Below are 57,671 nucleotides of genomic sequence, written 5' to 3' on the forward strand. Positions count from 1 at the left end.
TTCTTGAATGGTAAAATCAAATGGTATTTCCATTCCCCATTTCTTCGGTAAGAATTTATCTAATTTTACTTGCGCATTCAAAGCATATTGCAACGATTCGTCCTGATTACGGTTCGCAGGTCCTTGATCTATTGCTCCAAAACCTACAGAACTTTTGCTTCCTGAAACTTGCACATTTGCAAAATCTCCTAAATTGAATTGGACATTTGCTGCTGCTGCATATCCGCCTTTGTTATCAATTTCACTTAAACGAAGTTCATTCACCCAAAGTAATACTTCTTTCTCTGCTGATCCGGAAGTGTTACGTACACCAATCATTATAGATGAAACATTACCCAATGTTGGGCGACCTTTTACATAAACTGTTTTATTAGGATTTTCCTGATCAAACGCAAAGTTAAAACGCTGCAATGTACTGAAACCATCTGCATCCCTTTGTTTTTTTGCTTCTGTGAACAAATCTGTTGTAAGGTCGATGAAGTTTTCATCTGGCCAAACAGTACTTTCAGTCGTTGAACTTTGAGGCGTATACTTCACAGGCATTTCATACTCGTAGTAGTTATCCGTGTAATCACTTCCTAAACGAATAAATAATTTTGTACCATTATCTATTGCGTTCGATGTTCTATCCAGTAAGTTTTGTGCCGATACAAACATTTGCATTTTTTTGTATCGTCTCAAATCTAAATTTGTGTTCTTGAAAATAGCTTTTGAGGTACTTCCCGGTTTGAATTTCGCTTTCAAGGTCATCGAAGCCTCATTTTGCGATTGGTACCCTGTCGTTCCTTGTGTTTGTTCGCGATAAACACCTGGAGGCATCATATAGCGAGGACGATCAGTTCCATTACGTTCAATACTTACTTCTCCTACTTCTAAATCATCTATATTTTTATCCTCTTCTGCTCCTTCTTGATTTCCAGCAGCCATAAATGGGTAAACATTTTTTGTATAGCGACGCCATTCCGAACGAACTAAATCAAACGTTCCGAAACGAAGTGTCGTTTCCTGCTCAAAACCTCGCATCACCATACGCATGAAACGAGCAGCTGTTAAAACACTTTCTGCTTGCGAAATAGACGCTTCGTTGTTTAATTCTTCTACACCGTCTCCATCAATATCTAAATCGTAATTATCAACCGGAATACGAACTTGGTACCATTTTACTTTATGTTTACTTTTATCCGGAAACTCTCCGTCGACCTCTTTCCTCGCAACAATGTATTTATTGTTAGGATCCTCTAAACTCTGACGGTCAATTTTTAACGTATATTGGTTATAATTTTCTGTTTGATCTAAATTGAAATCGCCGTTAATATCTTCTGTATCCGGAATCAAGGAAGAGGCATGTAATGGGTTATCTGTGGAGTTATTCCCTTGCGGATTTCTAAAATAACGGTAACGATCCTGTACTGTATTTCCTATTGATGCTCCTCTGAAACGATCGTCTAAGAAGAATAAATAATTATCATTCGCCGGATCTAATTCTCCCGTCACTAAATTATTACTTGTAAGTCCGTAACGTTGTGCTTCTTCTTCATCTGTCAATCCATTGTACCCTAAATCTTGCTGTTTACGAGCAGCTCCATCTGTATCGAACGCATATAAAATAGGATTTAATTGAGGCGTTAATCCCCATTTCGTAGAAACTGTAACAGCTCCGTTTCCTGAATGTGGCATCCCATTTTCGTACATCATTTCTCCATCTTTCAAGACATCTTCCGAAACATTTCCTAAATGCACCAATAATTCTCCTTCTCCTCCATTCCCATCTGCATAAGGATCCATCATCCAAAATTCGATATACTCCACATTAGAATCTTTGAAGTTTGATACTGAGATAGGACGCATCATTGCTCCCCAATTCTTTGTATCTGTCGCATTAGGATTCACATTATATGGTCCACGTTCTTGCGGATAAAAAGTCATATCTAATGTGCTGATGTACGAGTTCGTTCCTGCCATTACATCGCGTTGATCAAAAAGCTCTCTCAACTTAATTCGACGAGCCATATGCGAAGACATTTGCTGGTCTGTTAAAGGAGAACTTCCTCCAAGTCCATAAAAACGAGGATCAATCGTATACCATGATAACATACGACGACCGTTATTGAACGATAAATCATCATTCTTCATTCCATTCGGGAAAAACGGGTGAAAACCGGAAGCAGAATATCCTGCAGGTTTTCCCGGCGTTGACCCAAATTTCCAAGAACCAATATCAAGTAAACTTATACGAGATTGAGAATCTTCAAAATCATCAATATAAGAATATCCTCCTGTCACTTTATTAACACCGGGCATTAAATAAGCCGCTTCTGCCTGAACACTAATGTTCGACATTTGATCCGTTTTAATTCCCGGAATTTTATTTGTTAAACGTGTTAACCACTCAGCTTCTGAGTTATATTGTGTATTCAGTCCAAAAATTGTGTTATTAACAGGTTCTGAACCAAATTGAGTTTTTTGTGTAACCGGACGCTCTTGGTAATTAATTAATGTTCCGCCTAACATAAATTTATCACTAAACTTATGCTCAACATTCACTCCCATGAAACGTTTCTTCTGTAGGTTAAATGTTGATTGATTTTCCAATGCTACATTAATTGGGGCACCGGAATTTTTCAACTGTTCGTTAATGATTTTTACACGACCCAATTGATAATCTACCGTATAATCTATGCCCTCTGTTAATATCGCCCCACCGGAAGTTACCTTAACAGATCCTTGAGGCACATTGAAAGCTCCCAAAGGAATTCCGTCCGAAACAGTCCCTTTATAGCGTCCTTCCAATGTATAGCGATTGGCTAATTTTTCTCCAGGAAGTGTATTAGGTAATTGACGGTAAATTTGATTGAAAACATATTCTTGATTTTGACCTTGTAATTTATCATTCAAATAACTACCAAAAGGTTCTTTCGTAGTAAAAATAATATTTCCTCTTTCTGTATCAATCGTAATTCCTGATTCAAAATCAAATAAGCCATCTCCCTTACTTCCGTCAGGATTTTGTTGCAATTGACCGTTTGAATTCAACCTGTCCATGTTCAAAACCTGAAGTAACGATTGTTCTGATACAGCTGAATTTGGTAAATAATTTAACTTCCCTGAAGACTGTTCACTATTATCTTTGAAGTTAATATTTAACATAAAATCTTCATTCGAAACACCATAAGCATTTAACGAATAGATATTTTTCATCATCAAATCCCACATTGGTGATGCCACGTTTACAGCAGAATTTGGTTTAACTAATTTCGCTATAATAGGTTTATCAGTCTCATCAGACATTTGCCCTACAGTATACAACTTTCCAGGATCTGTACTTAATGTATATTGAAATGAAACAGCCAATAAATCTTCTCCATCTACTAATGGAGTATTCAATGAAATGTATCCTAACTTTGGATAAAAGGTAAATTCAGAAGCATCAAGTTTCCGTACATTTTCATTAACGATAAAGTTTTCACCATCTTGAAATTGTTCACCGTTAAAGTTGTAGCTATTTAAGAAGCTTCTTGCGTCGCTAATTTTCGTAAATTCTCTATCTAAAATATCTTTAAATAGTGTATTATTATCATTCTTAGGCGCTAAATTACTTTCTGCAATATCTCTTAAAGCTATAATTGAACGTCTGTTTTGTTGATTTCCTCCTGATTTATCAACTTTCCATACTTCAATTCGCTGAATATTAATATTACTATTTATTGCAGGATAATTGGATAAAGCTCTATCATAACTATTTCTGAAGTATTGTCCTAAGAAAAAGTGTCGGTTGTATTCATATTTCTCGGCAGCGATTTTAAAATCCGTCATTACACCTCCACCTTGCACAACTATATTTTTTGATTCTGAACGCTGTTCAGAAAATACAGCTGAAACATTGGTACGTCCAAATTTTAAATCTGTACGAACACCAAAAAGTGATTGTGCACCAGTAATCAAAGAGGTACTTAACGGCATCGAAATATTACCGACTTCCACATTTTGTAAAATATCGTCTTCACCTCCAAACGGATCCAATTTATTTCCTAATGCTTTTCTCCATTGAAGTTTCATTTGATTCTCAAAACCAAAACCAGCTTGGGTATCATAATTCACTTTCATTTGAAGATTCTCTCCAACTTTTCCCAAAATACTTAACTGCATACGTTGATTAAGATCCATCGTAAGGGTTTGCCTATTCTGTGGTAAAAGCATTGGATTGTCTATCTTTTGCAAGAAAACACCAAGGTCCAAACTTGCATAACCTTGCGGAATTAAAGAAATTTCAGAACCTCCGAAAATAGTTTCAAAAGCTTTTGATTTTACTCTAAAACTTGGTAATATGCTACTTTCTTTCTTTCCTTCTTTGTCTCCAAATCTTTCCTCACGATAAAATTGATCATTGGTTTGAGATTTCGTTCGGAAATAATTTTTCATGTCTTGATTCTGAACCAATGTCAGATATTCTTGACGTGTCAAATAAATCGGTTCAGAAACTAAGCTCGTCCCGATTTGAGGATATAAGATATATTGACGCTTTATGGCATCATAATGTACATCGTATTTTATTTGATTATCTAAAAACAATCCACCTTTTTGATCTCGTATCGGAAACTTTAGTGTATCATTTTCCTGAGCCATAACATCGCCCATATTTCCTATTGCAAATAGAAAACATAAAGCAGCTATAGTAGAGCCTTTACGAATAGATTTTGGTTCGCTGTGAATCTTCATTAAATTTTCTTCAAGGTTTCTTTTACTAAGAATTCCACGTCTGCATCTGGTTGATCTTGTAAGATTTTATCCATTATTTTCTCTGCAGATTTTTTAGGAATTCCTAAAACTTCTAAAGCAGATAACGCTTCATTTTTAGATTTATTTTTAACCGAAGTAGAATTAATGTCTAATATTAAATTTTGATCCAATTTATCCTTCAAATCGATAATGATTCTTTGAGCCGTTTTAGCTCCAATTCCTTTTACACTTTGTAATAATTTGGCATCTTCTCCTGCAATAGCTGTTGCGATTTCTTTTGAAGACAAAGTAGAGATAATCATCATTCCTGATGCCGGACCTACACCATTAACACTAATTAATTTCTGAAAAATTTCTCTTTCCAGCTTTGTAGCGAAGCCATACAGGATATGTGCATCTTCGCGGACAATTAAATGTGTAAAAATTGTAACAAGTTCCTCCTGCTCTAACGTTGAATATGTATTAAGTGAAATATTGACCCAATATCCGACACCATTACAATCTATTACAGCATTTGTTGGGTAAATTTCGATTAATTTACCTCTTAGTTGTGTTATCATTCTGAAGTTTATTTAGTTACACTACATATAGTGATAACGTCAAAAATACAATTTATTTTGTAAGGATAAAAGTTGGACATGACTTAAACCCACAACACCTTTTATGTTAACATAAAAGGTGTTGTGAGATTTACATTGAATATAATCAATTATTTAATTTTTGTTTTCTCGATTTTCTCAATCATTTTTTCCGCATTCCCATTGGTTCCGCCAAGGCTGATTGCTTTGTTGTACCATTCTAAAGCCAAATCATATTGCTTGTTCGTAAGGTAAGCTTCGCCTAAACTATCGGCAACACTTGCGTTATTTGGGAACTCTTTTACAACCAATTGAAATATTTTGATGGACTCGTTGATTTTGCCCGCTCGTAGTAATTCGTAGCCCAACGTGTTGAGTTCGCTTGGATTGTCAAAACTGTATTCCTTCTCTGACGTTTTTTTCAGTTGATAATAATTTTCAATCGCTTTATTCACATTGGTTTTCGCCTCTTTTCTTAAGGCTTGATAAACGGATTTTTTAGGAATTTGGTAGGTTTTTCCCAGCGTAATGTAGCGAATGGTATGACCTAAATCCCAAACTTTATTCCGATTGTTGGATGCCAGAATTACAATGACATCATTTTTCATATCATTTAATAGAATAGATTCAAATTTATATGAAATACCGTTGTGACGCTGCAATTCATCTTCTTCATAATATCTACCAAGAGAAGCACCTTCTTCTTTTGCATACGGATTATTCAACAATGTGTCAAAGGATTTTCTGGAAATCAAACGATTATGATTCATCGCATCAATCCATTTGTACATATCATTGATATCCAACCAAACCCAACCGCTGATAAACTCCATTTCCAGGCAACGGACATTGTCCATATCATAACAAGACGTTCGGTTTTTATACCCTGATTTTGCGTCAAAAACGGAATTGGTCATTTTCAACGGTTTGATAATGTTTTTAGTAACAAAATCTTGGAAAGTCATTCCTGTTATCTTTTCAATAATTCTTCTTTGCAAAAAAACATTGCCATTATCGTATCTATAACCCTTTCCAGGCTCAAATAACAACGTATCCGTTTTTCTCAAAATCTTCCAAGCTTCTTCATCATTTTTCGGAACGATCATTTTATTTTCAATCCGAGGAATTCCGCTGGCGTAATTAATCAAATGTCTTGTCGTCACCTTTTCGGACCATTTTGGTAATCCCAAATCAAATTTGGAAATCGGATCGTCAAGATGTAGTTGACCACGTTCTACTAACATCATAATAGCAACTGCATTAAACTGCTTTGCAATAGAGCCAAAATTTAAAATTGAATTTTTCGTTAAGGGCGTTTGTTTTGTTTCATCAGTAAAACCAAATGATTTTTGATAGATGATTTTTCCTTTTTTGGCAACCAAAACATTTCCGTTGAACAAATCTCTTTCGTAGGATTTTGTCATTAAGAAATCAATTTCAGCGGTATAAGTTGTGCTTTTTTCGGTTATACTATTTCTGGTGCTGCAACTGAATATCATCAATAAAACGAATAGATAGCCGATGCTTTTTGCGAGATGATATATTTTCATAAATGTTTAATTTCTTTATTTTTTTAAAATATTTTCGATTTTTAAAAGCATTTCTTTTGCATTTTGATTCGTAGGCTCCAGCTCTACTACTTTTTGATAATCAGCTTTCGATGCTGCATAATCTTTTTTATTAAAATAGGCTTCGCCACGGCTGTCATACGCATTTGCCACATCTGGAAATTCATTAATATTCAATGTAAAAATCTTAATGGCGTCATCTATTTTGTTATTCTTTAAAAATTCGTAACCCAGCGTATTCAATTCACTTTTATCCGAAAAATTATAATCGTTTGGTTTTGTTAGTTTTAATTTTTTGTAAAGCTCAATACCTTTATCGATGTTTTGATTTGCTACTTTTTTAATCGTTAAAGAAATCGATTCTTTTATGGGTTCAAAAGGATAATTTTTCCATTGATTTAGATTGGCTATGCTCGAAACAATTTCATTTACCAGTTGCATATTTCTACCGTTGGTCATCACAACAACGCCGTTACCATCCTCCAAACTTCCAATGTAATGGCAGACAAATCCCTCATTTCCGCCACTGTGACCAAAGTATTTTGTCCCGTTATAATTTTGAACAAATACGCCAAAATTATTTTCAAGTCTTTTTATTGACATTTCTTTTGAAAGAACTTTGTTGGATTTCCCTTGTAATGACAATTGGGTTTCGATGATGTATTTTGCCAAATCTGTCGGGTTTGTCCATAAACCAGCTGCGGCTTGTTCAGGATAAATATGATATTTACCAACAACTTGAACCTTTCCATTGTAACCCGTTGCTAAAAGATTTTTCTTGTCCGCAGAAGGTGGTTGATTGAAAGAACTTTGCGCCATCCCTAAAGGTTGCAACACATTTTTCAGCATATAATCTGCGTATTTTTCGCCAGTTGTATCTTCCAAAATTAATTGAGAAACTGTCGTTCCGCCACCTGAATATTGGAACTTCAAACCGGGTTCAAAAATCGAACGAACCGCATTAGAATTTGCAGGTTTTACACCATCCAGAATTTGAGTGATACTCGGCAAAGCTTGTCCTTTTTCGTAACCGCCAAAACCACCAACAGAAAGTCCAGCCGTGTGATTTAACAATTGCGCAATGTTGATTTTTTTCCCTTTTGAAATGGAATCATAAGGGAATTTCCACGTTTTTAAAAAGATATTAATATCCTGATCTAAATTTAGTTTTTGTGCCTCAACCAGCCTTAGAATTCCCAAACTGTTAAACGATTTACTAATCGAAGCCGCCTGAAAAAGCGTTTCCGTGGTTGTCGGTCTTTTCTCGGACACATCAGCAAAACCGTAGGCTTTTACCCATTCTATTTTGTAATCTTTAACGACAGCAATACTTACGGCATTCACTTCGTAAAAATCCATTCGCTCCTTTAAGGTCGATTTTTTATGTTTAGTCTTGTCCCAAGCGTTTAAATTATGCTCAAAAGATTTGATTTTTTCGTTGATATTTTGAGCAAAAGTGAAACTTGAAAAAATCAGGAAAAAGAAAAAGATAGCATTTTTCATTTGCGAAACTGTTGGATTATAATTCATATTCGATATTCATTATTTTGTTGCAAAAATGCGTCAAAACGCTTTAATATACGACCGACTAAAAAAAATCGAACTCATTTTTCGAAAAATAATACGATTTTATAAGGGTTCTTTTCGAAAATCGGTTGGCGTTTTTCCCGTATATTTTTTGAAGGAAGTATTAAACGAAGATTTAGAATTAAATCCAACTTGATACAAAATTTCCAAAACGGTCAACTCTTTTTGAGAAGGATCTTTTAGAATTTGCATGGCTTTTTCAATTCGGTATTCATTTACGAAATCGAAAAAATGTTTGTCCATGTACAAATTAATTAAAGTAGATAAATCCTTCACAGGCATTTCAACTTGTTCCGCCAAATCCTGAATCGTTAATGATGAATCGAGATAAGGTTCGTTTTTAACCATAAAATCTTTTAAAGATTCGATTTCTTTATTTTTCTCCTCGTTAATTTCGGAAATAGATTTTTCTTTAGAAACCACTTTTTTAATAGGTTTTAATTCCGAATTCACACCTCGGAAAAAATCAGGATTATTTAACGCGACAAATAGATACCAACAGGTACAAAATAAAAAAGCGAGCCCATCAAGACATACAATCCAATCGCGGAGCTCAACCTTTCCCCATCCAAAAATAAAGGTAACCAGCCATCTCATCAGGACGATAAAATGCAAAACGTAATAGAGTGTTGTTATTTTGTAAAGGGCATTGAGTGCAGAAATATTCGGATTGGTGTAATTTTCGAGATAGACTTTTTTAGCCTTTCTAATTACTAAAAACGAGGCAATAAAATAGACTTGAAACAGCACTTCAAAAAGGATGAGAAAAAATTGCCAAAGCGACATATCGCCCATGCTGTTTATAAATTTTATTTTCGCAGGTCGATCTACAAAAATAATTCCCCACATTATAAATACATTAAACGCTAAAAACGGAATTGCATGCAGTAAATGCTTCGCTTTTAACCGAAAATTGGTGTAACAAACAGATAACACGTAAAGGTAAAACGCAGCCGAAAACAAATAGACAAAACTCCAACGAAATGCCTCGAGGTTGATATAATTAACCGGAAATCCGCGTTGCAAAAACTTGATGGCATCAACCGCATTGGTGAAAAGAAAAAATGCCAGCAGACAGTTTGATAGTTTGTGCTTGGTCTTTACAGTAACCAAAAACAGGGCAAGCAAAAACACCATAAAAATCCCTATGGCGGAAACGAGCTGCTGAAAAGTATACTTGTCCATTTTCTTTTAATGCAAGGTCAAATGTAACATTTTTTTCACTTTTTGAAAAAATACATTTCTTGTAAAAGAAAAATTAAAACCATATTCTTCATTTGTCATCTCAGATCATAATATTAATGGAATAGAATTATATCAACATCCACACAATTAACTAAAAGTCAATTGATAAATAAACTACATGCAATGATTATCCATCCCGTTAAGTTGCAATGCATCTTCTGATGGTGAAATAAATGGTATATTAAGTTCTAACCCGCGAAGAATAAATAAAACGCCAAGAATTAGTGTAATAATAGGTAAGATTCTTAAGATGGTCTGACGTTGTTTTACTGATAAAAAGTTACCAAATAAAACGGTTGCAAACATCAAAGGCAACGTTCCTAGTCCGAAGAAGAACATAAATAGTGCACTTTTATAAACTGATCCCAAACCAATGGCAGCCGTTAACGAAGCATATACCATTCCACAAGGTAAAAGGCCGTTTAAAAGACCAACTATATAAAGAGAAGAAGAATCTTTTTTGATCAAAAATTTACCAAGAGTGATTTTCACTTTTACCATCAAGGCATTTACAGGGCGAAGTTGAGTTGCTCCGTTTTCATAAAATTTGGGAATCATCACCATAATAATCATTAAAACTCCAATAAGGATACTCAAATAATTTTGTAATCCTACAAATGAAAATGACTCTCCTATTAAACCTAAAATGGTTCCTAAAATAGTATACGTCGTCACCCTCCCTATTTGATATGTTAAGTTACGAAGCGTAAACTTTAATTTATCTTGAGATTCTAAGCCTAATGATAAAGCAATAGGCCCACACATCCCTACGCAATGCAAGGATGAAGTAAGACCTATTGATAAAGCTATAAATATTATTGTGAAATCCATCGGATGGACTTTTTAATCAAGTATGCTTGATTATTCTCTTTCCAGCTTAAGGTTAATTCATATTCTCCATCAACCAATTTAACAGATGGAACCAAGAAATTTTTCTTGTCATTTAAACGAATTGGTGTTCTGATGTCTTTCGTTTCATCCTCATTTCTCAATAAAAAGATTTCTCCTTTAAAGTTGTCTGCCGTAGATGTTGGAAACTGAACCAAGAAACCATTTGCCTGAATCAATATTTCTGGTTTCTCTGCTAATTCATTTGCTTTTTTTTCAGCATTGATCTCATCTTGAAAATGAATCTCTTTTTCGTAATAATTGTCGGTTACCATTCCTCCTGTATCACCCGCCATAAATAGTAATGATAGAATGAAAATCATAAAACATCCCAATGCTATTGCTACACCATGTCCCCAATTTAATTTCATATTTTCTAATATTTAAAAGGAGCTGAAAAGCTCGTTTCGTATTTGTCTATTACTTTTCCTTTTTGATTTACTAAACCAATTACCACTTTTTCTTTGTAAGATTTTACCTCGTTCATCGGAATTTTCAAGAAAAATTTACCTTGAACAATTTGTCCTTTTTCCATGTTCAATTTGTTCACTCCTTCAAACATTTCTACTTTAGAATTTTTATGAGATAACAATTTAAGTGTAACGATTTGATCTGCATTTGTTTTATTATACAATGTATATTCAAATTGATTCACATAGTACTGCCCTTCTACTTTATAATCTGTACCGGGAACTTTAAGGTATTTTGATTCTACATCTGAACGGGAGAAAAGGAAAGCCGTCATTGCTCCGATTAATATTAAAAGTGCAAATGTATAAGCTGCCAATCGTTTTGTAAACTTAAATTTCTCTCCACGCTTAATATCATCTTCAGAAGCATAACGAATCAATCCTGTTGGAAAACCAACTTTCTCCATTACTTCATCACATGCATCAATACAAGCTGTACAGTTTACACATTCTAACTGAATTCCGTTTCGAATATCAATTCCTGTAGGACAAACAACTACACACTGACCACAGTCAATACAATCTCCTTTACCTGCAGCTTCACGGTCTTCATTCTTTTTGAATTTTGCGCGACCAGCTGTTGACTCTCCACGTTTAAAATCATATGTTACATTGATTGTATGCGAATCAATCAAAACTCCTTGAAAACGTCCATAAGGACAAACTAGTGTACAAGCTTGTTCGCGAAACCATGCGAATACGAAATAAAACATTGCAGAAAAGAATCCTAAACCGATTAATGTTCCAACATTATCTGCCGGTCCTTCTTTAATTACATCATACAAAGCATCTGCACCAATAATATAAGCTAAGAATACATTGGCGATAATGAATGAAATAATAGCAAAAATGGTCCATTTCAATAATTTTTTACGAATTTTTTCTTCGTCCCATTCTTGTTTATCGAGTCTTATTTGTTTTGCTCTATCGCCTTCTATTGCATATTCTATTTTTCGAAAAACCATTTCCAAAAAAATTGTTTGCGGACAAACCCATCCACAAAACAAACGACCATAAGCCATTGTAAATAATACGATGAAGATAATAGATGTAATCATTCCCAGTGCTAAGAGGAAGAAATCTGATGTAAAGAAAGGGAAACCAAATAAGATAAACTGGCTATGCAAGACATCAAATTTGAACAACGGGTTTCCATTGGGTAATTTGAAAAATGGTGTTAAGATTAATAAAGCTAATAAAACATAACTTACATAACTCCTATAGTTTGTAAACTTCCCTTTTGGTTTTTTAGGATAAACCCATTTACGCTCTCCTGTTCTTTCCATTGTACCAATGGAACTACGAACATCTTCATTCATTTGGCTATTTTCTTCCAAATAACTATCTAAGTTAAATTCATCTTTTGGATCAGAATTTTGAACACTCATTTTAGTGAATTTTAAATGTATACAAATTTACGACTAAAAAAGAAAAGAGAGCTTATAAATAAGCTCTCTTTCAATATGATATTTGTTGTAATTGTTTTAACGAATTACTTTTGTTTCCATGCATCCATCAAATCACCTTGTGGAGCAGCTGCACCTTCAGCAACTGTCTTAGTCGGTTCTTTTTGGTTGATGTAATATACATAAGAAGCAATTTTTTCGATTGCTAAACCTGATAATTCTTTACGTTGTCCAAAAGCACGCATCTGAGGGTTTTTAGGAGATCCGTCATAAACAATATGATAGATGTTCTTAAATAAACTATCTTCTACATGATTCACCCAGTAATCATCCGTTAAGTTTGGTCCAATACCTCCTTTACCACCTTCCATATGACATTGAGTACAATGTTGGTTAAATAATTTTTGACCTTGCTCTACTATTGCCGGATCATTTGATTTATTTATAGCTCCGGTGATATCAATATCATTCGCTACGGCCCAGATACTATCTTGTGCATCTTTATAAACCATTTCTTCTTCGTACTCTTTATCACTGTGTGCAAAGTCTGTAAAACTGTATGCCATCACATAAACGACCATAAATACAACTCCGAAATAGAATAATGATAACCACCATTGAGGTAAAGCATTGTCCAACTCTTTAATACCATCAAAACCATGGTCTAAGATGATTGCTTCTTCTTCTTTATCAGACTGTTTTTTAGAAGCACTACCGAATAAACGTTTGAAGTAACCGATTTTACCATCTTCTAAATATTTCGCTTGTTCTTCTTCCGATAATCTTTTAAATTTTTCTGCTTCAATAACTTTATTTAAAGCATTAATAATTAAAAGCATCACAATTGCAACTGCTAATACTGCCCAGAAGATTCCTTGTGTAAACACATGTTTCAAATGTTCCAATAAATTGTGGATCATTCCTTGGAAACCTGGTTCAGGCACCACATCTACTGGCGTCACCATTGTAAACGCTAAGATTACTGCTAATAGCGTTAATGGGATAAATATATAAGCCGGGGTACGTTGTCTCATTTTGTATTATTTTTTTCGTTCTCTTCTGGTTCTAAATCTAAAGCTGCTGACTCATTGTCTTTGTAATAACCTTTCGGTCTTTTTATTACTTTTATAAATATCGTTACAAATACAAGGATAAATCCAATTAAGGTTAAGGTCTGCAACAAAGATGCATACTCATACTGAGAAAAGAATTCTTTATAATATTTTAACATTAGTTACTTGCTGTCTCAATTTGATCCGCTTTGATATCGATACCTAAACGTTGTAAGTAAGCGATTAAAGCTGTTATCTCACGATCTCTCAATGGTACAAATTCTTTTCCTTCGGCCTTAGCTTCAGTAGCTTTCTTCGCATACAATTCTTTCAAATCGGCTGCATCTTTAAAGATACTTGTTTCAATTGCCAAAGCTTGTTTATCCATAGAAACTTGCATACTGTCGAAATCTTCTTGCGCATATGGTACTCCTAAAGCAACCATCGATTTCATTTTATCACGCGTCAATTCACGATCCAATTTGTTTTCAATTAACCATGGGTAACGAGGCATGATAGAACCGTCTGATGTAGAACGTGGATTCCACATATGTTTGTAGTGCCAAGCATCTGGATTTTTACCTCCTTCACGATGTAAGTCCGGACCTGTTCTCTTAGAACCCCATAAGAATGGATGATCATAAACAAATTCACCTGCTTTAGAATATTCTCCATAACGTTTTACTTCATCACGGAATGGACGAATCATTTGTGTATGACAAGCATTACAACCTTCTCTAATATACAAATCACGACCTTCCAATTCTAATGGCGTGTAAGGTTTTACACTTGCTATTGTTGGTACATTTGATTTCACAACAATTGTAGGAACAATTTCTACCAATCCTCCAACTGCTAAAGTTAATACAGCTCCGATTGTTAAAACAATTGGTGTTCTTTCAATCCAAGAGTGTACGCCTTCTCCTTGAGTACGTGCCGCTGTTTTTGGAGCTAATGCAGGAGCTTCTGCCTCTTCATTTGCTACAAAATATCCTGTTTTAACTGTCTTAATCACATTTATGATCATCATAAACGTACCAATTAAGTACAATGTTCCTCCGAACGCGCGTAATGGGTATAACCATTGTTTAAGGATCGTAACCGTTTGTAAGAAGTTACCATACTCTAATGTTCCGTCTGCAGCGAATTGTTTCCACATTAAACCTTGTGTCCACCCTGCTACATACATTGGGATAACCCAAAATAAGATACCGAAAGTAGCAATCCAGAAATGTGCATTCGCCATTTTTACAGATGCTAATTTTGTATTGAAAAGTTTTGGCACTAAGTAATAGATCATACCAAATGCGATAAATCCATTCCATCCTAATGTACCAACGTGAACGTGTGCAGGTACCCAGTCTGTAAAGTGTCCAATTTTATTTAATGTTTTTGTTGCTAATAAAGGTCCTTCAAATGTTGCCATACCATAACATGTTAAGGCTACAACAAAGAATTTCAAAATAGGATTTTCTCTTACTTTATCCCAAGCACCGCGTAATGTCAACAATCCATTCAACATTCCTCCCCAAGACGGAGCAATCAACATGATTGAGAAACCTGTTCCTACTGCCTGTGCCCAACCTGGCAAAGAAGTATAAATCAAGTGGTGAGGCCCAGCCCAGATATAAATGAAGATTAATGACCAGAAGTGGATGATAGACAATTTGTATGAGAACACAGGTCTATTAGCCGCTTTAGGCACGAAATAATACATCAAACCTAAGATTGGAGTTGTAAGGAAGAATGCAACTGCATTGTGTCCATACCACCATTGTACCAATGCATCTTGAACCCCTGAGTATAAAGAATACGATTTAGGAGCAGTCAAGCTGAAAGTTACCGGAATTTCTAAGTTATTGAATACATGTAACATTGTAATCGCCGCCCATGTTCCGATATAGAACCAAATGGCCACATATAAGTGTCTAACACGACGTTTTGAAATTGTCAAGAACATTTGTGTTCCAAACAATACCCAAATCAATGCGATTAAAATATCAATTGGCCACTCATGCTCAGCATACTCTTTTGAAGTATTGTATCCTAACATAAATGTCACAAATGATAATACAATAAACAATTGCCATCCCCAGAATATGATCCAGCTTAAAACATCGCTGTACATTCTGGTTTTCAACAATCGTTGTAATGAATAATAAGCTCCGGTAAAGAAAGAGTTTCCAACGAATGCGAACACCGCAAATGTTGTATGAATCATTCTTAATCTACCAAAACCTAGCTTTCCCTGCGAATTGATTAATCCTTGAATGTTTCCTCCAATTGTCCCATCATCCGATCCGAAGATGTATTCTGGTAAAGTAGGAAAAAACAACAAAGTTGCAACCAATACTCCAAAGAAAAATGCCATAACTGCCCAAAACAATGTGGCATAAAGAAAATACTTTACGATCTTATTGTCGTAACTAAAAGTCTGCATTTGCATTATGAGTCGATTTTATCTTGTGTTTTTTTATCATCTTTTAACATTCTCACTGCAGGAGATTCGTCTTCATCAAATTGCCCTTTCTTATATCCTAAGAAGAATAAAAGCAAGAAAATAGCCCCCAACGAGACACTAACCAATATCATTAATAATAATATTCCCATAGCTCCACAAAATTACAAAGCCCTAAGTTCTTATCACAATGATTTTGATCAGAGCAGTATTTATAACTCTAATTTAAAATCAATCTAAATTCCATTTTATTAATTTATCTGCTATTCGCGTACTAGCGGTTGCAAAAATTAACACTGAAATAGAACTTATTGGCATCAAAATAGCCGCTACAACAGGTTGCAAATAACCTGAAACAGCAAAACTAAGTCCAACAATATTATACAAGAAACTAATGAAAAATGCAATTTTCACAAATTTCATTGTTGTCTTAGATAACTTCAGGAAGTTTGGAATTGCTTTAAAGCTTTTGGCATCCAAAATTCCATCACAGGAAGGCGAAAAACTATTGATGTCTTCTGAAATCGATATCCCTACCGTACTTTGTTTCAAAGCTCCGGCATCATTCAATCCATCTCCAAGCATCATCACTTTTTTACCTTCTTGTTCCAATTGTTTGATATATTCTAACTTATCAGCTGGCGATTGATTAAAAATCAATTTTGCATTCTTAGGAAAAATGGTTTCTAAATATTCTTTTTCAGAATCATTATCTCCTGATAATATATGCAACTGATAAGCATCCAATTCTTTCAATAAACGATCTAAACCCTTTCGATATCGATTGGTATAGACAAATTTACCAAAAACTTCGTCATCGATAGCTATAAAAACCTGGGATTGATTTAATCTATTTTCATTAAAAATTGCATGGACAAAACGACGTGAACCTACTTTAATTTGATGTCCATCTACTTCTCCTTGTTGTCCTTTTCCTACAACCTCTTCATAATTCTGAATCGGCAACTGATCATCTACATTCAGTTTCTTATATAGTGTACGACTCAATGGATGATTCGAATTACGAATTAATGCTTTTACCATTTGCTTTTGATAGTCAGAAAGTTCTTTTCCTTCATATACCACTTGAGCTTCATCACTTTCTGTAATAGTTCCTGTTTTATCGAAAACAACATCCGTGATTTTTTCCATCCGTTCAATTGTCGATGTATTTTTTACATAAAACTTTTTGTTTCCAAAAATTCGCATCATGTGACCTAAGATAAACGGAGAAGATAATCCTAATGCACACGGACAAGCAATAATTAAGATAGAAGTAACTACTTCTAAAATTTTCGTCGAATCATGGAAATACCAATAAACTGCAGAAATTGCTGTAATAATCAAAATGATCAATGTAAAATAATGACTAATCTTATTGGTTAAAGCATTCAGTTCTGATTCTTCCTTTTGAAAAGCATCATTGTTCCAAAGTTGTGTTAAATAACTTTGATTAACATCTGAAATAATCTCCAATTCAATGGCATGTCCGGATTGTTTTCCTCCGGCAAAAATTTTATCTCCTGCTTTTTTCGGAATCAATCGAGATTCACCGGTTACAAAAGAGTTGTCAATCATTGCTTCACCCTTCATTAGAATGGCATCGGCCGGAATAATTTCTTCATTTCTAATTAATATTCGATCTCCTTTCTTTAATTCCGACAACAAAATAGGCTGTTCATGCCCCTTTTCTAATTTCGCTACAGCAATGGGATAGAATGATTTGTAATCTCTATCAAATGCCAATGCTTGCATTGTCTGTTGTTGAAACCATTTACCGGTCAACATCAAAAACAATAACATCGCTAAGGTATCAAAGTATCCCGGTGAAATATCAAAAATAATATCATACGTCGATTTGAACATAATCACGATGATTCCCAACGCAATTGGAACATCAATATTAATGTATTTATTTTTGAGACCTTGCCAAGCTGAAACAAAATAATCTGTAGAAGAATAAAAGAAAACCGGCAAGGCCAATGCAAACATCGTCCAACGGAAATATCCTTTGTTTTGATCCAACCATTGTTCCTTTACATCTCCAAAGACTTCTACATATTCAGGAAAAGATAGAAGCATAATATTTCCAAAGCAGAAACCGGCAATTACCAATTTACTCACTAAAGAACGATCGACTTTTCTTTTCTTCTTTTTATCTAAGGTCTTTAAATTAACAGAAGGTTTATATCCTAAATTTGTAATAAACCGAGCCAAATCCCCTAATTTTAATTCAGCATCTCGATAGGTAATTTGAACTGTTTTTTGTGTAAAGTTCACATTAGAGGATATGATATTAGGATTGATTGTATTCAAACTTTCTAGCAACCAAACACACGAAGTACAGTGCATTACAGGCACATAAAAGGAGACAACAGTAACGCCGTCATCAGAAAAATCGACAACTTTATCAAAGATTTCTTTTGTGTTTAAGAAATCAAATTGATGATTACTTTTTCCATCAGGACGCAGACCCGCATTACGATTCAGATCGTAATAGTCTTTTAAGTTATTTACGTTTAAAATCTCGTAAACCGTTTTACAACCCTGACAACAAAAATCCTTTTCATCGAACTGAATAACCTCTTCTTCAATCCGTTGACCACAGTGAAAACAATTCTCTTCCATACTATTTTGCAAAATTACTTTCCTTTTATCAGAAATAACGTTAACTTTGTATGAATTAAGTCATAACAACAAGATATGTCAGAGTTTAATGAGAATGTAGTATCGATTAAAGCGATGTTTGATAACCCAGAGTCTTTTGGGGTTTTTAGTAAAGAGGAATTATTGGAGTTTGAGCAAGAAAAGAAGATCTTCAATCTAAAAAAAGGAGACGAAATTATCCAGGAAGGGAATACACCGAAAGGTATTTATTGCGTCATGAAAGGAACTGCCAAGTTATTCAAAATTGGTTTTAATGGAAAAGAACAAATTCTACGTTTTATCAACGAAGGTGACATTATCGGTTATCGCTCAATTTTAAGTCAAGAAGTTTTCGGAGCATCTGCTACAGCAATGACTCCATTAGAAATTTATTATATCCCAGAAAAATTCTTCTTGAAATTATTAGAAGTTAATCCAAAATTAGCATTTAATATTTTGCAACGAATTGCAAAAGATTTAGGGGAATATGCGAGAACTATCACTTATTTAGCTCAGAAAACTGTTCGCGAACGTTTGGCCGAAGTTTTACTTTTATTGGAAGGAAAATTAGGAACAGACAAAGATGGATTTATCCATATTTCGTTGACACGTGAAGAAATGGCAAATTTGATAGGAACGGCAACCGAATCTGCTATCCGATTAATTTCTGAATTCAAAACAGACGAATTAATTGAAGTTGAGGGAAGAAAAATAAAAATCCTTGATCATCAAAAGTTGACGAAATTAGGTCACGTTATTTTGTAAGAAATTATTCTTCATATCAATTAAAAGTCGCTCAAAGAGCGACTTTTTTCTTTGTTCCTGTTTTCTTTAGAATCTTAATCGTTCACTTCTATTTCAACTTCATGTAATAATCTTTCAGGACAGGATCTATTTTTTCCACAGCATATCTCAATGTCGTTCTTGGCATCTGCAACGTATACTCGTCCAGAAATTGAATTAATTTCTGATCATCTTTTTTTCCCATTTCACGAAGCATCCAGCCATTTGCTTTATGCATCAAATCATGCGAATGATTCAAATTGTTCAAAACAATTTCAGGAACAATTTCAAGAGAATTTTGTTTGATGTAATACATCGTTGAAACAACCGCAATTCGCTTCTCCCATAAATTATCAGAATCAGCTAAATCATAAAGTAAATCTTCACGCTTTTGATGAAAACAATAATGTCCTAAAATCTTGTAACAACTTGTGTCTACCAAATCCCAATTGTTAATTCGGGAAGTTTGCGAAAGATAAAATTCTATCATCTTTTTCTGAAAATCAATTTCCTTTTTAGATTTTTCGTACTGCAAAACCATGATCAATAAAGCAACCAATCTATATTCATGAATATCTTCTGAAAGCAAATTTCTCAACGCATCAAAATTCAATTTATTCCAATATTCCTTTGCTATTATTCGCTGCTGGGGAACAGTTAAGCCTAAAAAAGTATCTCCTTCTCCGTATTCACCTTTCTTTGTTTTAAAATACCCGCTCAGAATTTCAGCTTTTCTCTGATTTTTCAACTCGTTAAGAATTATTTTTAACTCATCACTACTCATGCCTTATTTTTTGAATATGAAAATACAAATAATCTTATTACTAGATTAGTTCGTCCATTGTAACTTTTGTTACATTATTACTGATGATAAAGATTTATTTTTCGAAAAAAGTAATCTAGTAAAAAATGAAGAAAATAGCATTTATTGCCGCTTTAGCAGTAACCTTCACAATGCAAGCAAAAGAAAGAAAATCTGAAATAAGCCAAATTGAACATTCTCAGCCATTGAAAAAGAAAGGCAAATATGCGATCATGGTTCAGACTAAAATGATGCTGATGTCATCGATTATGACCGGACAAGAAATATTAAAAAATAACCCCAAAGCAACATTCGAGATTGTAATGATAGCTGGTGTGGTGAAAGATATTGCTGAAGAACAGGATTTGAAAGAAATCATGATAAAAGCAAATGAAGCCGGAATCAGATTTGTTTCATGTGAATTTGCTATGAATAAATTAGGGGTTTCTAAAAATCAATACTTAGATTTTGTTCAGACAACTCCTAATGCATTTATTTATCTTTTTGAATTACAAGAAAAAGGATTTCATCAAATCATTTTATAAATCAAAAAAGATGGATTTAAAAAAATCCATCTTTTAGGTTATTTTTATTCTTCTGAATCATTTTCTTCCTCTTCATCATAATATTGAAAAAGAAAATTATTGTAAGGAAAACGTTTCGTATGAATTTCTTTTACTTCTTCGTAAACAGTTTTTCGCAATTCCTCTAAATTATCTTTTTCTGTTGCCGAAATAAACAATGTGGGGTAATCTGTTTTTGCCATCCATGTGCGTTTCCAGTCTTCGAGCGAATAATTCTCAAATTTCTTTTCAGACAAATCATCTTCATCCTGTTTAACGTAAGAAAAATTATCTATTTTATTAAAAACCATTATAGTAGGCTTTTCTTTCGACTCAATTTCAGCTAAAATTTGATTCACAGAATTCACATGATCTTCAAAGCTAGCATGAGAAATATCTGCAACGTGTACCAACAAATCAGCTTCACGAACCTCATCCAATGTCGATTTGAACGACTCTACCAATTGCGTTGGCAACTTACGAATAAACCCAACTGTATCCGTTAATAGGAAAGGTAAATTCCCAATTACAACTTTACGAACCGTTGTATCTAAAGTGGCAAACAATTTATTTTCTGCAAAAACTTCTGACTTTGACAGAACGTTCATCAAGGTCGATTTTCCTACATTGGTATACCCAACTAAAGCGACACGAACCAAAGCTCCACGATTTTTCCGTTGAGTAGCCATTTGTTTATCAATTCCTTTTAGTTTTTCCTTTAGCAATGTTATTCGATCGCGAATGATACGTCTATCTGTCTCAATTTCAGTTTCCCCTGGACCACGCATACCTATTCCTCCCCGCTGACGCTCTAAGTGTGTCCACATACGCGTTAATCGAGGCAATAGATATTGATATTGTGCCAATTCCACTTGTGTTCTCGCATAGGATGTTTGAGCACGTTGCGCAAAAATATCTAAAATTAATTGTGTCCTATCGATGATTTTTTTATTCACTACTTTCTCAATATTTTTTAACTGAGATGGTGTTAATTCGTCATCAAAAATAACTGTATCAATATCATATTCTTCAACAAATGCTGCTATTTCATCCAGTTTTCCGCTTCCTACAAAAAATTTAGAATCCGGGCGATCCATTTTCTGTGTAAAACGTTCTCCAACTGTTGCTCCTGCTGTGTAAGCCAGAAACTCCAATTCGTCCATATATTCAGTCAGCTTTTCTTCAGATTGTTCTCGTGTAATCAATCCAACTAAAACGACTTTTTCGTATTGTACTTCTTTCTTTTCTAACATAAATTAGTACAAAAATAAAGTAAAGTTTTTGATGTTCAAGAACTTTACAAAAAATCTTGTCATTTATTAAAAATCAGCAAATAGTTTATTCTATTTCATTATCTATAGAATAACATAACGTTTTTAAATTTATTATAGCTTTTTTTTCTAATTAGTAAAAAAAATATTGTCAATTAAAATTTCCTTTATAAATTTGCCCTAACAAAAAGAAATAATGTACACAAATCAATTACATCACCATCACCATCATACTTGCACTCAAGCGAGCAGATAGTGATATGTAATGATTTTATCAAAATATCTAAATCCCGTTTGAGTAGATCGAACGGGATTTTTGTTTCTTCATAAAGTCATTCCGCTTTTTGTGATTTACTCAAACTTTTTAAAATAAATATAAAATATTAAAAATGAGTAAATTAAAAATAGCCATTCAGAAAAGTGGTCGATTAAGTGAAAAATCCCTTGAATTATTGAAAGATTGTGGAATTAAAATCTCAACAAGCAACCGAAAATTAAGAACCGAATCTCCAAATTTTCCTATCGAAATTTTATTCTTACGTGACGATGATATTCCACAATATGTAGAGCAAGGCGTGGCTGATATCGGAATCTTAGGTGAAAATGAGGTTTGGGAAAAAGACAAAAATATCACTCCAATTCGCCAGTTAGGATTCGCAGTGTGCAAATTGTGTTTGGCAATTCCGAAAGATGAAGTTTATACGGATTTAAGCTATTTTCAAGACAAAAAAATCGCCACTTCTTACCCCAAAATTCTTCAAAAATTCTTCAACGAAAAAGGAATCAATGTAAAAGTTGAAGAAATTGGTGGAAGTGTAGAAATTGCACCAAGTATTGGTCTTTCGAATGCTATTTTTGATATCGTTTCTACTGGCTCTACTCTTCTTACAAATGGTTTGAAACAAGTGGAAACTGTGGTTGAATCACAAGCTGTTTTAATTTCTAATCAAAATTTAGACGAAAAAAAACAAGCCATTTTAAACCGATTATTATTCCGTATAGAAGCGGTAAAACAATCTTCCGAAAACAAATATATTTTATTAAATGCTCCCAACGAAAAACTAAACGAAATCATCGCTTTATTGCCCGGGATGAAATCTCCAACAGTTTTGCCACTTGCAGAAAAAGGCTGGTCATCCGTTCACACTGTGATAAAAGAAGATGCATTTTGGGACATCATCGAACAACTAAAAAGCTTAGGCGCTGAAGGGATTTTAGTATTAGAAATAGAAAAAATGATTTTGTAATGATGAAAACATTTATCAAACCTCAACTTTCAGATTGGTCAATTTTAACATCCCGACCAACAAAAGAAGCACAAGATTTACAAAAAATCATTTTGGATGTTTTTGAAAAAATTCAAGTAGATAAAGATGAAGCGTTGATTGACTTTACAGAACAATTTGATCAAGTTCGATTAACTACTTTAGAAATTTCTGTTGAAGAAATTGAAGAAGCAAAAAATTTAATTGCTCAAGATTTAAAACAAGCGATTCAATTAGCAGCTTCTAATATTGAAAAATTTCATATTTCACAACGTGAAGAAATCAAAATAATTGAAACAACAAAAGGGGTGAATTGCTGGAGAGAAAACCGTGGGATAGAAAATGTAGGAATTTATATTCCGGGAGGAACAGCTCCTTTGTTTTCAACGACTTTGATGTTAGGTATTCCTGCAAAATTGGCCGAATGCAAAAATATTATTCTATGTACACCTCCCAATAAAGAAGGTAAAATTCATCCGGCTATTTTATATACCGCAAACTTAATTGGAATTGAAAAAATTTACAAAGTTGGAGGAATTCAAGCTATTGGAGCTTTGACTTTTGGGACAGAAACAATTCAGAAAGTCGATAAAATTTTCGGACCAGGCAATCAATATGTGACAGCGGCTAAACAAGTTGCTCAAAATTTTGGAGTCGCGATTGATATGCCTGCCGGTCCAAGCGAAGTTTTAGTCATTGCAGATGAAACGTCAATTCCAAAATATGTAGCAGCCGATTTATTATCACAGGCGGAGCACGGAATCGATTCTCAGGTTATTTTATTGACCAATACTGAAAAGATATTAAATGAAACCATTTTTGAATTAAATGCACAGTTAGCACTTCTTCCAAGGAAGGATTTTGCTGCAAAAGCTTTACAACAATCAAGAGGAATTGTTTTAAATTCGATTGAAGAATGTGTCTCTTTTTCGAATATTTATGCACCAGAGCATTTAATTTTTGCTTGTGAAAACGCCGAAAATTATATCTCGAAGATTAGTAACGCCGGTTCTGTTTTCTTAGGAAATTATTCGTGCGAAAGTGCTGGTGATTATGCATCAGGAACAAATCATACACTTCCTACAAATGGTTATGCAAAGAATTATTCAGGTGTTTCTTTGGATAGTTTTGTCAAAAAAATGACATTCCAGAAATTGACTGCTCAAGGAATTCAGAATATTGGCCCAACAATCGAATTAATGGCAGAAGCCGAAGAATTATTTGCGCACAAGAATGCGGTTACTTTACGCTTAAACGATTTAAAATAATGAACAATTTCAACTTAGATAGTATTATTCGTCCTAACGTAAAAGCCATGAAAGCCTATTCATCGGCTCGTGACGAATTTCAAGAAATTAATGATGATTTCATTTTCTTAGATGCAAATGAAAATCCGTTCAACAATGGGCTAAATCGTTATCCGGATCCTTTGCAACGGAATGTAAAATCGATTTTAAGCAAACTTAAAAACGTTGCTGCAGAACAAATCTTATTAGGAAACGGAAGCGATGAAGTTTTGGATTTAATTTTTCGTGCTTTTTGCGAACCCAATCAAGATAATGTCATCGCAATTTCTCCTTCCTACGGAATGTATCATGTTTTAGCGAATTTAAACGCTGTTGAATACCGTAAATCCTTATTAAGTGAAGCAGATTTTCAACCGAAGATTGAAGATGTCTTCTCGAAAGTCGATGACCATACGAAAATGATTTTCTTATGTTCTCCTAACAATCCAACAGGAGAAATCATTAAGAAAGAATCTATTCTAAAAATTGTCAATCGCTTCAATGGTTTAGTGATTATCGACGAAGCATACATTGATTTCGCGACAGAACCTTCTTGGATTGGGGAAATAAAAAATTATCCCAACGTAATTGTTACTCAAACTTTGTCAAAAGCAGTTGGTTTAGCGGGAATTCGTTTAGGTATTTTATATGCGTCGCAAGAAATTGTGGATGTTTTAAATAAAATAAAACCACCTTATAACATCAATCAATTAACTCAATTAAAAGCGATTGAAATTTTAAACAATTATAGAAAGGTTATTGAAACTACGAATACGATTCTTCAACAGAAGCAAGCTTTAGAAAATGCTTTAACTGAAATTTCATTCGTGGAAAAAATCTACCCAAGCGATGCCAATTTTATTTTAATCAAAGTGGATAATGCGAACAAACGTTACAATCAATTGGTAGAAAAAGGAATCGTAATCCGCAACCGCAACAATGATGATTTATGTAAAAATTGTTTGAGAATAACAGTTGGAACGGAAGTTGAAAATCAAAAATTAATACAAACATTTAAAACAATTTAACTTTGAAACGCTTACTTTTTATAGATCGAGACGGGACATTAATTCTGGAACCTGAGAATTATCAAGTAGATAATTTTGAAAAATTAGAATTTTACCCGAATGTATTTACTTATTTGGGAAAAATTGCGAAAGAATTGGATTACGAATTAGTTATAGTAACAAATCAGGATGGTTTAGGAACTAAATCACATCCGGAAGAGTCCTTTTGGCCAATTCAGAATTTCGTGGTCAAAGCTTTCGAAAACGAAGGTGTTAAATTCGAGGATATTTACATCGATAAAACGTTTGCACACGAAAATGCACCCACACGTAAACCAGGAACAGCTTTATTAACAAAATACATTAATAATCCTGAATATGATTTAACGAATTCTTTCGTAATTGGTGATCGAATTACCGATGTAAAACTGGCTCAAAACTTAGGTTCGAAAGGAATTTTCATTGCCAATGATGAAACTTTAGGAGTAGACGAAATCAAAGACAACGAAGGTTTAAATGATGCTATTACTTTAAAAACGACATCTTGGAAAGAAATTTACGAATTCTTAAAATTACAAAATCGTACAGCATCCATTGTCCGCAACACGAACGAAACAAAGATCAAAATCGATTTAAATTTAGACGGAACAGGAAAATCAGCTATTTCAACCGGTTTACATTTTTTTGATCATATGTTAGAACAAATTGCGCGTCACGGACAAATGGATTTAGTGATTAAAGTAGATGGTGATTTAGAAGTGGATGAACATCACACGATTGAGGATACAGCAATTGCCTTGGGTGAAGCTTTCTCTAAAGCTCTAGAAAATAAATTAGGCATCGAACGTTATGGATTTACTTTACCTATGGACGATTGTTTAGCACAAGTGGCAATTGATTTTGGAGGAAGAAATTGGTTGGTTTGGGAAGCTGATTTTAAGCGTGAGATGATTGGTCAAATGCCGACAGAAATGTTTTATCATTTTTTCAAATCGTTTACTGATGGCGCAAAAGCCAATTTGAATATCAAAGCCGAGGGGACAAATGAACACCATAAAATTGAAGCAATTTTCAAAGCATTTGCAAAAGCCGTGAAAGCAGCTGTAAAACGTGACCCTGATAAAATGATTTTGCCTTCGACGAAAGGACTTTTGTAATCGTAAGTTTTAAGTCTTACATAAAACCAAAAACTTATAACTAAAAATGATCGCTATAATAAAATATAACGCAGGAAATGTAAAATCTGTTTACAATGCCGTAACTCGTTTAGGTTATGAAGCAGTAATTACAGACAATTTTGACACCTTAAAGAATGCGGATAAAGTAATTTTCCCAGGAGTTGGAGAAGCTCGTTCAGCAATGAGCTATCTTAAAGAGAAAGGGTTGGATATCGTCATCAAGAACTTAAAACAGCCCACTCTAGGAATTTGTCTTGGGCAGCAATTAATGTGCACATATTCAGAGGAAGGAAATACAGATTGTTTAGGTATTTTTCCAATTCAAGTGAAATTATTTCCGCCAACAGAAATTGTTCCACATATGGGATGGAATACGATTTACGGTTTATCCTCAAAATTATTTGAAAATATTGAAGAAAACTCTGACATCTATTACGTTCACAGCTATTATTGCGAGCTATCAAATTTTTCAATTGCGAAAACGGATTATATTCTTGAATATTCGGCAGCATTAAATAAAAATAATTTTTACGCCACTCAGTTTCACCCTGAAAAATCCGCAGGAATAGGTGAACAAATCTTAAAAAACTTTCTAAGTTTATAGTATTATAAATTCACACACATGAAAAAAATAGTATTTACTTTACTTAGTGCTTTTACAATTTCGCAGATTTCTGCACAGGAGAAAGTGTATTTCACCTCGACTCCTTCTTTAAGTCCGGATGCCAAAACCGTCTACTTTAGTTACGATGGAGACATTTGGTCCGCAGATGTAAATGGTGGGAACGCAGCTAGAATAACCGCTTTAGAAGGTGAAGAGATCAATCCTCGTGTTTCACCAGATGGAAAATGGCTGGCATTCAGTTCTAATCAATACGGAAATTATGATGTTTATGTTATGCCAATAAACGGTGGTCAAATCAAGCAATTAACTTTTCACCAAGCCAAAGACGAAATCGAGAGCTGGAGCTGGGATAGTAAATCAATTTATTTTACATCAAATCAAAACAACGGATTTGGAAGTTTTAAGATTGATTTAGATGGAAAAACACCTCAGGCTCTTTTCACAAATTATTTTAACACCACAAATGGTTTGGTTGAAACGCCTCAAGGTGAATATATTTTCACCAATTCATCTGAAAGCGCAAGTCAAGTTACTCGAAAAAGATACAAAGGAGAAAATAATCCGGATTTGTTAGGGTATAATCCGGCAACAAAAAGTTATAAACAATATACCGATTACAATGGAAAAGATTTTAATCCGACAATTGATCAAAATGGAATCATCTATTTTATTTCAGATGAAAATAATGGCGAATACAATTTATACAAATTAACAAACGGTAAAAAAGAAGCGCTGACAAAATTTGACACTTCTATCAAAAAACCTTTTGTTTCTGCAGATGGATCGAAAGTTGTTTTTGAAAAGGACTATCAATTGTTTGTTTACGATGTTCATTCAAAATCCTCGAAGCCAATTTCAATCAATGTCAACTCGAACAAATCATTAGAAAAAGAACAAAATTTTGAAGTTGATAATAACATCGATTATTTTGATATGTCTCCTGATGGGAAAAAAATAGCTTTTGTGAGCAGAGGAATTATTTTTGTTTCAGATCATGAAGGAAAATTTATTCATCAGATTTCTGATGGAAAAGAACGTGTCCTAGAAGTTAAATGGTTAAAAGACAATAAAAATTTAATTTTTAATCAAACATACAAAGGCTATCAGAATTGGTTCAAAATTTCGGCAGATGGAAAAGGAAAAGTGGAACAGCTGACTTCGGATTTACGAAATAACAGAGACATTACATTCAACCACGATTTATCTCAAGCGGTTTATTTAAGTGGTCGTGATGAGGTCAGATTATTGGATCTTAAATCTTTGAAATCATCAACTATTGTGAGAGATGAAATTTGGGCTTTCCAAAATTCAAAACCATCTTTTTCTCCTAACGACGAATATGTCCTTTTTTCTGCGAAACGTAATTTTGAATTAGATATTTTCATTCATAACATCAAGAAAAACACAACTATTAATTTAACCAATACAGGTGTTTCAGAAGCAGATCCGACATGGTCTCCTGATGGAAAATATATTTATTTTTCGAGCGACCGTACAAATCCATCATATCCTTTAGGCATGCAGCGTTCCAATATTTACCGCGCTTCGTTGGATTGGTTTGACCAAGCTTACAAATCAGAGAAGTTTGACAACCTATTTGTAGAAGAAAAGAAAGTTGAAAAAAAGGAGAAAAAAGAGGAAAAGAAAGATTTTAAAGAATTAACGGTTAATCCTGAAGGATTCTTAGAGCGAATCGAATTGGTAACAGATCGTTTCGGTTACCAAACCAATCCTTTTGTTTTTTCAGACGAAAAAAAACAATTTTTATTTTACAATACCAATCAGGAAAACGGTAAATTTCAATTATACAGAAAAACAACGACTGATTTTGAAGAAGAAAAAACCGATAAAATATTCAACAAAGGAGCTGATTTTATTCTGAAAAATGAGAAAAATCTCTTTGCTTTAATCGACAATTCTGTTTACAAATTTGGTATTAACTCTACAACCCCTGAAAAAATCAATATCAAATACAATTTTGATAAGAATTTAGCTTCTGAATTTAATCAAATGTATGAAGAGGCATGGGCCGGAGTAGAAGAAAATTTCTACGATGAAAATTTCCATGGAATTGACTGGAAAGCAAAAAAGGAACAGTATGCACAGTTTTTACCTTATGTAAATAATCGTAATGACTTAAGAATTCTTTTGAATGATATGTTGGGTGAATTAAATTCTTCACATTTAGGTTTTTCTTCCTTTGGGAAAGAAGAGAGCAGGAGATTGAATTATTTCACAAACGAAACCGGAATTATTTTCAAGAAAGATCAACCTTTTACAGTTGAAAAAATCTTACGAAAATCACCGGCTTTTCTTAAAAATGTTGATATTCAGGAAGGCGATATCTTATTAAGTGTGAATGGACAAAAAATTGACCAAAACCAAAATCGTGAAACTTATTTTACAACACCTAAAAAATTGGATGAAGTAACATTGGAACTTGACCGCAAAGGAAAAACTATTTCGACTAAGATTCATCCTATTTCGAATGGAGAATTGAAATCTCTTTTATACGATGAGTGGATTTTCGAAAATCGTCAACGTGTGAAAATTTTAAGCAACGATAGAATTGCCTATTCTTATATGAAAAACATGTCGACTTCTGAATTAGATGCTTTTTTATTGGATATGGTCGAACAAGAAAACAGAAAAGATGGTGTCATTTTAGATCTACGTTTTAATACAGGTGGAAATGTCCATGACAAAGTGTTAAACTTTTTAGCCCAAAGACCGTATTTAAAATGGAAATACCGTGAAGGACAATTAACTGTTCAGCCAAACTTCGCTCCTTCCGGAAAACCAATTGTTTTATTAATCAATGAATATTCTTTGAGTGATGCTGAGATGACAGCTGCCGGATTCAAAGCTTTAAAATTAGGAAAAATCATTGGTCAAGAAACCTATCGTTGGATCATTTTTACATCAGGAAAAAGTTTGGTTGACGGTTCATTCTATCGTTTACCAAGTTGGGGAACCTATACTTTGGACGGGCAAAATTTAGAAAAAACTGGAGTGAAACCTGATATCTATATTAAAAACACGTTCTTAGACCGATTAGAAAATAAAGACCCTCAATTGGAACGGGCAATCCAAGAAGTGATGAAAGAATTAAAATAATTTAAGTTCTAAGTTTTAAGTTCTTGGAATCTTAAAGAACTTAAAACTTAGAACAAACAACTTAGATAAAATATGAGAATTATTCCTGCCATAGATATTATCGACGGAAAATGCGTCCGATTATCACAAGGCGATTACGGTACAAAAAAAATATACAACGAAAATCCGTTGGAAGTTGCGAAGGAATTCGAAGATTATGGCATCGAATATTTGCATTTAGTAGATTTAGACGGTGCAAAATCAAAGCAAATTATCAATTATAAAACCTTAGAATTCATTGCTTCGAAAACCAATCTAAAAATAGATTTTGGAGGAGGAATTAAAACGAATGATGATATCAGAATTGCTTTCGAATGTGGTGCCAATCAAATTACCGGAGGAAGTGTTGCCGTTCAAAACCCAACCTTATTTCAAGAATGGATTTCCCGTTATGGAAGTGAAAAAATAATTTTAGGAGCCGATGCAAAAGATCGAAAAATTGCCACTCATGGTTGGTTAGAAACTTCTGAATTAGATGTCATCGACTTCATCACAACATACACAGAAAAAGGAATTGATTATGTCATTTGCACCGATATTTCAAAAGACGGAATGTTACAAGGAACTTCAAACGAGCTGTACACAGAAATTTTAGCATCTGCTAATGTTAAATTAATTGCTTCGGGCGGCGTTTCTTCTATTGCCGATTTAATTAAAATCAAAGAATTAGGCTGTGAAGGTGTGATTTTGGGTAAAGCAATTTATGAAGGGAAAATTTCACTTCATGATTTACGAGAGGTAATTTAATTATTTACGATCTGATAGTAATACATTACAACTAATATGTTAAAAAAAAGAATCATTCCATGTCTGGACATCAAAGATGGGAGAACGGTAAAAGGTATTAATTTTATTGGGCTTCGCGATGCAGGAGATCCGGTAGAATTAGCAAAGAAGTATGTTGAAGAAGGAGCTGATGAATTAGTTTTTTTAGATATCACAGCAACAATTGAGAAACGAAAAACACTAGTTGAAATGGTTGAAAAAATTGCAGGAGCAATTAATATTCCGTTTACAGTTGGAGGAGGAATCAATTCAGTAGAAGATGCTTCTTTAGTTATTCTAGCCGGAGCTGATAAAGTTTCAGTCAATTCATCTGCTGTAAAGAATCCTCACTTAATCACAGATTTAGCAACTCAATTTGGTTCTCAATGTGTAGTAGTTGCTGTGGATACCCGTAGTGTAAATGGAATACAAAAAGTTTTTGTGAATGGAGGAAAAACAGAAACGGAATGGAAAACACTGGATTGGGTAAAAAAAGTAGAAAAATTAGGCGCAGGAGAAATTCTATTGACTTCAATGGATGGCGACGGAACAAAATCCGGTTTTAAAATTGAGATTACAAAAGAAGTTTCAGCATCTGTTAATATTCCCGTGATCGCTTCCGGAGGAGCTGGAGAAATAAAACATTTTACAGAAATATTCACCCAAACGAAAGCCAGTGGAGGATTAGCTGCAAGTATTTTCCATTTTGGGGAGATTCCAATTCCAACACTCAAAACTTATTTAAAAGAACAAAATATTCCAATACGATGATAATTGATTTTAAGAAAAGTCATGACGGATTAATTCCTGTTATTATTCAACATGATTTAAACAACCAAGTGCTCATGTTGGGCTACATGAACAAAGAGGCTTTTAATAAAACCCAAGAAATTGGAAAAGTCACCTTTTTTTCTCGTTCCAAAAACAGATTATGGACGAAAGGTGAAGAGTCCGGTAATTTTTTAGAAGTAAAATCTATTGCGGTTGATTGTGATCAAGATACTCTTTTGATTAAAGTTAAACCTTATGGTCCTACTTGTCATACCGGTTCCACAACTTGTTTTAATGAAATTTCAACTCATGGTTTTCTCTATGAATTAGAGCACACCATAAATGAACGCATCGATTTGGATAACGATCCTGATTCTTATACAAACAAATTATACAAAAGAGGTATAAATAAAGTTGCCCAAAAAGTAGGAGAAGAAGCAATAGAATTGGTCATTGAAGCCAAAGACAGCAACAATGATTTATTCTTAAATGAGGCTGCAGATCTGATGTATCATTATTTAATTTTATTAAAAACAAAAGGGTTCAAATTAGACGATGTCGAGAAGATCTTAAAGTCGAGAGAAAACGGTCCTCGAAGAGAAGAATAAAAGCGAATTACTATTCGCTTTTTAATTTCAATATTCTTGTGGCACAATCTGAAGCCACAATTAAACCTCCTGTCAACATGATGATATCTTTGATCACTAGTCTTCCTGCTGCAGATAAATAGGGAAATCCATGTTGAGGAGTTGGAAAATCTCCTCCTAAATCAGGCACAAATGTTTCGGGTGTTGTGATAAGAAATGAAAGCGTTACAAGTGACATCCCGACCGTTAAAATTCCGCCCCAAAAACCAATTTTTGGAAACCAGATTCCTAATAAAACCAAAATTCCAATACTCACAATTGCAGTACCTAAACCATAAGAAAACACATAGGTCCCGTTGGTTCTGTGCCATTCAATATTTTTTAAAACCGTTTGTCCTTCCGGATTTTTAAATTGTGTGTATTCAGCAACCATTTTTCCTTCTTCCGAAACCACTTGATGATGGCTGTTATTGTAGAAAAAATTCATAAACGGACTATTGCTTACAAAAGGAACAATTCCGTCTGCTTCGTACTGAAAAGCTTTTAAACCACCAATCCAAGCCATTACAATAAAAATTGAAAGCCGAAGCGAGTGAATAAACCAAGGTTGATGTTTTGAAAAAAAATGTACTATAGAGTTCATCGCAATTTATTTTTTATATCTAAGACAAAATTAACGACATCAAGCATCTCAAAAAATGGATAAAAAAGGGCGTTGCATAGATTATTTTGCAACAATAGAGATTCCTACATTGTCTCTGAATTTTTTTGGAGAGATATGTACATGTTTTTTAAAAAAACGACTAAAATAGAATTCGTCTGCAAAACCAAGCTCATTGGATATCTCTTTTACACTTTTATGTGTTAAATGAAGTTTCTTTTTTGCTTCTAAAATCATACGTTCTTGTATCAAAACAGAAGGGGTTTTTCCAAATTTGTTTTTCATTTTTTTGCTAAATGCATCAACAGATAAATTAAAATAATCGGCATAGAAGGAGACGGACTTTTCCTTTATAAAATGCGTTTCTAACACATGTTGAAAATCGGATAAATGATCTAGCATTTCAGAATTTGTTTCACTTATTCCTTGTGAAATTTGTTTTTCTCTGCTTGATAAAGCGAGAATTAATTGCAAATATGATTTTAAAACGGATTGATTATAACTTTCCGTTCGGTACGCCAACGCTTCAATTTTTTGAAACAATACACTAACTTCATCAAAAAGCTGATCAGAAAGCATAATATAAGGCTCGGTATAGATGTTATTGAACAGAATCCCATTACAGGCGACTTCTTTTTTATGGTACTCTATGCAGTAAAAGTCCCCGTGAAAACGCAAATAATAAAGTGAGTTCATCGTTGTTTCCTTCCATTCCAAAATTTGGTAAGGTGTTAAAAAAATCATGCACTTTCCGGTACACGTATAATAATTATCATCTATTGTAAAGACCGCATGACCTTCAAAAAGTACAAGGTTATAAAAAGGTTCATTTATCTTCTCTAAATCATGAAAAGCAGTAGGTGTAATGACACGAATAAAAGGTTGCAATGAATTTTTCATTTTAATAAAACTAAAATACAAAAATATGCTGAATGTTTATTTCTGCGTTAGGGATTGAAATGAAAAGCCTTTGTCAACCTCAAAATAAATACTATACTTATTAGGTAAAGATTGCAACGAAAAGCCCGTCCGAAAGGAACGCTCAAATTGTATACACTAGGAAATAACCAAACTTTATAGGAGAATGATTTTTAACACGTTTTCATAATTTTATCTCAAACTTTAAAATAGTTCTAAATAAAGTTTTAGCTTTGCACTACTTAAATTTGGTCTAAATAATAATTGATTTAACAAAACTCTATTTTATGAAAAAAATATTCTTTACCGCAGCGATATTATTAACATCATTTTTGCAAGCACAAACAAATACGATGTTAAATGGTGATTTTTGGAAGAAAAATCCGGATATCTCGGTTGTGAAAGGAGAAATAGCGAAAGGCAATAACCCTGCCGAAGCGAATAGAGGAAACCACGATGTGGTAAGTATGGCAATCAATAATGGTGCTGATTTTGAAACCATTAAGTTTTTAATTGATCAACCGGGAAATAGTGTTACAAAAAACACGCATGATGGTCGTCAATATATCCATTGGGCTGCAAACAAAGGAAATCTAGCATTAGTCAACTACTTGATTCAGAAAGGATCTGATCTTAACCGTACGGATGACAAAGGAGCTACTCCCCTAGCCTTTGCTGCCGGATTGGGACAAACAAATCCAGAGATTTATAACGCTTTTTTTGCTGCAGGAATTCAGCCAAAACAAAAATACAGCAATGGTGAAACGATTCTGTTGATGGCAATTGGAAGTGATAAAGACCTGAAATTGACAGAATATTTAACGACAAAAGGTTTATCATTAAAAGATGTTGATGCATCCGGACGTACTGCCTTTGATTATGCTGCAAAGAACGGAAATATCGAGTTATTAAAAACATTAATTTCCAAAGGTGTGAAGCCAACAAATGCTGCTTTAATTTTTGCATCAAAAGGAACACGTTTTGCATCGACTAATTTAGACACCTATAAATATTTGATTGAAGAAGTAAAACTTTCTCCGATCTCTAAAGGTGAAAATGGCGAAACTGTTTTACACAATATCATCAACAAAAAAGACCAAAAAGAGATCATTAACTATTTCATCGAAAAAGGTGTTGATGTCAATACAGTTGATAAAGATGGCAACAATGTTTTGATGATTGCTGCAGGTTCAGCTAATTTAGATGCTGTTAAACAAATTGCTGCAAAAACAAAAGACATTAATACCGTGAACGCAAAAGGCGAAACAGCATTATTTACAGCTGTACAAAAAGGTTCTCCGGAAGTCGTTTCGTATTTAATTGAGAAAGGTGCTAAAACAAATGTAAAAGCGAAAGACGGTAACTTAGGGGTTTACCTTATTCATTCTTACAAAAAAGAAAATGCAAATGAATTTTCTGAAAAACTTTCTATCTTAAGTAAAAATGGGGTAAATCTATCAGCTCCTCAGGCAGACGGAAGTACACTATATCATACTGCGGTTACAAAAAATGATCTTGGTTTATTGAAAAGTTTGGTTGCTTTAAACATCGATGTTAACGCACAAAACGAAGATAATATGACCGCTTTACACCGTGCAGCTTTAGTTGCAAAAGATGATGTTATTCTAAAATATTTACTATCAATCGGTGCAAAAAAAGAGTTAAAAACGGAGTTTGATGAAACAGCTTATGATTTAGCTTCAGAAAACGAAACTTTAACAGAAAATAATATTTCAATCGACTTTTTAAAATAATCGTTGTAAAATTAAAAAATACAAAAAATGAAATCTTTAATAAAAATCACATTTGTAACACTTTTCTTAGGTTTATCAACTTTTTCATTTGCGCAAAATGCAAAATATAAATGCATGCTGCAAATGTCAAATTACAAAGGATTAGAGGCTTATGTTGTGGTATCATTAATCAATCCAAATGGTCAATACGAAAAAACATTGTATATGATGGGACCGGATAAACAATGGTACAACGGTTTCAAACAATGGGATAAATTCAATAAAAAGAAAAAAGAGAAATTGAGTGGAATTACCGGTGCTTCTGTAGCAGCAGGAGATCGTAGCATTACCACATTTTCAATTGATCAATCTAAAATGAACAAGGGATACAAATTACGTTTTGAATCTGCTGTTGAAGATGGTCAATATCATGTTTCAGATGTCGAAATTCCATTAACAACTGCAGGTATTACACAAAAGGTAGACGGAAAAGGATATATAAGATACGTGAAATTAAGCAAAGCGCAATAAGACTTAAATAATGACTTTATCGATTTGGCGTTATGCCCATCTTGCTTTAGCAATTTTATCGTTTCTATTTCTAACAATGGCTTCTATTACAGGAGTCATTTTAGCTATTGATCCTGTTGTCGAAAAAACTCAACCTTACAAAGCAGATCATTTTAATGAAATTTCTTTAGCAGAAACCATACCTGTCTTACAAGAAAAATATGCTGAAATTTTAGAATTGAGTATCGATTACAATCAATTTGTAACATTAGAAGGTTTTGACGAAGATGGAAATGATTTCAAACAATACATTGATCCTGCAACAGGAGAAAAATTAGGTAACCCAATCAAAAAAAGTGAGTTTATCGAGTGGGTAACGTCCTTGCATCGTTCACTTTTCTTACACGAAACAGGACGATTTATTGTTGGCGTCATGTCTTTTTTATTATTCCTGATCGCCTTTTCCGGGACAATTTTAATCATCAAACGTCAACAAGGCATTCGCCACTTCTTTGCCAAAATCAATAAAGATTTCTTTGCACTGTATTTTCATGTTGTTGGCGGAAGATTATTGTTAATTCCGATTATCATTATTTCCTTAACGGGAACTTATTTATTTATGCTGCGTTTCGAAATGATTCCCAATCCGAAAGTAGAAGCAGCAGAAATTACTTCATCAGCTGATGAAAATACCACGAAAATTGAACTGAAAGATTTCGTTATTTTCAAGGAAACTAAACTAGCTGATATTCAGAAAATAGAATTTCCATTTGATCCGGAAGATCCGAATGAATTCTATACAATCAAATTAAACGACCGCGAAATCACTGTCAATCAAATCAACGGAAAAGTAGAGAACGAGACTTTTTATCCAAAGGCTCAGGTTTTCGAAAAGTTGAGTTTAGATTTGCATACAGGACGCACAAATATGATTTGGGCAATTATTTTAGGGATTGCTTCTCTTCACATTCTTTTCTTTATTTATTCAGGTTTCGTGATTACGTTCAAACGTACACGTACAAAGATTGGAAAGAATAAATTCTCTGCAAACGAAGCCGAAATTATCCTTTTAGTGGGCTCAGAAAATGGTTCAACTCTAGGTTTTGCAACTAAAATTCAGGAACAAATTTTAGCAAGTGGAAAAAAATCATACATGGCTCAAATGAATCAATACGAAATTTTTCCGAATGCAAAACAGCTTATCATTTTTACTTCAACTTACGGTATTGGTGATGCTCCAACAAATGCGAAAAAATTTGAATCTTTGGTGCAAAAATTTCCTCAACAACAAGAAATAAAATTCTCTGTTATCGGTTTTGGCTCTCGTGCCTATTCGGAGTTTTGCGGTTATGCTATTAAAGTTGAAGAGTTGTTAAATCATCAGGAATGGGCAACTCGTCTGATTGATTTAAAAACAATTAACGATAAATCCCCTGAAGAATTTACACATTGGGTCACTTCATTTAAAGAAGCAACCGATATTCCGTTGGCGGCAATTCCTTCAATGTATATTGGTAGAGCTCCGAAACTCAAAAATGTTAACGTAATTTCTACGACTAAAACGACTGAACAGGATGCTACGTTTTCTGTTCTACTGGACACAAAAGAGAAATTCAAATCCGGAGATTTATTGGCTATTTATCCCGAAAGTGATCATAAAGAACGATTATATTCCGTTGGAAAAGTTGACAATAAACTTCAATTAATCGTCAAACTACACGAATTTGGATTAGGTTCTCAATACCTCTATCATTTAGTTCCTCATTCGACCATTAAAGCGAGAATTGTAAAAAATAAAGCGTTTAGATTTCCGAAAGCTTCCAAAGTTGTCATGATTGCAAACGGAACAGGAATTGCACCTTTTCTTGGTATGATAGACGAAAATAAGAAGAAGGTAGAAACGCATTTGTATACTGGCTTTCGTCATCTGAATCCTACCACTAAAGGGTATCAAGTTTTTGCAAAAGAACAGATTGAGAAGAATCATTTAACAAAGTTTAATATTGCTTTTTCTCGCGAAGAACATAAACAATATGTCATGGATTTGGTGAATCGTGATGCACAATTATTTGCCGAAGCTTTGCAAAACAAAGGAGTTATTATGGTTTGTGGTGCTTTGGCGATGCAACATGATGTAGAAAAAGTGTTGGAAAAAATTTGTCAAGAACAGTTGAATAAATCGTTTGAAGAATTTAAACGCAACGGGCAATTTTTAACCGATTGTTATTAAAATCTTTTCAGAAAATGAACAATTCAATTCTAAAAAATATATTCACTTTTATACTATTGTATACTCTAATTCCGGCGAATGCTCAAACAGTCGGAGTTAGAGATACAATTTTAATGGGAAGCCGTTTCCGAATTACGCTGGTTGACAGCGATTCTATTTCTGCAGAAAAAAACATCAACAAAGCCATTGATGAAATGATTCGGATTGAGAAATTGATCTCCGATTGGAAGCCAGACTCACAAGTTTCATTGGTGAATCAAAATGCAGGAATTCAGCCTATAAAAGTTGACCGAGAAGTACTTGAATTGACAAAACGCGCCATTTATTTTTCAAAGGTTACGAATGGTGCATTTGACATCAGTTTTGCTGCAATGGACAGAATTTGGAAATTTGATGGTTCTATGGAGGAAATTCCAACTCAGGAAGCAATTCAAAAAGCCATTGAAAAAATTGGTTATCAAAATATTCTTCTGGATGAAGAAAACGCAACAATCTTCTTGAAAAAAGCCGGAATGAAAATCGGTTTTGGATCTACAGGAAAAGGTTATGCTGCACAAAAAGCACGTACCTATATGCAAAGTCTGGGCATAAAAGCCGGAATTATTGATGCTTCGGGCGATATGACAATTTGGGGAACTCAGCCAAATGGAGCTCCTTGGCGAGTTGGAATTACACATCCATTCAAGCGCTATAAAATGGCCGACATTTTATCGATGGGAAATGCTGCTGTCACAACTTCCGGTGATTATGAAAAGTTTATTCTGATTGATGGTATTCGTTATTCACATATCATTAACCCAAAAACCGGTTATCCTTCAACAGGATTGACAGGGGTTACAGTTATTGGTCCGGATGCTGAAATGTGCAATGGCTTTAGTACTTCTATAATGGTTTTAGGAAAAAAAGAAGGATTAGAGTTAATCAACCAACAAAAGGATTATGCCGCTTTACTGATTACTGATAAAGGCAAGATTATCCGTTCTAAAAACTACAAGAAAATAAAACGAAATCTTTCGAAATAAAGCTTATTTTTATTCTTCTGAAGAATTTGAGATAAATAAAATTATCCTTCGAATAATCTTGTTTTTTGTATCGGCTTATTTAATAATCGTTACATCGGTTTACTTTTTCCAAGAAAAACTCATATTTGATCAAAGTTAATTAGATCCAAATTATTCTTTCCTGTTTCAACATAAATTTGACGAAACAAACTTAAAAACTCCAAATCAGGAAACCCTAAATTGTTTGCTTTTTTATGCCGAAAAACCAAAAGGTGTTATTTATTTTCTACATGGAAATTTAAGCGGTTGATCCTTATTATTGGATTCGATTCTATAACCGTTTTTTTCTCATCTTCATTCCTAAATTTTAAACTATATTTCCCATCTCTTCCTTTTTTATTCTCGTTAATAAATTCATTTACAATATAGTTTTATTTATCATTCCATTCAAATTAAGTACTTATAATTTATTATACAATATAAAAGTTTTTATCTTTACACTTTACTAAACAACAATCAGTATGAGAAAAAATATACTTTCTTTATTATGTACCCTATCAATTTATTCTGCACATGCTCAACAAGTATTTAATCAGAATGTGGGCATAAAAACTTCTACTCCTCAGGTGGCTTTGGATATACAAAATCAAATTTTAATTGATTACAGTTCTCCGGCTTCTGGTATTAAAATACTTTCAGCATCTACCGGAGGTTGGGCAAGAGGTTATTTTTTTGGATCTAAAGTTACGCCTTCATTGACCTATGGTGGGTTTGGAGCTCTAGGAAGTGGAGCAACAGATTCATTAAATTATCTTTTTATAGGGAATACTTACAACACACCAGCGATAAAGATCTTCCCTGAAACTAAATTAACTACATTTCATGGTAACGTGGGGATTGGAACAAATAATCCTGATGCTAGGTTAGCTGTTAAAGGAAATATTCATGCACAAGAAGTTAAAGTAGATTTGGCTGTTCCTGCGGATTATGTTTTTCAAAAATATTATACCGGAAGTTCATTATTAAACCCTTCTTATCAGTTCAAATCTTTAGAAGAAATAAAAGCATTTACGGCAAAAAATCATCATCTACCTGATTTACCATCGGCAAAAGAGATTCAAGAAAATGGATTAAAAGTGGGTGAAATGAATAACCTTCTTCTTCAAAAAATTGAGGAATTAACGCTTCATTTAATTGAACAGAATGAGAAAATTGAAGAATTAACAAAACAAGTAGAACAACTTAAACAAAAGTAATATGAGAAAAACGTTATTTATTTGTTTTTTTATTCTCTCTTGTTATACATCTTTTGCTCAGATTATAGCTCCTGATTATAAAAGTGTAGCATTTTCATATGATGAGGCAGGAAATCAAATTTCACGGATAGCACATTCTCTTGAGATTTCTTCAAATTCTTCCGGAAATAAAACAACAATGTATGTTAGTGATTCTACTTCTGAAGATTTATTCTTCGAATATATTCAACTTTTTCCGGTTCCTGTTCAGAACGATTTAACAATTAAATGGGATAACAATGTTGATGGTGAGATTTTCTCTATAGGAATCTATAATCATAGTCAACTTAATTTTTTCTATAAAGAAAATGTACAAAGCTTATCTGGACAGCTAGAAATTAATATGTCTACTTATAATCCGGGAATTTACATCATTCAATTTACATTGAATGATGGACGTGTTTATGCTAAATCTATTATCAAAAAGTAAACTTTGAAAGTATGAAAAAATTATACTTATTTCTTCTACTATTTCTAACCTCTTATTTTGTTCATCTAAATGCTCAAACTATTTTAGATAAAAATGAGAGTACATCCAGAACTGTACAAGATCCTACTACTATTATTCTTACAAATGGTTTTCAAGCTTCTGCCACAACTTCTGGGACTTTTCATGCAAAAGTAGGAGATGCAACTGTAGGTTCTGGCGGACCAACTTCCTCAGATGCCGGAAGTACGAATCCTTCAGGAACAACTCCTAATAGCTCAAATCTTCATGACACTTCGGGAAGTCTAAACGTAGATGGAGGTGGGCAATTACAATACACTTTAGCCATTGCATTACCTCCTGGTGTTAAGTCGGTTGCACCTCAAGTAAACCTAGTTTACTCAAGTCATTCTACAAATGGAATAGCTGGATATGGGTGGGCTCTTTCCGGAATTACAAATATTTCAAGAGCAGGAAAAAATCTTGAAAAAGACGGAGTCACAAAAGGATTGGATTTAAATTACAATGATTTCTTTCAGTTTAATGGTCAACGTTTAGTATTAGTAAATGGTGAATACGGAAAAGATGGTGCAACTTATAAAACCGAAAAATTTTCTAATATCAAAATCAAATCTGTTGGTTCTATCTCAGGAAAAAATTGGAGTGGACCAAGTTATTTCGAAGTCACATTTGAAGATGGTTCCCAAGCTTGGTATGGAAATACTACAAGCTCTGATAATCCTGCTGTAACTCCTGTAGAATATAATATTGTGAAATGGAAAGATGCACAGGGAAATTATATTACATATACATATACGCAATCAGAGAATGTTTCATTGATTAGTAAAATTAGTTGGGGAGGAAATGAAACACTTAATAAAGCCCATTTCAATTCCATGGTTTTTACTTATAAAAACAGAAGTTTAATTGAAACCTCTTATTTAAATGGAAATAATAAAGGAATTCGATTTATACAATCCAAGTTATTAAGTAATATTACGGTCAATGCAAATGGTTCTTTATTCAAAAAATATACTTTAACTCACTCCACTTCACATGGAAGCAATTATGAGGTTGTAAATTCTATCACAGAGCAGAATTCCGTTAATGAATCTGCTAATCCTGTCACGTTCACTTATGAAGGATCTGCTATTAAACCTTGGACAGAGAGCAAAATTGTAGATCCTGTTCATGACAATAAAGAAAAAAATTTATATGGAGATTTCGATGGTGATGGAGAAATAGATTTAATTGTAAATGAAGGAAAAAGCTTATACATTTATAAAAAAGTTTTTTTCCCTGATTCTCCAAAAACTTTAATCGGAACTCTGTCAAATTTACCTTCAATAAATCTAAATACTGCTACAACATTTACAATTAAAAACAGTAATAATCAGCTTATACCTCGTACTGGATTTATCCTTTTAAACCAAGCTACTGAAAATGGGTACAACAAACGTGATTTAACAGTAAGAGGATACACCTTAAACCCTTCTACCAATCAATTAAATTTAGAGTTCGAAAGGGTTTTAGCAGGCGAAAAATATGATGAAACTTATTCTTCAGGTCCAATGGAACCTTTAGGTCCAGGAGAAATGGGTATACAAGTTGAAAGATCAACTGCACTAAAAAGTTCTGGTGTTATTGATATTGAAGGTGATGGGCTTGATGAATTGCTTATATCTACAACTACTTATACTTGTGAGACTTTGTATGGGACAAGATACAATGAAAATCATCAATTAGAATTTATTGAACCCGAAACAACTTGTAATAATTATACACAAGCTTATTTATTATTTCCATATAATTCTGATATAAATAGTGTTGTTGGTTCAGGTTTTGGAAATTTACTGACAGATTATATTCAAGGTGATTTTGACGGAGATGGAAAAACAGATTACTTTATGTTAAAAAAACAACGAGGTAATTACATTGTTTCTTTTGTTAAACATGAATCCACTGGTCAAACTTATTACACTACAGTTGCGACAACTTTCAATGAAAATGGAAATGACTTGCAAGGTATGATTGAAGGTGCTGTTACAGGCGATTTTAACGGAGACGGGAAAATGGATATCATGATTCCTAAAGCAGATAAATCGTATGATTGGTTCTTATACCTTTCGAATGGAAAAGGTTTTGAAGCTCCCGAAACAAAAACAAATCTAGCTTACTATTCAAAAGATCCTATTCAAACAACGGGAAGTATTCATAATAATATTGGAGAAAGTGGATGTATTCGTACTACAAATGAATATTATAATAGTTTTTATGCAGAAGATTTAGACAATGATGGTCGTGCAGAATTTATTGCTACTAAATTAACTATTCGTAATCATGAATGGAGTGCACATTGGGATGATGAGTATACAACTATAGAAACAAAAGTTTTCACAACTGCTCGTTCTACTAATTCTTCATTAACGTTTACACTATTAAATTCAAATAGTAAACGTTATGACAATATGGTCATTCCATTTGGAATAACCTCTATTTATCGTGATGGGAACAATACAGTTCTAATGGGAAAACCCGATGACTGTAAAAAAACGTCATGCGATACATTTATTTTTCTTACTATTGGAGGAAGCCAAGACATAGCTCCTATGAGACGAATGAATTCTATTTCTCAAGGAGGACTTACAACTTCTGTAACTTACAAAGAATTAGATCCTGTTTTAAACCCTAAATTTTATTCTGGAAGTTTACTAACCTATCCTTTTGTGGGTTCAGAACGTTTACCCGGTTCTTATGCTGTGGCTCAATTACAGCAGGACAATAGAAAACAAGATTTCTTCTATCGTGGAATGAGTATGCATTTGTTAGGAAAAGGGATGTTAGGTTTCCAACAACAAGCACGTTCATCTTGGTATGCTAGTGGATTTGAAAATACAAAAGTGTGGGCTGCATCTCAAATAGACCCTTATAATGAAGGCGTTACTAATAAAGAATGGTCAGTTCGTGTAAGTAATAATGATACGAATCGTATTTTCACAACTAATTTTACAGCATCTAATAAAGATCTAATTTCTTATTCAGAAACTGAATATTTATATGATTATTTGACTCCTTCCGGACTAAAATACGCAAAAAAACCAACAACCACTGTCCCTAATTTAATTACGGCTGTAGTTCCAAATAAAGTGACAACATTTGATGCGTTAAAAAATATTCGTTCGGTTGAGACTGTTGCATATAATAAGTATTATTTACCTGAATCTACTATTGCTAACATTAACAATGGTTTTGGTATTACTACTACTACTTTAACGTATTTAGATAATGAAAATGGTAATGGAAAAGATTATTACATTGGCAGGCCATCATCTAAAAAGATAATTAATCAAGCTTACGGACAAAGTATTACGTCTTATGAGTCATATTACTATGAAAACAACTTGGTTTCAAATAAAACTGTATATGATAGAGATCGTTCTGAAAATATTAATGAATATTATAAATACGATGGTTTTGGAAATATTATTGAAAAAACCATCGATAGTTCCGAAGATGGAATTCTTGGTACGATAAAGACAACTTATGATGCTCAAGGTAAATTTGTTTTAAACAAAACTGATAAGCTTGGATTAATTACTTCTATGACCTATAACAAATGGGGACAATTATTAACTGAAATAGATCCATTCGGAAATATAACAACCAACACCTACGATGCCTGGGGAAAAATCTTAACATCAAATGATAATCTTTCCGGTACAAACACTTATACCTATGAAAAAGATTCAAACGGAAATATTAAAACAACTGAGTATTCTCCTACAGGAAATTATGGAATTAAGTATGTTAATAGATTAGGGCAAGAATACAAAACGTCAACAAAAGGATTTAATCAAGGACGTATCATTTCAAAAGAAATTCAATATGATGCTATTGGTCGTAAAATAAAAGAAAGTGAACCTTATTTTGAAGGAGACGTACAAAAATGGAATACGTTAACTTATAATGACGCTGTTTTTCCTCCTGAAATTTCAGCAACTTCATTTACTAATAAAAAAATGACGACTAAAGTTGTGGGAATGGTTACAACTGTAAAAGAAGATAACGGTTATGGTCGAACAACTTCACAAGAAACAGATGCTTTAGGAAATGTTATTCGTAGTACAGATGCTGGCGGATCTATTACATTTGCTTATAATCCTGCTGGTCAACAACTCTCTGCTGGGTATGGTGCAAATGTTGTAACAACAAAGTATGATCATTGGGGAAGAAAATCTGAGTTTCACGATCCTTCTAATGGTACATATAGATATACTTATGATGTCCTAGGAAATCCTATTTATTTTGACAGCCCTAAAGGAAGAAAAAGTTATTCCTACAATATAAAAGGACAATTAATCAAACAAATTGAAACAGCGAATGACGGGAGTACTGCAAAAGATATTACCTTAACATATAATGCGAAAGGGCAATTAACAAAAAGAACCGGAACTGCTAAAAATATAAAAGGAGTTCTTGATACTTATTCTTCTACTGCTACTTATGATGCACAAGGGCGTTTAGTCGAATCAAGTGAAATAAGTAACGGACGTTATTTCATGCAAAAAGGAATTACCTACGATGATAAAGGACGTATCACTTCTTATGAAAAAAGTTTATATTCTGGTGGTCAATACACAAAAGCATTAATTGAAAATGTCTATGATGCCTGGAGTGGAGCATTGTATCAATTGAAAGATAAAAATTCTGGTGCTATTCTATGGCAATTAGAGGAGACTTTAGCAGGTGGACAAGTTACAAAATCGAAATTAGGGAAAGCAGCCGTTGTAAATAATTATGATTATAATACTATGCTAAGTAGTATTAAACATACTTCTTCCGTTACACCTACTATTGTTGATATCAACTACTCTTTTGATGCCATTAAAAATGAATTAACTTCTCGTATTACTTCCGGTGATATCTCTATTATTGAAGGATTTAACTATGACAATAATAATCGCTTAACTGAGTGGACAAATCCTGTCACAGGGGATATGCATAAAAATGTCTATGATACACAAGGAAGAATTACGGAAAATAATCAGGTTGGAAAAATTAATTTCGGAACAAACGGTTCCATTTACCGTCCTTCTTCTATTGATTTAAACGCATTTGGTAAAGCACATTATGCCAATGATAATATTCAACGAATAAAATACAATGAAAATAATGACCCTACATTTATTGATGGTATAGCAGGAGATGCTGCGTTCTCATATGGTTTATCGAATATGAGACAAGTCGTAAGTTATGGTGGTAATTTTGAAGTAAACTCCCAAGGTCAATTTACGAAATATTATAGCGAGGATGCAAGTTTTGAAGTGACGGTTGATCATACAACAGGAAAAGAAAAACACATCTTGTACATTGGCGGATCACCATATGATGCAAATATTTTGTATTTAAAAGACTTTAATCAATCACAAGCTACCTATCATTATTTACACAAAGATTATTTAGGAAGTATTTTAGCAATTACTGATAGTAATGGTAAGAAAGTAGAACAGCGCCATTATGATGCTTGGGGGAATTTAACACACCTTAAAATTGGTACTGCTACTGTTATTACAGATCAGATTTTAATCAAACAAACACAATTATTACTTGATCGTGGATACACATCGCACGAACATTTCCAAGAATTAGGAATTATCCATATGAATGGTCGTTTATACGATCCTATCTTAAGAAGATTCTTAAATGCAGATGAAAATATTCAAGATCCTTATAATACTCAGAACTACAACAAGTATGGGTATGTGCTGAACAATCCTCTAATGTTTAATGATCCAAGTGGGGAGATTGCTTTTGTAGCTGGCTTTTTCTTAACGTATGTTGCGCCAGTTATTTGGGGTGCTATTATTGGTGCTGGTGCTGGATTAGCTATATACACTGTAGGAACTTTAATTAATGGACAAAAATGGAATATAAAAGGAGCATTGAAAGCTACTATGCAAGGAGCTATATCTGGTGCTATGGCAGGAGTTTATAGCCCTTCAATATTTTCTGCTTCTTATGGAACTTTAAAATATATTGCTAATCAAGTTGCTTCAACTATATTACCATCATTTGATTTTAATATTGGTAGTTTTAGCTTTAATATATCTCCAAGTATAGCTATAGGTAAAGGATGGGGAGTTGGTGCAAACTTTAGCGCTACTTTTCATGCTGGGGATTTTAGTTTATCCGCTGGTTTTGGTATAGTGAATTATGGTGCACATCCAGGAACAGAAACAAGTGGTTGGGAATATAGAAAATCAGCAATGCTCTCTTATGACAATGGAAAGTTTGGTATGAGTCTTGGTACAAATATATGGAGTGGGTTAAATATAAATGAACAACAAACAGGTATTGTAAAATTAAAATATGGTAATTTTGGATTATCATATGAAAATGATGGTAAACCATTTAGTGGAACTTTAGGTGATGGAGGTGATAGTTATCGTACTGCAGCTGCATCTATATCATATAATGATATTTCTTTAGGAATGAATCTATTTACAGGATTAAGAAATTCTTCAAGCTATAATATTGAAAATGGAGGTTTCCATGATGGAGTTAGAGGAGATTTAGGTCCTGAAACACAAAAAAATGGTATTACTTATAAATATGGATTAGTAAGAGAATTCGGCAATAAATATAGAATGGGAGCTCTATATATTGGATATAAAAATTATAGATTTGGTATAGATTCTGATAGACATATAAGACATACTATTCAAAATAGATGGATACATAACTCTAAATTTGCTGCACAAAGAGCTTTTGAAGTTATTGATTTTTCTACTAAACCTTATTTACAATACCAAACAATAAATAAATTTACATCATGGTAAAAATATTTTTTTCTATTTTTTTTATATTATTTTCATGTATTCCTGTTATTAAGGAAAAAGAAAATTTAATACCAAAGAGTGAAATAGGTATATTTAATTCAAATATAAGAACAGATGGGTATTATTATTATGAAAGAACAATTGAATTAAATGATAATGAAATAGCGAATGGTATTTTATATTATGTTTTTAACAAGGAAGGATTTTTTATATTTAAATCAACAATATTTAATTATGATACGATTATTCCCTTTGAAAGATTACATGAACAAATACAAAATGACCTGAAGCTAGATGGTATAAATAGTAAGACTTTGCTTAATAATGGAGTCTATATAGCTATGGATAATGATGTAATGTTGAGGTCATTTTCTAGCTATCATACTAATTTTACTTATGGATATAAAATAATTAAGGGTAATGCCAAATTAGATTCTCTTGGTAGACTTACAATTGATAATATTGTATATAACTTTAAGCAAGCACAAATTTCAAACTTTGATAGTGTTTTGAAAAGAAAAAAATGGTAAAATTGGAAAATCAGTAAATAAAAATGGATTAGTATATGAAAATGAAGACGTACCTAGATACCGCTTAGGAGCTTTGTATTTTGGTTATAAAGGTTATAGATTAGGCATTGATTCTGATAGACATGTAAGGCATACCATTCAGAATAGATGGATACATAACTCTTCTTTTGCAGGTCAAAGAGGATTTGAAGTTCTTGACTTTTCAACGAAACCATACTTACAATATCAAACAACAAATAAATTCACATCATGGTAAGAATACTGAATAATATAACACTATTTATTATCTGTGTTGCATTTATAACATGTAAATCACTTGATAGAAATAATAACTACCACAACGAAAGTATTGAGCTAAATATTTATTCAAAAATAGATACCAATACTATTTACAAAAAAGTTTCTGTTGACTATTATAATGCTACAGGACAATTAAATTGTGAATTTATAAAATTTAAACCTGATTATAAAGTAGCAGTTTATCCATGTAATAGATTACAAATTAGTAAAAAGAAAATAAATAAGAACAATGGCGTATTTTATCTTATTAATCCAGATAGAATAGGAGTTAATTATACAGTCAATACTTGGCATGGAAAACAGAAACATAACGACACTTTCCTAATCCTAAAAGATAGCTTAATAAAACTTCAAAATTTTACTGAACAAAAAGCGATTATTAAAGAGGTTTATATTAAAATATTAGATCTGGAAAAATAAGGGGTAATGTTTTCAGACGCACCACTACATTACAACATGCTTATTACAAACAACTTAACAACAAAATAATCAAGCCCGATAATGGAGTAATATCCATTATTGGGTATTTTTATGCTATTAATACAGCAGGATGAAATTTCTTTAACGTCTACATTCGATGCTCATTTTGATAAAATCGAATGTTTCACCATCGATCACAAAACACCTTTCGATACTCTTCAGAATTTTATTTTCTGTAGTTTCAAACACCGGTAATCAAAAACGAAAAGCGCTACTTTTCGTTTTGTTGGTTAACTGTTTTCATGAACTGCTTCTATATGTAGATGTGCAAAATAAGCTTTCGTTTCCGCCTCATCCAAGTCTTTTAAATCTAAAACAAAGAAAAAATAACTATCTGCCCACGAATTATAATGCATCAAAACTTTCCCCTTTTGTGCTAAATAATTCTGAATATAAGGAAAAAGATCTGCCGAATACGTCTCTTCAGGTACATCAATAGTGACCGTTTCACCCAGACAACTTGCTAAGAAATCTTCCATATCTTCTATATCAAATTTCCAATCCGAATGCCATGAATCTTCCACAACCAAATCAGCATTGTCTCCTTCGTCAGGCTTTCCTTTAACAATTAATTTTTCATAGAGTTTCTTAGCTCTTTTATTTACTTTGGTTTCTTCCAAATCCGGATTTATCAGCTTTAATAAATCCGCATACAACTGTACATCTGCTTCGTATACAACCTTTTTGTCCGGAGCAGGAAATAACATTTCAAGACCATCAATCTCCATTATTTTACAAAAGCCCAAAAGCACATCATCCATGACCTCTAAAGCGGATGCATGCGCATCATTGAGAGGCAAATGCAGAGAACACCATTCAGATTTCCGCCAAAAATCAATAAAATCAGCATCAAACTTATCTGAATATAACACTTCATAAATATTTACTTCATCTGAATTATTCATTCCTATAAAAATCAAAAAATCATGGGGAATATCTCTCCATCGGTTATTGGACTCTTTTGTTCGAAAACTAAGATGTAAGAAATCGATAGTCGAGTCGTTAAAGTAACCTTCGGGAACTTCACTAAAATTAATTTTAGGCGTTATAATATGATACAATTCTTCGAAAGAATGAATTCCATTCGGTTTTAATTGATTTTCTAAATCGAACGCATATGGAATCAAATAATAATTTAATTCACATTCTTCTACCGTTCCTTTAACTTTGGTTTTATAGGTCGATTTTTCAGAGCTGTTGAATTTATCTGTAATTGCTACAGCTATTTTCAGATAATCAGCCCCATTCATATCAGAAGAATTCAACTTCTTTTTAAAAAAATTAGAAAACATTATTCCCTTGATTTTGGAAGTCGTTTATGAAGTTCTTTATTTCCATTTTTTATTTCGTTTAAGATCCAGTTTAACTCCACATCAAATCGTTTAATTTTATTTTCTAATGTTGGTTTTATCTCTTTATCCGGATAAACGCCGTGCCCAAGTTCTTCTCGTTTTTCAACAGGAGAAAGATATACTGTGCCAACTGACATTTTCAATTTAGAGTGTGGCAAAGTAAATTTTGGCATCAAACCCGCAACTGTTCCATTAAAATCGCCACCGGTTTCTTCTCCAACAAAAAAAGCACGGTTTTTCGCTTGAAGATTAGCCGAAATTAAAGACGAAGCAGAATAAGACCCACCATTAATCATGACATATAAATTATGGGGATAAACCAAATCTTTATCTACTTTAACAAATGAAAATGGCAGGTGCAATTCGTATTCTTTCTCTGTATTTTTTGTGGTCGAAAAATACGTATAACCGGACCCGACCCAAAGGATTGGATAAGAATAAACAGGGAAAAGATTATACAATGATTTTCCGAACGACGTTTTGTTCGCTACAATTTTTTTACCCAAAAACGGTTGAAAGTCATCGACTAAATAAGCGTACAAATAATGTGCATCTTTTATAAATCCTCCGCCATTATTTCGAAGATCTAAAATCAGGTTTTGTACATGATGATTCTTGATATCTGTAAATACTTCTTTATATAGCTCACGTATCTTTCCTTTTCTAAAATCTGTTACTTTCAGTACCGCAATCGTGCTGTCATTCGTGGGAAAAGACAAGTCTTTGGAATAAGATTTAGAATCTTTGTTGTATCCGTATCGCTTTTGCTTTATCCTGACTTTTCGGTCAACCTCTTTTTCTTGTTTTGTTATTTTTGAAGCAACAGCAATCGTTTGTTCTTTCGGTTTAGAAAAGCTTCGGAAAGTTTTTTTGCTTATAATTGTATTCCCCATTAAAAAGGTAAGCTCAACCGAATCTTTAACACCTTGTTCCAGCGTAATAAAATTCAAAAATGTACGATTGAATACATTATCCGAGAAAGTCGTATTTTTTCCATCACCATAAATACTTTCTTTGTATTTATCATATACATATTTTGTGGGAATATCGTCGATGTAAAGCAAAACTGAACCGGAATTGATCGGATTCGTTTTATTGTTATCATTCACCAAAAAAACAGAGTCATTTTTCCAAAAAAAACTATAATCATGAAACGCTGATTTTGATTCTTTATATTTTTTAATTTCCTTTTTTTCTAATCGTTTAAAAATTGGATAAAGATCTGTATGACCATGCGCTAAACTTTCAAAAACCGGAAAAAATTTTACATAAAAATCATTTGGTTTTAAAGGTTGTTCAATTGATTTCTTTACACTGTCAAATTTAAAATCAATTTTATCTTGAGCTAGATACATATCCAGTTTCGGATGATATCTTTTCAATTTTTTGTATGCAAAATCAATGTCTTTCTTTAGCTTATCCACAGGTATTTCTTTGTCGATATGTGCATTATACTTCTCTACAGAAACACAGCTGCATATTGACAAAAGAAAAAAATAAACCAGAATTGACTTTAATTTCATTTTACTATTTGCTTTTTATATCATTCAAAATCCAATCAAGTTGTGGGTCTTTTTTGTTGATAATATCATCAAAGGACATTTCGACTGGAACAGTTGGAATAATACCTCTTCCTTTTAATTCCCGAGAAGTATTAGGTCTGAAATCCATCATCCCATAGTATATTTTTAATTTCGAATTTTTCAATTTGAAATCATTAAAACTTCCGGCAACAGTCCCATTATAATCTCCTCCCGTTTCCTCTCCTACAAATATCGCTTTTCCTTCGTTTTGTAAAGCTGCCGTCAGAATAGATGTTGCAGAATAAGACATTCCGTTTGTTAAGACATATAAATTTCCTGTAAATTTTTCAGGTTGATTCAGTAAATCTTTCTTTCCTCTTACTTTATAGTAATACCCGTCTTTCTCCTTCTTCGTTTTGAAAACAGATTGTGAATATTTGTAAACAGCTAATGGTAAACCTAATGTATTTCCGATTATTCCAAAACTTTGAAAATAATTCTTCATTAAACCAAATTTAGAATTCACTTTCATTTTATCGCCCATAACCGCTTGTGGTTGATTTCGCGTTGTTAGAAATGAATACAAATAATTTGCGTCTCTTACATAACCTCCCCCATTGTTGCGAACATCTAAAATTAAATTTTTGACATTCAATTTTTTTATTGAATCAAAAATAAAAGGATATGCTTTTTTACTATTTTCTAATGAAAATGTTTTGATGCTTAATATAACTGTTGTCGAATCATTTTTATCCGGAAAACGAAGTTCTCTCTGGTATTCATTTCTCGATTTAGAGTAAGCAAAATATTTTTTTACTTTCTTCTTATGATCTAATCGTTCTTTTCGTTTTAACTTTTCTTCTTTAGAGATTTTTGTGAACACCTTCTCTTCATTTGTTTTTTTTTGAATGCTGTCCGAAGTATTTTTCTTCAAAGATTTTTCTTCTTTTTTTTGATACTCTCTTTTTACAATTTGGGTAATGATTGAATCATTTTTTTGAAAGGTAAGTACAACCGAATCTTGTATCCCAATTTCATTCGAGACAAATCTTGGATAGGAACTCCCGTACATATATTTACTAAATGTCGTTGTATATCCGTCTCCTTTTCGATAGTTATGATATAAGTTATAGAAATCCTGGAATTTAATTCCATTAATTGCCAAAATATCCGTTTGCAGCAGTAATGTTGAATCTTTCGAATTATTTTTATCTAAATACACGTGATTATCCAAAGATTTAAACTCGAGTAAACTCAATGGACCTTTGGAATTTTTATATTTTTTTTTCTCCAGTTTTGTTGCTCGTTTTCCAAAAGACGTCACGACAGTATGTCCATGACCAAAACCTGAAACAACTTTTGACAATTCTCTCGAAAAATCATTGGGTTTCATTGGTTGTTGAATTGTATTCCTAAAACTATCCAGTCGACTTGCAATGACTTCTTTTGAATAATACATATCGATGTCAACTTGTTTTGTCAATAACTTCTTCTTTGCCCGGTCAACATCTCTTTGCAATTCATCTGCATCTATTTTTTTGTCTATATGCGCATTGTATTTTTCGACAGACACACAAGAGCTAAAAAAAGAAAGCAACAAAAGCGTAATAAGTTTATTCATAATCAAGGTTTAGTTCTATAGACGGTAGAATCGTGAATAAGTTACAATTTTATTGTATTCATATGATAATTATTCTCAGAAATCATTACAATTTTCATCCTGTTATTTCACTTCTTGATAAAACTCTTCGATGAATTTTTCCATGTACCGGTGACGAGAAAGTGCAATTTCTTTCGCTGTTTTCGTATTCATCAAATCTTTTAATTTAAACAACTTATCATAAAAATGCTGCACACTCGACGCATCTTTCGAATTGTCATATGGATTATACAAGATATTCCCTACACTTCCTCCGTACGCAAAACAACGAGCAATTCCCACTGCTCCTATTGCATCCAGACGATCGGCATCCTGTACAATTTCAGCCTCAATAGTCGTTGGTTTATTTCCTTTGCTAAAAGACACTTGTGACACAATTTCTAAAACGTTCTCTATCGATTCGTCTTCCACATGAATTGATTCCAAAAATTTTCTTATCAACTCTTCAGATTTATCTACACCGTTATGTAATTTATAATCGCCTATATCATGCGTCCATGCAGCTAATTCCACTAAAAAAGGATCTGCATTCTCCGTTTCTAGAATCTTTTTTGCATTGGTGACAACACGTTCTATATGAAAATAATCGTGTCCTGTTCCTTCATCCAAGAAGGTTTTCTTAATATAAGCCTGTGTCTGAGTAAGTATTTCTTGTCTGTTCATTTTCATTTTATTTCTGAGTTTAAAAATACACCAGAAAGTCTTTTGAAAAAACTTGGTTTTTCAGAATTAATTTAATAATCATTTTAAAAATAATTATTTACCAAAAATATTGTATATTTGCACCTCAAATTTGTAAAACGGGACGAGTTCCCCAAATAATTAGTTATACTATGGCTACAAGAATTAGATTACAAAGACATGGTCGTAAAGGAAAACCATTCTTTCACATCGTAGTTGCTGACTCAAGAGCAAAACGTGATGGTCGTTTCATCGAAAAATTAGGTACTTACAACCCAATTACTAACCCTGCAACTGTAGAATTAAATGTTGATTCTGCTGTACAATGGTTACAAACTGGTGCTGAGCCATCTAACACAGCGAAAGCTTTATTATCTTACAAAGGTGCTTACATGAAAAAACACTTATTAGGTGGTGTTGCAAAAGGAGCATTTTCTCAAGAAGAAGCTGAAAAACGTTTTGAAGCTTGGTTAGAAGCGAAAGGTGCAAAAGTTCAAGCTAAAAAAGACGGTTTAACTTCAGGTGCTGCTGCTGCTAAAGCTGCTGCATTAGAAGCTGAAAAAGCTGTTAATGAAGCTCGTGTAAAAGCTGCTCAGGAAGCTGAAGCTGCTGCACAAGTTGAAGAAACTCCTGCTGAAGAAGCAGAAGGTACAACTGAAGAAGTTGCTACAGAAGAATAATTTTTAAGTTCAGAGACGTTCCAAATGACAAAAAATGATTGCTACTATTTAGGTAAAGTTACAAAGAGACATGGTTTCAAAGGTAATTTAATCATTCACTTGGATACAGATGAACCAGAATTATACGATACTTTGGAAGCAGTGTTCATCGAGCAAGATGGTACACTGGTTCCATTTTTTTTCGAAACTTCTCAGCCTTATCAAGGCACAAAATTATTAGTAAAGTTTGAAGATGTTGAAGACGAAGATGTCGACAAATTAATCAATCGCGAACTTTATTTACCTCTAAAATCGTTACCAGAACTTTCCGGAACAGATTTTTATTACCACGAAATTGTTGGTTTCACTATTTATGACCAATCCAATACAGAAGTCGGAACAATAAAATCTGTCAACGATTCTGCTGCTCAAGCATATTTCGAAGTTGACGCGAACGGAAAAGAAATCTTAATTCCGATGATTGACGAATGGATTCTTGAAGTTAATCGCGAAGAAAAAGCAATGCTAATTCAAATTCCTGACGGATTATTAGATATTTATTTAGGGTAATTTATCCATTATAAATCACTTATTTACTTCTATTTTTTGATTGAATTTTTCTAATTGTAAAATCCGAAATTTTCGACATTATATTTATTGTCAATTTCGTACCTTTGCAAACTCAATCGTAATAAAAATGGAAGAAGAAAAAAAATCATTGAATTTTATTGAGCAAATCATTGAAGATGATTTAGCCAACGGAATGCCGAAAGAAAATTTACGCTTTCGTTTCCCACCGGAACCAAATGGTTATTTACACATCGGGCATGCAAAAGCAATCTGTTTAAACTTTGGTTTAGGGCAGAAATACAATGCTCCTGTCAACTTACGTTTTGATGACACGAACCCTGACAAAGAAGAACAAGAATTCGTAGATTCTATCCGCGAAGATGTGAAATGGTTAGGTTTCGAGTGGTCTGAAGAACGCTATGCTTCTGATTATTTCCAGCAGCTTTACGATTGGGCTGTTCAATTAATCAAAGAAGGAAAAGCGTACATCGATGATCAATCTTCGGAAGTGATTAATGAACAACGTAAAACACCTTTTGAACCCGGAATCGAATCTCCTTTCAGAAACCGTTCTGTTGAAGAAAATTTAGAAATCTTCGAACGAATGAAAGCAGGAGAATTTGAAGAAGGAACACATGTTTTACGTGCAAAAATTGACATGACTTCTCCTAATATGAACATGCGCGACCCTGTTATGTATCGTATTTTGAAACGTCCACATCACCGCACCGGAGACACATGGAAAATATATCCGATGTACGATTGGACACACGGAGAATCTGATTATATTGAAGGAATTTCTCACTCATTGTGTTCATTAGAGTTCAAAAACCACCGCGATTTATATGAATGGTACGCGAATAACGTAGAACTGCCAAATCAGCCTCAAAAACCTAAACAACGTGAATTTGCCCGTGGTAATGTTTCGTACATGATTACAAGTAAACGTAAATTAATGAAGCTGGTTCAAGAAGGTGTTGTAACAGGTTGGGATGATCCGCGTATGCCGACCATTTCAGGTTTACGTCGTCGTGGTTATACACCAGAATCTATCAAGAATTTTTGGAATACTGCCGGTGTTGCAAAACGTGATAATGTATTGGATATTTCGTTATTAGAATTTTCTGTTCGTGATCATTTGAATAAAATTGCTCCTCGTGTTTTTGCTGTGATTGATCCAGTAAAAGTTGTCATCGAAAATTATCCGGAAGGACAAGTGGAAGAGTTAGAAATTGAGAATAATCCGGAAGATGAAACAGCTGGAACTCGTATCGTTCCTTTTACAAGAGAAATCTACATTGAGCGTGAAGATTTTATGGAAGAAGCACCTAAAAAGTTTTTCCGTTTATCTTTAGGAAATGAGGTTCGCTTGAAAGGTGCCTATTTCATCAAAGCAGAAAGAGTTGAAAAAGATGCTGAAGGAAATATCACAACAATTTATGCAACATACGATCCTGAAACGAAATCCGGAAGTGGAACAGAAGCTTCTAAACGAAAAGTAAAAGGAACGTTACATTGGGTTTCTGCAACAGAAAATATTCCGATCGAAGTGCGCGAATACGATCGTTTATTTACAGTTGAATCTCCTGATGCGGAGAAAGATGTAGA

At 33.3% G+C, this 57,671-nt stretch carries 45 protein-coding genes (2 of these 45 cut by a window edge); 24 read left to right on the top strand and 21 right to left on the bottom strand.

The features are described from left to right. The 13 genes from sov to H277_RS0105710 all read right to left on the bottom strand — a co-directional run. A protein-coding gene (gene sov / locus H277_RS0105650) for a T9SS outer membrane translocon Sov/SprA (protein ID WP_019974615.1) crosses the window boundary here: on the bottom strand, positions 1 to 4,716 show its 5' portion. It extends 2,478 nt beyond the left edge of the window; the window shows 4,716 of its 7,194 coding nt (coding positions 1-4,716); the start codon lies at positions 4,714 to 4,716; the stop codon falls past the left edge of the window. Continuing rightward, positions 4,716 to 5,297, bottom strand: a complete 582-nt coding sequence (gene ruvA, locus H277_RS0105655; protein WP_019974616.1) for a Holliday junction branch migration protein RuvA — start codon at positions 5,295 to 5,297, stop codon at positions 4,716 to 4,718. The genes sov and ruvA overlap by 1 nt, the downstream gene beginning before the upstream one ends. A gap of 149 nt (positions 5,298 to 5,446) precedes the next feature. After that, positions 5,447 to 6,865, bottom strand: a complete 1,419-nt coding sequence (locus tag H277_RS0105660; RefSeq protein WP_051094530.1) for a serine hydrolase domain-containing protein — start codon at positions 6,863 to 6,865, stop codon at positions 5,447 to 5,449. 15 nt (positions 6,866 to 6,880) lie between these two features. Continuing rightward, on the bottom strand, positions 6,881 to 8,413 hold the full coding sequence (locus tag H277_RS18690) for a serine hydrolase (RefSeq protein ID WP_019974618.1): 1,533 nt from the start codon (positions 8,411 to 8,413) through the stop codon (positions 6,881 to 6,883). A gap of 99 nt (positions 8,414 to 8,512) precedes the next feature. Continuing rightward, positions 8,513 to 9,655 carry a helix-turn-helix domain-containing protein gene (locus H277_RS0105670; protein WP_019974619.1) on the bottom strand — a complete coding sequence of 381 codons (1,143 nt, stop codon included), beginning with the start codon at positions 9,653 to 9,655 and terminating at the stop codon, positions 8,513 to 8,515. A gap of 174 nt (positions 9,656 to 9,829) precedes the next feature. Further along, a complete protein-coding gene (locus H277_RS0105675; protein WP_026357428.1) occupies positions 9,830 to 10,546 on the bottom strand; it encodes a sulfite exporter TauE/SafE family protein in 717 nt (238 codons plus the stop codon). Beyond that, complete coding sequence (locus H277_RS0105680) at positions 10,531 to 10,974, bottom strand: FixH family protein (protein WP_019974621.1); 444 nt, start codon at positions 10,972 to 10,974, stop codon at positions 10,531 to 10,533. Before H277_RS0105680 ends, H277_RS0105675 begins: the two co-directional genes overlap by 16 nt. A gap of 5 nt (positions 10,975 to 10,979) precedes the next feature. Further along, complete coding sequence (gene ccoG / locus H277_RS0105685) at positions 10,980 to 12,461, bottom strand: cytochrome c oxidase accessory protein CcoG (protein ID WP_019974622.1); 1,482 nt, start codon at positions 12,459 to 12,461, stop codon at positions 10,980 to 10,982. A gap of 104 nt (positions 12,462 to 12,565) precedes the next feature. Then, a complete protein-coding gene (locus H277_RS0105690; RefSeq protein ID WP_019974623.1) occupies positions 12,566 to 13,513 on the bottom strand; it encodes a cbb3-type cytochrome c oxidase N-terminal domain-containing protein in 948 nt (315 codons plus the stop codon). Further along, on the bottom strand, positions 13,510 to 13,710 hold the full coding sequence (locus H277_RS0105695) for a hypothetical protein (protein ID WP_019974624.1): 201 nt from the start codon (positions 13,708 to 13,710) through the stop codon (positions 13,510 to 13,512). The genes H277_RS0105690 and H277_RS0105695 overlap by 4 nt, the downstream gene beginning before the upstream one ends. Beyond that, on the bottom strand, positions 13,710 to 15,977 hold the full coding sequence (gene ccoO, locus H277_RS0105700; RefSeq protein WP_026357429.1) for a cytochrome-c oxidase, cbb3-type subunit II: 2,268 nt from the start codon (positions 15,975 to 15,977) through the stop codon (positions 13,710 to 13,712). Before ccoO ends, H277_RS0105695 begins: the two co-directional genes overlap by 1 nt. After that, a complete protein-coding gene (gene ccoS, locus H277_RS0105705; protein ID WP_019974626.1) occupies positions 15,977 to 16,141 on the bottom strand; it encodes a cbb3-type cytochrome oxidase assembly protein CcoS in 165 nt (54 codons plus the stop codon). The genes ccoO and ccoS overlap by 1 nt, the downstream gene beginning before the upstream one ends. 79 nt (positions 16,142 to 16,220) lie before the next feature. Continuing rightward, positions 16,221 to 18,617, bottom strand: a complete 2,397-nt coding sequence (locus H277_RS0105710) for a heavy metal translocating P-type ATPase (protein ID WP_019974627.1) — start codon at positions 18,615 to 18,617, stop codon at positions 16,221 to 16,223. A 75-nt stretch (positions 18,618 to 18,692) separates the two neighbouring features. Between H277_RS0105710 and H277_RS0105715 the strand changes: the two genes are divergently transcribed. Beyond that, the gene (locus tag H277_RS0105715; protein WP_019974628.1) at positions 18,693 to 19,400 is read left to right on the top strand and encodes a Crp/Fnr family transcriptional regulator; all 708 of its coding nucleotides are present in this window, start codon (positions 18,693 to 18,695) and stop codon (positions 19,398 to 19,400) included. Between the two features lie 88 nt (positions 19,401 to 19,488). Here H277_RS0105715 and H277_RS0105720 read toward each other — a convergent pair whose 3' ends face one another. After that, entirely contained in the window at positions 19,489 to 20,202 is a 714-nt protein-coding gene (locus H277_RS0105720; protein ID WP_019974629.1) for a DNA alkylation repair protein, read from the bottom strand. A 125-nt stretch (positions 20,203 to 20,327) separates the two neighbouring features. Here H277_RS0105720 and H277_RS0105725 point away from each other — a divergent pair, with 125 nt between their 5' ends. Beyond that, entirely contained in the window at positions 20,328 to 20,765 is a 438-nt protein-coding gene (locus H277_RS0105725) for a DsrE/DsrF/DrsH-like family protein (RefSeq protein ID WP_019974630.1), read from the top strand. A 44-nt stretch (positions 20,766 to 20,809) separates the two neighbouring features. Here the strand turns inward: H277_RS0105725 and hflX are convergent, their stop codons facing one another. Continuing rightward, positions 20,810 to 22,036 (bottom strand): GTPase HflX, encoded by a 1,227-nt coding sequence (gene hflX / locus H277_RS0105730; RefSeq protein ID WP_019974631.1) that lies wholly within the window; start codon positions 22,034 to 22,036, stop codon positions 20,810 to 20,812. Between the two features lie 407 nt (positions 22,037 to 22,443). Here hflX and hisG point away from each other — a divergent pair, with 407 nt between their 5' ends. From hisG to hisIE, 9 genes are all read left to right on the top strand, one after another. Then, complete coding sequence (gene hisG, locus H277_RS0105735) at positions 22,444 to 23,301, top strand: ATP phosphoribosyltransferase (protein WP_019974632.1); 858 nt, start codon at positions 22,444 to 22,446, stop codon at positions 23,299 to 23,301. A 2-nt stretch (positions 23,302 to 23,303) separates the two neighbouring features. After that, positions 23,304 to 24,587, top strand: coding sequence for a histidinol dehydrogenase (hisD, locus tag H277_RS0105740; RefSeq protein ID WP_026357430.1), 1,284 nt, complete (start codon positions 23,304 to 23,306; stop codon positions 24,585 to 24,587). Then, positions 24,587 to 25,633 carry a histidinol-phosphate transaminase gene (gene hisC, locus H277_RS0105745; protein WP_019974634.1) on the top strand — a complete coding sequence of 349 codons (1,047 nt, stop codon included), beginning with the start codon at positions 24,587 to 24,589 and terminating at the stop codon, positions 25,631 to 25,633. The genes hisD and hisC overlap by 1 nt, the downstream gene beginning before the upstream one ends. A 2-nt stretch (positions 25,634 to 25,635) precedes the next feature. Further along, positions 25,636 to 26,769 (top strand): bifunctional histidinol-phosphatase/imidazoleglycerol-phosphate dehydratase HisB, encoded by a 1,134-nt coding sequence (gene hisB / locus H277_RS0105750; RefSeq protein ID WP_019974635.1) that lies wholly within the window; start codon positions 25,636 to 25,638, stop codon positions 26,767 to 26,769. Positions 26,770 to 26,815: 46 nt separating this feature from the next. After that, entirely contained in the window at positions 26,816 to 27,394 is a 579-nt protein-coding gene (gene hisH / locus H277_RS0105755; RefSeq protein WP_019974636.1) for an imidazole glycerol phosphate synthase subunit HisH, read from the top strand. Positions 27,395 to 27,412: 18 nt separating this feature from the next. Next, positions 27,413 to 30,532 (top strand): S41 family peptidase, encoded by a 3,120-nt coding sequence (locus H277_RS0105760; RefSeq protein WP_019974637.1) that lies wholly within the window; start codon positions 27,413 to 27,415, stop codon positions 30,530 to 30,532. Positions 30,533 to 30,604: 72 nt separating this feature from the next. Continuing rightward, positions 30,605 to 31,318: a 1-(5-phosphoribosyl)-5-[(5-phosphoribosylamino)methylideneamino]imidazole-4-carboxamide isomerase gene (gene hisA / locus H277_RS0105765; protein ID WP_019974638.1), complete on the top strand. Its 714-nt coding sequence runs from the start codon at positions 30,605 to 30,607 to the stop codon at positions 31,316 to 31,318. A 36-nt stretch (positions 31,319 to 31,354) separates the two neighbouring features. Further along, positions 31,355 to 32,107, top strand: a complete 753-nt coding sequence (hisF, locus tag H277_RS0105770) for an imidazole glycerol phosphate synthase subunit HisF (protein ID WP_019974639.1) — start codon at positions 31,355 to 31,357, stop codon at positions 32,105 to 32,107. Continuing rightward, complete coding sequence (hisIE, locus tag H277_RS0105775; RefSeq protein WP_019974640.1) at positions 32,104 to 32,715, top strand: bifunctional phosphoribosyl-AMP cyclohydrolase/phosphoribosyl-ATP diphosphatase HisIE; 612 nt, start codon at positions 32,104 to 32,106, stop codon at positions 32,713 to 32,715. The genes hisF and hisIE overlap by 4 nt, the downstream gene beginning before the upstream one ends. Positions 32,716 to 32,725: 10 nt before the next feature. Here the strand turns inward: hisIE and H277_RS0105780 are convergent, their stop codons facing one another. Then, positions 32,726 to 33,337, bottom strand: a complete 612-nt coding sequence (locus H277_RS0105780; protein ID WP_019974641.1) for a DUF417 family protein — start codon at positions 33,335 to 33,337, stop codon at positions 32,726 to 32,728. An 81-nt stretch (positions 33,338 to 33,418) separates the two neighbouring features. Next, positions 33,419 to 34,255: a helix-turn-helix domain-containing protein gene (locus H277_RS0105785; RefSeq protein WP_019974642.1), complete on the bottom strand. Its 837-nt coding sequence runs from the start codon at positions 34,253 to 34,255 to the stop codon at positions 33,419 to 33,421. Between the two features lie 305 nt (positions 34,256 to 34,560). Here H277_RS0105785 and H277_RS0105790 point away from each other — a divergent pair, with 305 nt between their 5' ends. The 10 genes from H277_RS0105790 to H277_RS0105830 all read left to right on the top strand — a co-directional run bounded on the left by H277_RS0105790 (position 34,561) and on the right by H277_RS0105830 (position 49,558). Next, on the top strand, positions 34,561 to 36,027 hold the full coding sequence (locus H277_RS0105790; RefSeq protein WP_019974643.1) for an ankyrin repeat domain-containing protein: 1,467 nt from the start codon (positions 34,561 to 34,563) through the stop codon (positions 36,025 to 36,027). 27 nt (positions 36,028 to 36,054) lie between these two features. Further along, positions 36,055 to 36,537, top strand: a complete 483-nt coding sequence (locus H277_RS0105795; RefSeq protein ID WP_026357432.1) for a DUF2271 domain-containing protein — start codon at positions 36,055 to 36,057, stop codon at positions 36,535 to 36,537. 10 nt (positions 36,538 to 36,547) lie between these two features. Beyond that, a complete protein-coding gene (locus H277_RS0105800) occupies positions 36,548 to 38,746 on the top strand; it encodes a PepSY domain-containing protein (RefSeq protein WP_026357433.1) in 2,199 nt (732 codons plus the stop codon). A gap of 14 nt (positions 38,747 to 38,760) precedes the next feature. Then, positions 38,761 to 39,768: an FAD:protein FMN transferase gene (locus H277_RS0105805; protein ID WP_033422601.1), complete on the top strand. Its 1,008-nt coding sequence runs from the start codon at positions 38,761 to 38,763 to the stop codon at positions 39,766 to 39,768. Positions 39,769 to 40,268: 500 nt separating this feature from the next. Beyond that, complete coding sequence (locus H277_RS19665; RefSeq protein ID WP_019974648.1) at positions 40,269 to 41,003, top strand: hypothetical protein; 735 nt, start codon at positions 40,269 to 40,271, stop codon at positions 41,001 to 41,003. Between the two features lies 1 nt (position 41,004). After that, positions 41,005 to 41,472 (top strand): T9SS type A sorting domain-containing protein, encoded by a 468-nt coding sequence (locus H277_RS19670; protein WP_019974649.1) that lies wholly within the window; start codon positions 41,005 to 41,007, stop codon positions 41,470 to 41,472. Positions 41,473 to 41,483: 11 nt separating this feature from the next. Then, on the top strand, positions 41,484 to 48,308 hold the full coding sequence (locus tag H277_RS0105820) for a polymorphic toxin type 23 domain-containing protein (protein ID WP_019974650.1): 6,825 nt from the start codon (positions 41,484 to 41,486) through the stop codon (positions 48,306 to 48,308). Further along, a complete protein-coding gene (locus H277_RS0105825) occupies positions 48,302 to 48,838 on the top strand; it encodes a hypothetical protein (RefSeq protein ID WP_019974651.1) in 537 nt (178 codons plus the stop codon). Before H277_RS0105820 ends, H277_RS0105825 begins: the two co-directional genes overlap by 7 nt. Position 48,839: 1 nt before the next feature. Next, positions 48,840 to 49,094, top strand: coding sequence for a polymorphic toxin type 23 domain-containing protein (locus H277_RS20615; RefSeq protein ID WP_081623195.1), 255 nt, complete (start codon positions 48,840 to 48,842; stop codon positions 49,092 to 49,094). After that, a complete protein-coding gene (locus tag H277_RS0105830; protein WP_019974652.1) occupies positions 49,088 to 49,558 on the top strand; it encodes a hypothetical protein in 471 nt (156 codons plus the stop codon). The genes H277_RS20615 and H277_RS0105830 overlap by 7 nt, the downstream gene beginning before the upstream one ends. 290 nt (positions 49,559 to 49,848) lie before the next feature. Here H277_RS0105830 and H277_RS0105835 read toward each other — a convergent pair whose 3' ends face one another. From H277_RS0105835 to H277_RS0105850, 4 genes are all read right to left on the bottom strand, one after another. After that, complete coding sequence (locus H277_RS0105835) at positions 49,849 to 50,910, bottom strand: DUF6630 family protein (RefSeq protein ID WP_019974653.1); 1,062 nt, start codon at positions 50,908 to 50,910, stop codon at positions 49,849 to 49,851. After that, positions 50,910 to 52,493: a S41 family peptidase gene (locus H277_RS0105840; protein ID WP_019974654.1), complete on the bottom strand. Its 1,584-nt coding sequence runs from the start codon at positions 52,491 to 52,493 to the stop codon at positions 50,910 to 50,912. The genes H277_RS0105835 and H277_RS0105840 overlap by 1 nt, the downstream gene beginning before the upstream one ends. A 4-nt stretch (positions 52,494 to 52,497) precedes the next feature. Next, positions 52,498 to 54,114 (bottom strand): S41 family peptidase, encoded by a 1,617-nt coding sequence (locus H277_RS0105845; RefSeq protein WP_081623196.1) that lies wholly within the window; start codon positions 54,112 to 54,114, stop codon positions 52,498 to 52,500. A gap of 102 nt (positions 54,115 to 54,216) precedes the next feature. Then, the gene (locus H277_RS0105850; protein ID WP_026357435.1) at positions 54,217 to 54,816 is read right to left on the bottom strand and encodes an HD domain-containing protein; all 600 of its coding nucleotides are present in this window, start codon (positions 54,814 to 54,816) and stop codon (positions 54,217 to 54,219) included. Between the two features lie 170 nt (positions 54,817 to 54,986). On the opposite strand from H277_RS0105850, the gene H277_RS0105855 reads away from it, so the two are divergent. The 3 genes from H277_RS0105855 to H277_RS0105865 all read left to right on the top strand — a co-directional run. Beyond that, positions 54,987 to 55,514 (top strand): 30S ribosomal protein S16, encoded by a 528-nt coding sequence (locus H277_RS0105855; protein ID WP_019974657.1) that lies wholly within the window; start codon positions 54,987 to 54,989, stop codon positions 55,512 to 55,514. Positions 55,515 to 55,538: 24 nt separating this feature from the next. After that, positions 55,539 to 56,063, top strand: a complete 525-nt coding sequence (rimM, locus tag H277_RS0105860) for a ribosome maturation factor RimM (RefSeq protein ID WP_019974658.1) — start codon at positions 55,539 to 55,541, stop codon at positions 56,061 to 56,063. A gap of 127 nt (positions 56,064 to 56,190) precedes the next feature. After that, a protein-coding gene (locus H277_RS0105865) for a glutamine--tRNA ligase/YqeY domain fusion protein (RefSeq protein WP_019974659.1) crosses the window boundary here: on the top strand, positions 56,191 to 57,671 show its 5' portion. It continues 202 nt past the right edge of the window; only the first 1,481 of its 1,683 coding nucleotides appear in the window; the start codon lies at positions 56,191 to 56,193; the stop codon falls past the right edge of the window.

Source organism: Empedobacter brevis NBRC 14943 = ATCC 43319 (assembly GCF_000382425.1).
In the GTDB taxonomy this organism is placed as follows: domain Bacteria; phylum Bacteroidota; class Bacteroidia; order Flavobacteriales; family Weeksellaceae; genus Empedobacter; species Empedobacter brevis.

Coding starts and splice junctions, on each gene's coding strand:
- hisA (WP_019974638.1), top strand. CDS start 30,605: ATGAGAATTATTCCTGCCATAGATATTATCGACGGAAAATGCGTCCGA.
- H277_RS0105780 (WP_019974641.1), bottom strand. CDS start 33,337: ATGAACTCTATAGTACATTTTTTTTCAAAACATCAACCTTGGTTTATT.
- H277_RS0105850 (WP_026357435.1), bottom strand. CDS start 54,816: ATGAACAGACAAGAAATACTTACTCAGACACAGGCTTATATTAAGAAA.
- H277_RS0105670 (WP_019974619.1), bottom strand. CDS start 9,655: ATGGACAAGTATACTTTTCAGCAGCTCGTTTCCGCCATAGGGATTTTT.
- hisC (WP_019974634.1), top strand. CDS start 24,587: ATGAACAATTTCAACTTAGATAGTATTATTCGTCCTAACGTAAAAGCC.
- hisH (WP_019974636.1), top strand. CDS start 26,816: ATGATCGCTATAATAAAATATAACGCAGGAAATGTAAAATCTGTTTAC.
- H277_RS0105835 (WP_019974653.1), bottom strand. CDS start 50,910: ATGTTTTCTAATTTTTTTAAAAAGAAGTTGAATTCTTCTGATATGAAT.
- H277_RS0105840 (WP_019974654.1), bottom strand. CDS start 52,493: ATGAAATTAAAGTCAATTCTGGTTTATTTTTTTCTTTTGTCAATATGC.
- H277_RS0105715 (WP_019974628.1), top strand. CDS start 18,693: ATGTCAGAGTTTAATGAGAATGTAGTATCGATTAAAGCGATGTTTGAT.
- ccoO (WP_026357429.1), bottom strand. CDS start 15,977: ATGCAAATGCAGACTTTTAGTTACGACAATAAGATCGTAAAGTATTTT.
- H277_RS0105785 (WP_019974642.1), bottom strand. CDS start 34,255: ATGAAAAATTCATTGCAACCTTTTATTCGTGTCATTACACCTACTGCT.
- hisG (WP_019974632.1), top strand. CDS start 22,444: ATGAGTAAATTAAAAATAGCCATTCAGAAAAGTGGTCGATTAAGTGAA.
- H277_RS0105660 (WP_051094530.1), bottom strand. CDS start 6,865: ATGAAAATATATCATCTCGCAAAAAGCATCGGCTATCTATTCGTTTTA.
- H277_RS0105680 (WP_019974621.1), bottom strand. CDS start 10,974: ATGAAATTAAATTGGGGACATGGTGTAGCAATAGCATTGGGATGTTTT.
- ccoG (WP_019974622.1), bottom strand. CDS start 12,461: ATGAGTGTTCAAAATTCTGATCCAAAAGATGAATTTAACTTAGATAGT.
- H277_RS18690 (WP_019974618.1), bottom strand. CDS start 8,413: ATGAATTATAATCCAACAGTTTCGCAAATGAAAAATGCTATCTTTTTC.
- hisIE (WP_019974640.1), top strand. CDS start 32,104: ATGATAATTGATTTTAAGAAAAGTCATGACGGATTAATTCCTGTTATT.
- H277_RS0105795 (WP_026357432.1), top strand. CDS start 36,055: ATGAAATCTTTAATAAAAATCACATTTGTAACACTTTTCTTAGGTTTA.
- H277_RS0105845 (WP_081623196.1), bottom strand. CDS start 54,114: ATGAATAAACTTATTACGCTTTTGTTGCTTTCTTTTTTTAGCTCTTGT.
- hisD (WP_026357430.1), top strand. CDS start 23,304: ATGAAAACATTTATCAAACCTCAACTTTCAGATTGGTCAATTTTAACA.
- H277_RS0105675 (WP_026357428.1), bottom strand. CDS start 10,546: ATGGATTTCACAATAATATTTATAGCTTTATCAATAGGTCTTACTTCA.
- hflX (WP_019974631.1), bottom strand. CDS start 22,036: ATGTTAGAAAAGAAAGAAGTACAATACGAAAAAGTCGTTTTAGTTGGA.
- H277_RS0105690 (WP_019974623.1), bottom strand. CDS start 13,513: ATGAGACAACGTACCCCGGCTTATATATTTATCCCATTAACGCTATTA.
- ruvA (WP_019974616.1), bottom strand. CDS start 5,297: ATGATAACACAACTAAGAGGTAAATTAATCGAAATTTACCCAACAAAT.
- H277_RS0105820 (WP_019974650.1), top strand. CDS start 41,484: ATGAAAAAATTATACTTATTTCTTCTACTATTTCTAACCTCTTATTTT.
- H277_RS0105800 (WP_026357433.1), top strand. CDS start 36,548: ATGACTTTATCGATTTGGCGTTATGCCCATCTTGCTTTAGCAATTTTA.
- H277_RS0105725 (WP_019974630.1), top strand. CDS start 20,328: ATGAAGAAAATAGCATTTATTGCCGCTTTAGCAGTAACCTTCACAATG.
- H277_RS19665 (WP_019974648.1), top strand. CDS start 40,269: ATGAGAAAAAATATACTTTCTTTATTATGTACCCTATCAATTTATTCT.
- H277_RS0105825 (WP_019974651.1), top strand. CDS start 48,302: ATGGTAAAAATATTTTTTTCTATTTTTTTTATATTATTTTCATGTATT.
- H277_RS0105790 (WP_019974643.1), top strand. CDS start 34,561: ATGAAAAAAATATTCTTTACCGCAGCGATATTATTAACATCATTTTTG.
- H277_RS0105830 (WP_019974652.1), top strand. CDS start 49,088: ATGGTAAGAATACTGAATAATATAACACTATTTATTATCTGTGTTGCA.
- hisF (WP_019974639.1), top strand. CDS start 31,355: ATGTTAAAAAAAAGAATCATTCCATGTCTGGACATCAAAGATGGGAGA.
- H277_RS0105720 (WP_019974629.1), bottom strand. CDS start 20,202: ATGAGTAGTGATGAGTTAAAAATAATTCTTAACGAGTTGAAAAATCAG.
- H277_RS0105760 (WP_019974637.1), top strand. CDS start 27,413: ATGAAAAAAATAGTATTTACTTTACTTAGTGCTTTTACAATTTCGCAG.
- H277_RS0105695 (WP_019974624.1), bottom strand. CDS start 13,710: ATGTTAAAATATTATAAAGAATTCTTTTCTCAGTATGAGTATGCATCT.
- H277_RS0105710 (WP_019974627.1), bottom strand. CDS start 18,617: ATGGAAGAGAATTGTTTTCACTGTGGTCAACGGATTGAAGAAGAGGTT.
- ccoS (WP_019974626.1), bottom strand. CDS start 16,141: ATGGGAATATTATTATTAATGATATTGGTTAGTGTCTCGTTGGGGGCT.
- H277_RS19670 (WP_019974649.1), top strand. CDS start 41,005: ATGAGAAAAACGTTATTTATTTGTTTTTTTATTCTCTCTTGTTATACA.
- H277_RS0105805 (WP_033422601.1), top strand. CDS start 38,761: ATGAACAATTCAATTCTAAAAAATATATTCACTTTTATACTATTGTAT.
- rimM (WP_019974658.1), top strand. CDS start 55,539: ATGACAAAAAATGATTGCTACTATTTAGGTAAAGTTACAAAGAGACAT.
- H277_RS0105855 (WP_019974657.1), top strand. CDS start 54,987: ATGGCTACAAGAATTAGATTACAAAGACATGGTCGTAAAGGAAAACCA.